Annotated in this window: 51 protein-coding genes, 2 tRNA genes and 1 riboswitch (1 of these 54 running past the window's edge); of the genes, 21 read left to right on the top strand and 32 right to left on the bottom strand. The window is 36.8% G+C overall.

Features of this window, described 5'->3' with window-relative positions; genetic code table 11:
- The first annotated feature begins 57 nt into the window (after window positions 1-57).
- The 7 genes from K322_RS20645 (at window position 58) to K322_RS0110980 (ending at window position 4,942) form a co-directional block, all read left to right on the top strand.
- Complete coding sequence (locus tag K322_RS20645) at window positions 58-633, top strand: DUF4406 domain-containing protein (protein WP_084158568.1); 576 nt, start codon at window positions 58-60, stop codon at window positions 631-633.
- Between the two features lie 199 nt (window positions 634-832).
- Window positions 833-2,398: a T9SS type A sorting domain-containing protein gene (locus K322_RS0111005; protein WP_221407008.1), complete on the top strand. Its 1,566-nt coding sequence runs from the start codon at window positions 833-835 to the stop codon at window positions 2,396-2,398.
- A 231-nt stretch (window positions 2,399-2,629) separates the two neighbouring features.
- Entirely contained in the window at window positions 2,630-2,959 is a 330-nt protein-coding gene (locus tag K322_RS19230) for a VRR-NUC domain-containing protein (RefSeq protein ID WP_246037435.1), read from the top strand.
- Between the two features lie 48 nt (window positions 2,960-3,007).
- The gene (locus K322_RS21210) at window positions 3,008-3,316 is read left to right on the top strand and encodes a globin family protein (protein ID WP_026626939.1); all 309 of its coding nucleotides are present in this window, start codon (window positions 3,008-3,010) and stop codon (window positions 3,314-3,316) included.
- Window positions 3,317-3,321: 5 nt separating this feature from the next.
- The gene (locus K322_RS21205; RefSeq protein WP_026626938.1) at window positions 3,322-3,591 is read left to right on the top strand and encodes a site-specific integrase; all 270 of its coding nucleotides are present in this window, start codon (window positions 3,322-3,324) and stop codon (window positions 3,589-3,591) included.
- Complete coding sequence (locus K322_RS21200; RefSeq protein WP_084158566.1) at window positions 3,584-3,793, top strand: tyrosine-type recombinase/integrase; 210 nt, start codon at window positions 3,584-3,586, stop codon at window positions 3,791-3,793. Before K322_RS21205 ends, K322_RS21200 begins: the two co-directional genes overlap by 8 nt.
- A 750-nt stretch (window positions 3,794-4,543) precedes the next feature.
- On the top strand, window positions 4,544-4,942 hold the full coding sequence (locus K322_RS0110980) for a two-component regulator propeller domain-containing protein (RefSeq protein ID WP_026626937.1): 399 nt from the start codon (window positions 4,544-4,546) through the stop codon (window positions 4,940-4,942).
- A gap of 232 nt (window positions 4,943-5,174) precedes the next feature.
- Here K322_RS0110980 and K322_RS0110970 read toward each other — a convergent pair whose 3' ends face one another.
- From K322_RS0110970 to K322_RS0110950, 7 genes are all read right to left on the bottom strand, one after another.
- The gene (locus tag K322_RS0110970) at window positions 5,175-6,026 is read right to left on the bottom strand and encodes a glycine betaine ABC transporter substrate-binding protein (RefSeq protein WP_026626936.1); all 852 of its coding nucleotides are present in this window, start codon (window positions 6,024-6,026) and stop codon (window positions 5,175-5,177) included.
- Window positions 6,023-6,904: an ABC transporter permease gene (locus K322_RS0110965; protein ID WP_026626935.1), complete on the bottom strand. Its 882-nt coding sequence runs from the start codon at window positions 6,902-6,904 to the stop codon at window positions 6,023-6,025. Before K322_RS0110965 ends, K322_RS0110970 begins: the two co-directional genes overlap by 4 nt.
- Complete coding sequence (locus tag K322_RS0110960) at window positions 6,904-8,133, bottom strand: quaternary amine ABC transporter ATP-binding protein (RefSeq protein ID WP_026626934.1); 1,230 nt, start codon at window positions 8,131-8,133, stop codon at window positions 6,904-6,906. Before K322_RS0110960 ends, K322_RS0110965 begins: the two co-directional genes overlap by 1 nt.
- Before the next feature lie 45 nt (window positions 8,134-8,178).
- Entirely contained in the window at window positions 8,179-8,334 is a 156-nt protein-coding gene (locus K322_RS21190) for a hypothetical protein (RefSeq protein ID WP_246037436.1), read from the bottom strand.
- Complete coding sequence (locus tag K322_RS21185; RefSeq protein WP_246037438.1) at window positions 8,334-8,627, bottom strand: hypothetical protein; 294 nt, start codon at window positions 8,625-8,627, stop codon at window positions 8,334-8,336. Before K322_RS21185 ends, K322_RS21190 begins: the two co-directional genes overlap by 1 nt.
- 250 nt (window positions 8,628-8,877) lie before the next feature.
- A complete protein-coding gene (locus K322_RS21180; RefSeq protein ID WP_260203794.1) occupies window positions 8,878-9,249 on the bottom strand; it encodes a hypothetical protein in 372 nt (123 codons plus the stop codon).
- Between the two features lie 1,541 nt (window positions 9,250-10,790).
- Window positions 10,791-10,865, bottom strand: a tRNA-Pro gene (locus tag K322_RS0110950).
- 271 nt (window positions 10,866-11,136) lie between these two features.
- Between K322_RS0110950 and aspS the strand changes: the two genes are divergently transcribed.
- From aspS to K322_RS0110905, 9 genes are all read left to right on the top strand, one after another.
- Window positions 11,137-12,891 (top strand): aspartate--tRNA ligase, encoded by a 1,755-nt coding sequence (gene aspS / locus K322_RS0110945; RefSeq protein WP_026626933.1) that lies wholly within the window; start codon window positions 11,137-11,139, stop codon window positions 12,889-12,891.
- A gap of 172 nt (window positions 12,892-13,063) precedes the next feature.
- Window positions 13,064-13,531, top strand: a complete 468-nt coding sequence (locus K322_RS0110940) for a MarR family winged helix-turn-helix transcriptional regulator (protein WP_026626932.1) — start codon at window positions 13,064-13,066, stop codon at window positions 13,529-13,531.
- A 12-nt stretch (window positions 13,532-13,543) separates the two neighbouring features.
- A complete protein-coding gene (locus K322_RS0110935; protein ID WP_026626931.1) occupies window positions 13,544-14,656 on the top strand; it encodes an efflux RND transporter periplasmic adaptor subunit in 1,113 nt (370 codons plus the stop codon).
- 117 nt (window positions 14,657-14,773) lie between these two features.
- Entirely contained in the window at window positions 14,774-17,947 is a 3,174-nt protein-coding gene (locus K322_RS0110930; protein WP_026626930.1) for an efflux RND transporter permease subunit, read from the top strand.
- 5 nt (window positions 17,948-17,952) lie between these two features.
- Window positions 17,953-19,377 (top strand): efflux transporter outer membrane subunit, encoded by a 1,425-nt coding sequence (locus tag K322_RS0110925; protein ID WP_026626929.1) that lies wholly within the window; start codon window positions 17,953-17,955, stop codon window positions 19,375-19,377.
- 310 nt (window positions 19,378-19,687) lie between these two features.
- Window positions 19,688-19,894: riboswitch (cobalamin riboswitch) on the top strand.
- Between the two features lie 157 nt (window positions 19,895-20,051).
- Window positions 20,052-21,125 (top strand): YncE family protein, encoded by a 1,074-nt coding sequence (locus tag K322_RS19215; RefSeq protein ID WP_051290761.1) that lies wholly within the window; start codon window positions 20,052-20,054, stop codon window positions 21,123-21,125.
- 348 nt (window positions 21,126-21,473) lie between these two features.
- On the top strand, window positions 21,474-22,607 hold the full coding sequence (locus K322_RS0110915) for an ABC transporter substrate-binding protein (protein WP_026626928.1): 1,134 nt from the start codon (window positions 21,474-21,476) through the stop codon (window positions 22,605-22,607).
- Between the two features lie 81 nt (window positions 22,608-22,688).
- The gene (locus tag K322_RS0110910; protein WP_260203793.1) at window positions 22,689-23,729 is read left to right on the top strand and encodes an iron ABC transporter permease; all 1,041 of its coding nucleotides are present in this window, start codon (window positions 22,689-22,691) and stop codon (window positions 23,727-23,729) included.
- Window positions 23,729-24,730, top strand: a complete 1,002-nt coding sequence (locus tag K322_RS0110905) for an ABC transporter ATP-binding protein (protein WP_026626926.1) — start codon at window positions 23,729-23,731, stop codon at window positions 24,728-24,730. Before K322_RS0110910 ends, K322_RS0110905 begins: the two co-directional genes overlap by 1 nt.
- 69 nt (window positions 24,731-24,799) lie before the next feature.
- Here K322_RS0110905 and K322_RS0110900 read toward each other — a convergent pair.
- From K322_RS0110900 to K322_RS0110890, 3 genes are all read right to left on the bottom strand, one after another.
- Window positions 24,800-24,872 (bottom strand) — tRNA-Met (locus K322_RS0110900).
- A gap of 115 nt (window positions 24,873-24,987) precedes the next feature.
- Entirely contained in the window at window positions 24,988-26,403 is a 1,416-nt protein-coding gene (locus K322_RS0110895; protein ID WP_084158565.1) for a DUF3078 domain-containing protein, read from the bottom strand.
- Window positions 26,404-26,559: 156 nt separating this feature from the next.
- On the bottom strand, window positions 26,560-27,714 hold the full coding sequence (locus K322_RS0110890; RefSeq protein ID WP_260203792.1) for a lactonase family protein: 1,155 nt from the start codon (window positions 27,712-27,714) through the stop codon (window positions 26,560-26,562).
- Between the two features lie 265 nt (window positions 27,715-27,979).
- On the opposite strand from K322_RS0110890, the gene K322_RS0110885 reads away from it, so the two are divergent.
- Window positions 27,980-28,231 carry a type B 50S ribosomal protein L31 gene (locus K322_RS0110885; protein WP_026626923.1) on the top strand — a complete coding sequence of 84 codons (252 nt, stop codon included), beginning with the start codon at window positions 27,980-27,982 and terminating at the stop codon, window positions 28,229-28,231.
- A gap of 381 nt (window positions 28,232-28,612) precedes the next feature.
- Here the strand turns inward: K322_RS0110885 and K322_RS20320 are convergent, their stop codons facing one another.
- The 21 genes from K322_RS20320 to K322_RS0110780 form a co-directional block, all read right to left on the bottom strand.
- Complete coding sequence (locus K322_RS20320; protein ID WP_026626922.1) at window positions 28,613-29,284, bottom strand: tetratricopeptide repeat protein; 672 nt, start codon at window positions 29,282-29,284, stop codon at window positions 28,613-28,615.
- 33 nt (window positions 29,285-29,317) lie between these two features.
- Entirely contained in the window at window positions 29,318-29,707 is a 390-nt protein-coding gene (locus tag K322_RS0110875) for an energy transducer TonB (RefSeq protein ID WP_026626921.1), read from the bottom strand.
- A gap of 117 nt (window positions 29,708-29,824) precedes the next feature.
- Entirely contained in the window at window positions 29,825-30,679 is an 855-nt protein-coding gene (gene ypfJ / locus K322_RS0110870; protein WP_026626920.1) for a KPN_02809 family neutral zinc metallopeptidase, read from the bottom strand.
- Window positions 30,680-30,805: 126 nt separating this feature from the next.
- Window positions 30,806-31,186 (bottom strand): MmcQ/YjbR family DNA-binding protein, encoded by a 381-nt coding sequence (locus K322_RS0110865; protein ID WP_026626919.1) that lies wholly within the window; start codon window positions 31,184-31,186, stop codon window positions 30,806-30,808.
- Entirely contained in the window at window positions 31,183-31,839 is a 657-nt protein-coding gene (locus K322_RS0110860; RefSeq protein WP_026626918.1) for an alpha/beta fold hydrolase, read from the bottom strand. The genes K322_RS0110865 and K322_RS0110860 overlap by 4 nt, the downstream gene beginning before the upstream one ends.
- Window positions 31,840-31,875: 36 nt before the next feature.
- Window positions 31,876-32,571, bottom strand: coding sequence for a YjjG family noncanonical pyrimidine nucleotidase (locus K322_RS0110855; RefSeq protein ID WP_026626917.1), 696 nt, complete (start codon window positions 32,569-32,571; stop codon window positions 31,876-31,878).
- 130 nt (window positions 32,572-32,701) lie between these two features.
- The gene (locus K322_RS0110850; RefSeq protein WP_026626916.1) at window positions 32,702-33,574 is read right to left on the bottom strand and encodes a Cbp1 family collagen-binding glycoprotein adhesin; all 873 of its coding nucleotides are present in this window, start codon (window positions 33,572-33,574) and stop codon (window positions 32,702-32,704) included.
- 110 nt (window positions 33,575-33,684) lie between these two features.
- A complete protein-coding gene (rsmI, locus tag K322_RS0110845) occupies window positions 33,685-34,365 on the bottom strand; it encodes a 16S rRNA (cytidine(1402)-2'-O)-methyltransferase (protein ID WP_026626915.1) in 681 nt (226 codons plus the stop codon).
- Between the two features lie 3 nt (window positions 34,366-34,368).
- Window positions 34,369-35,649: a nucleoside permease gene (locus K322_RS0110840; protein ID WP_035331909.1), complete on the bottom strand. Its 1,281-nt coding sequence runs from the start codon at window positions 35,647-35,649 to the stop codon at window positions 34,369-34,371.
- A gap of 155 nt (window positions 35,650-35,804) precedes the next feature.
- Complete coding sequence (locus K322_RS0110835; RefSeq protein ID WP_185095087.1) at window positions 35,805-36,830, bottom strand: endonuclease/exonuclease/phosphatase family protein; 1,026 nt, start codon at window positions 36,828-36,830, stop codon at window positions 35,805-35,807.
- Window positions 36,831-37,183: 353 nt separating this feature from the next.
- Window positions 37,184-38,404: an aminotransferase class V-fold PLP-dependent enzyme gene (locus K322_RS0110830; protein WP_026626912.1), complete on the bottom strand. Its 1,221-nt coding sequence runs from the start codon at window positions 38,402-38,404 to the stop codon at window positions 37,184-37,186.
- 90 nt (window positions 38,405-38,494) lie between these two features.
- Window positions 38,495-39,835, bottom strand: coding sequence for a Fe-S cluster assembly protein SufD (sufD, locus tag K322_RS0110825; RefSeq protein WP_026626911.1), 1,341 nt, complete (start codon window positions 39,833-39,835; stop codon window positions 38,495-38,497).
- A 154-nt stretch (window positions 39,836-39,989) separates the two neighbouring features.
- Entirely contained in the window at window positions 39,990-40,751 is a 762-nt protein-coding gene (sufC, locus tag K322_RS0110820) for a Fe-S cluster assembly ATPase SufC (RefSeq protein WP_026626910.1), read from the bottom strand.
- A 211-nt stretch (window positions 40,752-40,962) separates the two neighbouring features.
- Window positions 40,963-41,736: an exodeoxyribonuclease III gene (locus tag K322_RS0110815; RefSeq protein WP_026626909.1), complete on the bottom strand. Its 774-nt coding sequence runs from the start codon at window positions 41,734-41,736 to the stop codon at window positions 40,963-40,965.
- A 35-nt stretch (window positions 41,737-41,771) separates the two neighbouring features.
- Window positions 41,772-42,548 (bottom strand): ABC transporter ATP-binding protein, encoded by a 777-nt coding sequence (locus K322_RS0110810; protein WP_026626908.1) that lies wholly within the window; start codon window positions 42,546-42,548, stop codon window positions 41,772-41,774.
- Window positions 42,545-43,294, bottom strand: coding sequence for an MlaE family ABC transporter permease (locus K322_RS0110805; RefSeq protein WP_026626907.1), 750 nt, complete (start codon window positions 43,292-43,294; stop codon window positions 42,545-42,547). The genes K322_RS0110810 and K322_RS0110805 overlap by 4 nt, the downstream gene beginning before the upstream one ends.
- Window positions 43,295-43,410: 116 nt before the next feature.
- Complete coding sequence (locus K322_RS19205; protein WP_035331923.1) at window positions 43,411-44,031, bottom strand: EcsC family protein; 621 nt, start codon at window positions 44,029-44,031, stop codon at window positions 43,411-43,413.
- A 245-nt stretch (window positions 44,032-44,276) separates the two neighbouring features.
- Window positions 44,277-44,717 carry a hypothetical protein gene (locus K322_RS0110795; RefSeq protein WP_051290759.1) on the bottom strand — a complete coding sequence of 147 codons (441 nt, stop codon included), beginning with the start codon at window positions 44,715-44,717 and terminating at the stop codon, window positions 44,277-44,279.
- Between the two features lie 68 nt (window positions 44,718-44,785).
- Window positions 44,786-45,106: a hypothetical protein gene (locus K322_RS19200; RefSeq protein WP_051290758.1), complete on the bottom strand. Its 321-nt coding sequence runs from the start codon at window positions 45,104-45,106 to the stop codon at window positions 44,786-44,788.
- A gap of 148 nt (window positions 45,107-45,254) precedes the next feature.
- Window positions 45,255-45,806: an RNA polymerase sigma factor gene (locus K322_RS0110785; RefSeq protein WP_026626905.1), complete on the bottom strand. Its 552-nt coding sequence runs from the start codon at window positions 45,804-45,806 to the stop codon at window positions 45,255-45,257.
- A gap of 22 nt (window positions 45,807-45,828) precedes the next feature.
- Complete coding sequence (locus tag K322_RS0110780) at window positions 45,829-46,857, bottom strand: tetratricopeptide repeat protein (protein ID WP_026626904.1); 1,029 nt, start codon at window positions 46,855-46,857, stop codon at window positions 45,829-45,831.
- A gap of 688 nt (window positions 46,858-47,545) precedes the next feature.
- On the opposite strand from K322_RS0110780, the gene serS reads away from it, so the two are divergent.
- The 4 genes from serS to K322_RS0110760 all read left to right on the top strand — a co-directional run bounded on the left by serS (window position 47,546) and on the right by K322_RS0110760 (window position 50,847).
- Window positions 47,546-48,817 carry a serine--tRNA ligase gene (gene serS, locus K322_RS0110775; protein WP_026626903.1) on the top strand — a complete coding sequence of 424 codons (1,272 nt, stop codon included), beginning with the start codon at window positions 47,546-47,548 and terminating at the stop codon, window positions 48,815-48,817.
- Between the two features lie 7 nt (window positions 48,818-48,824).
- The gene (locus K322_RS0110770; RefSeq protein WP_026626902.1) at window positions 48,825-49,244 is read left to right on the top strand and encodes a lipocalin-like domain-containing protein; all 420 of its coding nucleotides are present in this window, start codon (window positions 48,825-48,827) and stop codon (window positions 49,242-49,244) included.
- A 235-nt stretch (window positions 49,245-49,479) separates the two neighbouring features.
- On the top strand, window positions 49,480-50,013 hold the full coding sequence (locus K322_RS0110765; RefSeq protein ID WP_026626901.1) for an SPOR domain-containing protein: 534 nt from the start codon (window positions 49,480-49,482) through the stop codon (window positions 50,011-50,013).
- 72 nt (window positions 50,014-50,085) lie between these two features.
- Window positions 50,086-50,847 carry an MBL fold metallo-hydrolase gene (locus tag K322_RS0110760; RefSeq protein WP_026626900.1) on the top strand — a complete coding sequence of 254 codons (762 nt, stop codon included), beginning with the start codon at window positions 50,086-50,088 and terminating at the stop codon, window positions 50,845-50,847.
- Between the two features lie 44 nt (window positions 50,848-50,891).
- On the opposite strand, the gene speA is transcribed toward K322_RS0110760, so the two are convergent.
- Window positions 50,892-51,781 carry the final stretch of a biosynthetic arginine decarboxylase gene (gene speA / locus K322_RS0110755; protein ID WP_026626899.1) on the bottom strand. The gene runs 1,003 nt beyond the window's last position, so 890 of the gene's 1,893 nt are visible here — the last part of the coding sequence; its start codon lies beyond the right edge, outside the window; it ends in the stop codon at window positions 50,892-50,894.

Here is a 51,781-nt window from a genome sequence, read left to right as displayed (position 1 = left end):
GTAAGGTTAAATCGGAGGTGATTCAAATGAGGGTTACCTCTTTTTATTTTATAACAAATGAAGAAAATATACATATCAGGGCCTATCAGCGGATTACCGTTGGAAACGGTCTATAATAACTTCACTAATGCTGAAGTGAATCTTCTAGAAAAGGGATATAAAGTTGTAAACCCATTCAATAACGGACTCCCTACAACTGCAACATGGGAAGAACACATGAGAGCCGATTTAAAGCTATTACTTGACTGCGATGCAATCTATATGCTAGAAGGATGGGAAAAGTCAAGAGGGGCAAGAATAGAGTATGCATTGGCTGTGGATTTGAAGATGGATGTTCAGTACCAGCACAAGTATAGTCATGCTCTAAATCTTGATTTATCTATTTATGCCGAACCGCTCAATCTTACATTGTCGGATATACTAAGCCGATGCAGAAAGATAAGATGTATGATACCGCGTCAAGTGATTATGCATCATCTAAGATACAATAGGAATATAAGCATTGTTGATATAGGTAGAGCATTTAATCTGGATCATTCTACGATATCCAATGCTACAATCAAGATAGGATCTTTAATACAGGCTAGAGGCAAAGAGGTTTTAGAAATTGTTGATAAGATAAAGATGTTATAATATAAATAATTGGAATTTATATTAGAAATTCGTTATGTTTTGATTGAAGTCATTACTTTATCTTTAGAGGATAATAACTAACATATTAATTACGATGAAGAAAATAATGTCATGTCTATTTTTTCTATTCTTTCTGATGAGTATCTGTTCTCAGACTACAAAAAAAATCAAAATAAATCCTGATTTTACATACGTCGGAATGACTAAGAGTACTGATGTATACACAAAACAAACGCCAACAAAAGATCCAAAAACCTTTTTTGTAGGATATAATGATTTTTCTAAAGATCCAAAAAATGCTTACGGTAGAGGATATCTTATTTTCAACTTGAAAGATATACCTGATGATGCAACAATTAACTCAGTAGCATTAAATCTTGCAAGTGTAGGAAGTGAAGGCAATGAATCAAACTTCGGCGGAAAAGTAAAGATTAAACAGGTTGAAAACTTTCCTAGTCCAAACCAAGTAGTATGGGATTTACTCGCCTCTTCGTATGAATTGGCAAGTGCTGATTTTAAAGAACCAGGAAAAGGCCTTTTATTATTTGGAAATAATAATGACGATTTTAAAAAGTTGGTTGCAGAAAAAAAGGGTAAATATGTTTATCTATCAGTTCACAATATAAATGAAAGTAATGTAGTTCGGTTTATGGCTACTAAAGAAACCTTATATTTAGATATAGAGTATACCTCGAATAGTTCTGGAGGAACTACTCCTGACCCAGGTATATGTAATCCTGATGGATTGTCTAGTGCCGGATATAACATTGAAGGCCCTCTATATATTGTTTATGGACAGGAGGCTAAATATACCGTTAAAGATTTCGGCGGATCGTATTGTTTTGATCATGGAAATATAGGTCAGATTAGATGGAATAAGGATGTGCCGGATGTTTTTTATGTATCAGCGAGATATAATATTTACTCTAAGAGCTCTTTTTCTGTGTTTATAACAAATGGAAAAAAAATGTATCAAGCAAAAAAAGTAACGACTATCCCCAATATTGATCTTAAAACAGATAAACTGATGCAACTAGGAAATACATTCACTTCATACATTTCTAAATTTCCAGAAGGATCAACTTATACATGGCAGGCTATGGGATCTATTGATCTAATCTCTGGTCAAGGTTCAAATACTCCAACATTTAAGGCTAATAGAAATGGATCAGGAGGTATAGAGGTGTCGGTTGAATGTGAAGGGCGGACATACAAACTTAGTCATACAGACCTTTGGGTAGGCCCCCCGGCTTTTATGAGTAATGGAGCACAAGGGGCATATAGTACAGATGCTATTCTCAAACGAAAAAGAATCGTATATCGAGATGCTGATATTGGGGGATTAGACCCGACTGATTGTCCAACGTGGGTAAATAATTCTCCTGGATTTGCAACTATATCAAATACCTGTTATGACTTATTAGTGACTTTTAAACCAAAAGTTTCTGGAACAGTTGATCTTACTGGTATATTTACAAATAAATTCGGTAGCAGTAGTCTTGATTTTACAGTCGAAATTTTACCTTCAAATAATCTAAGAAGTGATACTTCTAAATCGAAACTTGATACAGATTTAATAAATGAGGGAAATTTTATTCCCCAATCCATCAAAGTATATAGTCTATCCGGCACAATAGTTCATTCTCAAGACAATCTATCCGGTGACTTTGACATTAAATCAACTACTCTACCTGATGGCATTTATATCATTGAAAAATCAGATGGAAAAGAAAGACAAAGTGAAAAGGTTATCCTAAAACGATAATATAAATCATCCTTAATTACCGAGAGGGCTTTATGAAAATAGAGCTCTCTTTTTTTTTAAGCCCTTTATATTTTAAACATAAAATGGCTACTCCTCAAACCTGCATCGAATGTAAAAAAACAAACCGTTTCCGTAATATCTAGACCTGAAGGCCCGGTATGTTATCAATGTTTTTCCGAAAAGAAGAACCCATCGAAGAAAGGAAAGAAACATGACAAGCCGGAGGAACGGATGCAGATCGAGTTCTTTAATCAAGTACCTATATTCTTTCCAAAGCTACCTAATAAGCTTCTTCTGGCTGTTCCGAATGGAGGCTCACGAAATATCATTGAAGCAAAGAACCTAAAAGCTCAAGGTATAAAATCGGGAGTGTCTGATGTACTTCTTCTTATATCAAAAAAAGGATTCTCTTGTCTTTGTCTGGAGTTTAAGACTCCTGTCGGTAAACAATCGGATGAACAAATAGAATTTGAAAAACAAGCAGAGAAAGTCGGTAATAAATATGTTGTTGTCCGATCTGTAAAAGAAGCTATTGATACGTTGAAGTGGTATTTGGAATAAATTTCTATCTTTGATAAAAAAGGTTTCTTAAGATAAGACCAGTATAGTATGACTCCAACAAAAGATATTGAGGATATAAATGATATTAAGAAGATGGTTAATCTTTTTTACGGCAAAGTACGTAAAGATGATTTGATTGGTCCGATATTCAATGATGCTAAAACAATTGGAGTAATTAAAGAAGCTCAATATCCTTTTGGTAGAGGAAAATATGAAGTCCTTTCAGGTAAAGGTAGGAAGCTAGCTTTAAGTTTGCAGCAGATAAAACAGATTATAAATTTCACAGATGATTTTGAGGCGACGGAGCGTTATCGTGATATGTGGTTTTTTCCTATTTGTGTAATGGTATCAATGTAAATGATATGTTAAAGCTTAAATATTCTAATATAGATGGCGATCAAATTCATTTTTATCGAGCGAAAACCCTTAATACATCTAAGGATAAAAAAGAAATAGAGGTTTTATTGACTCCCGAAATGAAACAAATAATTGACAAGTGGGGAAATACAGATAAGAGCTCGAATAATTATATTTTTCCTTTTCTTACAGGAGAAGAAACACCTTTACAGCAGAAGCGGACAATACAAGATGTGACTCACCGCATTAATAAACGCTTAAAAAAAAATAGGTGAGGCTATTGGTATATCGGGATTAAGCACTTACACAGCAAGACATTCTTTTGCAAGCGTTTTAAAGAGAAGCGGTGTTAATATTGCTTACATATCCGGGAGTCTAGGGCATTCAGATTTGAAGACTACAGAGAACTACTTAGCTTCTTTTGAAAAGGAGGAACGGGTGAAAAATGCCAAATTCTTAACAAACTTCGGTGATTAATACATTATATAGCTTTATTTTTATCTTTACTGTAAAATGTAAATAATATGCCGGAGAAACAAAGCGAAGAATATAAAGAGGGTTGGCACGATGATTATCTGAAATGGATATGTGGCTTTGCTAATGCTTGAGGAGAACACAAAATATATATATTAGAAAAAGAAGATGACTGGAATATAGATAGTTAGAGTAAGTGATTATAATAGGTTGATGATGAGTTGGCAAATAAATACGTAAATTCAAATAAATTACGTTTTAGAGTATCCCAAGGTTTTTCAATACCAGTTTATAATCTAGAGAGAGTGCCGATTCCTTATATTAGCCTCCTGAACGATGGCTTTATTTTACTACTGTAATAGACTTTTGATAAAAAAGTTATAATTTAGAAACTCAGCAATAGTCTTAGACTGAAGGCATCCTTATACTCAGATTGAACAAGGAGTGTTTAAACATTTCTATCCAAGCCCATCAATCACTTATTTTTCATTGTATACCTTAACCTATTAAAAGGCTCAGTAAGAAAGTTCACATAGATAACAGAAAAGAAGACTGTTTAGGTTAATTATTATGCTGAATCGTTCTTCATGACACTTAAAACATCGTTAATTACAAAAACTATTATACATCTCCGATAAATATAAGTGGATGTACTTGAATATCTAGAAATCAAGTCTCGATTTTATTACGAAGTAGATAAGTTTAATTGCGTTGAGTGTTGTAGTTTGAGAGCTGCTAAGATAAAATGCAGGAATGATTTCTTTAGAACAAAATAGCTTTTATATATTTACATTTGTAATAGTAACTTACGATGAAGAAATTAATACTAATAGGGCTATTGTTTTCATATATAAGCCTTGTTTATGGGCTCAATACCAGGAACTTATTATAATAGGTACACAAAATGGTTTGTCCAGTACCAAAGTAAATAATACAATAACTCAGGATGACAAAGGGTTTGTTTGGATAGGTACGGAAGATGGACTGAATAGATACGATGGGCAGAAATTTATTGTTTACAAAAAACGGGATAATGATCTTTTATCACTTAAAAATAATATAGTTACATCTCTTTTCTTTGATTCTCAAAAACGCTTGTGGGTCGGAACAATGATTGGACTTCAATATTGTGATTGTCAATTAGATAGATGAGGTGCCCTCTCCTCAGATTTTTCTACATATAGACTAAGAATAAGAAGTACTGAATACCATAATTCAGGGTGGAGATGACCAATTACAAATGCAAAGCTAAGAAGATAAACTGCTACTTATACTTTTGATCATGGGACATTGGCACAACGGGCTCGTTGGGTTGAAGAAAGGTCTCCAAACTGGAGATATGCTTGATAGAGACACTTTCTTTATTCTGAATTGTAATATATAATTATTTGTCAGCTTTGGGAATAACCCATTTACTCATTATTTCTTTATATTTTTCATAAAATAAAGAAGCTCCAACTATAGGGTTTTTATCGGAAGAAACATCTGTCATAAGTTCATTCAGCATCTTTTCATTTAAAACAAAGTTTTTATAAAAGGCTGCTAACTCAGGTTTGTCTTCCGAAAAGCCTTTCCTTGATAATATTTCAATTCTATCTGTAGGATAAATACCCTTAGGATCTTCTAAGACTTTAAGGTCAAAATCAGACCAAATAAAGTGGGGCTTCCATCCTGTTATAACAATCCATTCTTTTTGTGAGATAGCCTTTTTCAATGCCGTTACCATCGAAGTCTCCGACGAACTAATCTGGCCTAATTCCAGATTATATTCTTTAATTGCTTTTTGAGTATTCGAATGTATACCTGCTCCGGCAGCAATACCATAGATTTTACTTCCAAATCGGCTCTTGTTACTGTTTAATTCTTCTATAGAATTTATTTGAACATAAGACGGTACTACCAACCCTGTACTTCCATCATCGAATGCAGTACCTATAATATCGAGTTTTGAACCATATTTGTCCCAATAGTCTTTGTGTGTATACGGTAGCCATGCATCCATGTACACATCTGTATCTCCACGCGAGAGAGAGGTGTAAATAGGCCCCGGTTCCAGTCTCTTCATCGAAACTGAATACCCATTATCTTCTAATATGACTTTTGCCAGATAAGTGATTGCAATGCCGTCTGCCCAATTGGGATATAGCATGACCACATCATATTTGTGGCGTCGTTCACAAGAAGTCGTTAATAGTAGGATTATTAATATCAATACTGATGAAATTATTCTTTTCATTTAATATCTCCTTTCTTTTTACCCAGAGACTGGGTCATACGGTCAAGTATTATCGCAAGTATAACAATGCATAGTCCTGCTTCAAATCCTAAGGCTACATCAGCCTGCTGTATACCGGCATATACACTCTCTCCTAAACCTCCGGCTCCAACCATTGAGGCTATTACAACCATCGATAAGGCTAGCATGATTACCTGATTTACTCCGGCCAATATTGTAGACATAGCCAGTGGAATTTGTACCTTGAATAAAGTTTGACGACTGGTACAGCCGAAAGCAATAGATGCCTCTACAATTTCTTTTGGTACCTCTTTTATACCTAATGCAGTCATGCGTACTGCCGGCGGCAATGAGAATATTACTGTGGCTATAACTCCGGGTACATTTCCTACCGAAAAAAAAAGTATGGCCGGAATCAAATAAACAAAGGCAGGCATTGTCTGCATAAAGTCAAGAATTGGGCGAACTACTGAATTGCCATTCTTATGTCGTGCACACCAAATTCCCAAAGGGATACCTATCAGCAGAATAATGAAAGTAGATACTACGACCAGTACAAATGTATTGATCATTTCGTCCCAGAATCCCATCCAATAAATCAGACCCAGACCTAAAATACAGAAGATCGGTAGATCCAGCATATCTTTGGCATTTGCCTTTGTAATGTTTATTTTCTTAAAGCTTTTATTCTTGATAAAAAAAGCAATAAGAGCTGTCAGCAATATTATGATTACAGATGGCGTTAGTAGTAGCATCTCCTGTAAAAAATCGACTGTATTTTCTATCATTATTGTAATCTGTCGAAATACAGGTGTACCTGCATCGGATAACCAATCGACAAATTGTTCTACGTATTTTCCTATATTTAATTTTTCCATTATTTTGTTTCTTCGTTTGCGTTCTCAATTATTGTTTGTACTTCGTCATCACCATATCCGGTGACCATTGCTACCACATCAGAATGACGTACAAAGCCTACAGGACGATCTCTGTGATCTACTACAGCTAAGGGATATTTTTGATTTATAAACAGAGGTAGCATATCAGCTACAGGCATATCGACCGGAACGTGAGGAATATCTATAATGATATCATCGATATTCTTCTTTTTTTCAGCTAGTTCTCTGCGTACTGCAGATTCTCTGACATATCCTTTAAATACATTTTTACTGTCTACGACCGGAAGAAAACGCATCAGATAGCGTTCCATTTGTCGGAGAACTGTGGCCGGACCATCCTTCTCCCTCTGAATCTTTGTTTTAAAGGTCTCCATAATAGAGGAAGCTGTTATTATTTTAGATCTATCTACATTCTCAACGAAAGCTCTAACGTAATCATCTGCAGGATTGAGAAGAATATCTTCCGACTGTCCTTGCTGAACGATCACTCCATCTTTCATTATAGCGATGTTATTACCTAGCTTAAGGGCTTCATCCAAGTCATGAGTAATGAATATGATTGTTTTCTTTAGCTTTTCCTGTACATCTAACAGTTCATCTTGCATTTGCGTCCTTATAAGCGGATCTAATGCGCTGAAGGCTTCATCCATCAACAGTATCTGTGAATCGGTAGCAAGAGCTCGGGCAATACCAACACGCTGTTGCATACCACCACTCAACTGGCTCGGATATGAATTTTCATAACCTTTTAGCCCTACCATTTCGATAATATCTTTAGCCTTCTTAGCTCTTTCCTCTATCGGGCGGTCTTGTATCTCCAGTCCGAATGCAACATTATCAATTATAGTGCGATGTGGAAGTAGTCCAAAATGCTGGAAAACCATTCCTACTTTTTTCCTGCGTAGCTCTAATAGTTGATGTTTATCCATCTTGGTTATATCTTCATCATCTATTAATATAGATCCGGCAGTTGATATATTTAGCATATTGAAGCATCTGAGTAAAGATGACTTCCCACTACCTGATAAACCGATGATTACAAATATTTCTCCTGCGTTGATGTTGAGACTGACATTATTAACAGCAACTGTACATTTAGTTTTAGTACGTATTTCTTTTTTGCTTTTTCCTTGTTCTAACATTTTCAGAGCATGTTTTTTATTTGCTCCGAAAATGAGACTTAGGTTTTTAACTTCTATTTTACTCATTCGTAATTATATATAAGTGTATTATTAAGTTTATATTATTGATTTTTAGAAATAATAGCCGATATTTATATTAAGGCGGCTATTCCATCTGGCATTGCCTTTTGCTTCCCCCAGTCCTACTCCAAATTCAGAAGTGAGCCAAGGCTGATTTTTGCCCCATGCATAGTCAACATATGTGTATATGGGACCGGATGTTATCATTACTCCGGGTATAAGGAATTGAGTGTCGTAATACTCTTTTTTCTTTTTACGACATAAGAATAATCTATGTATGGCTGAATACTTTTGATAAATTTACGGTTTACAGGTATAGTATACGATAGTCCTGCTACATATATCATCCCTTTTGTTACAACATCATAAGCCGAGCTATAGGCTGCCATTTGTAAAATATCTAATTTACTTCCGTTATTGGCAGAGGCATTGTAATCAAATCCAATAGCTTCTCCTTTAAATTCCACCTCCCATAATCGATAAGAGTATGTGCAGCCCATGTTGTACCCCAATTACGTTTGTCTAATTCTTTATTGCAGATACTACCTAGCTGCCCGGAAAGCCCTAATTCTATCTCATTTGTTAATTTATAACGTATTCTTCCGTTTATTTGATCTAATTCTCCGATATTAGCATCGAGTTTTTCGCCATTGTTAAAGCCATAAGTAGGAACACAGCATATGAATAGCGTCTATTCCCTACAGAATTATCTTCGCTATTAGAAGATACCGATCCATGCGGTGCAGCCTATCAGAAATATGCCAAATCAAATATGAGTTTATTATATTTATATGTAGAACCTATCCCTGTATTATATGTATCTTCAAGCTCCACATAATAAGGTATCTGAAACCACCATGAATAAGATGCAAAATTGGGTATACATAAAGGTTTTTGAAAAACTCCTAATTTCAGATATAAATTCTCATTGACACTGTATCCGATATATCCATGATGAAGAAAATGCGTTTTGTATTCGGGGTAAAACCTGTATTGTAAGCTTAAGTCGAAACCGTTCTTTCTTCTATCTACTGAAAGAAACCATGTATCCATCTTGATGTATGTATCTAAATCTTTATTACTTTCTTCATAATTTTCTATTGCTGTATTGAAACGTAACACACCACCTATTTTTAGATAATACTGTTTGTCTTCATTTTGGCTATATAGTAAAAAACTATTGAAAACAAAAAATAGAAATGTACAAATTGAAAGCCTAATCATTTTTTTTGTATGAGTTATTTATATTATTTACAGCTCTCTAATAGAGGTAAATAATAATCGAGTTAAATTCACAAAAACACTGTAAAATCAGAGATACATAGTTGTAGGCTGTATATATTCAACCTTGATAATAATAAACTATGCAAATGTGAAAAACTGAAATCGGATTTATGAATGCTTGCTTGTTGCGGAAGCAACTTTTAATTACAAAAAATAAGCAAATTCAAATATTGTATTTAATAGACTTGACACAAAGATACGAAAAAAGGCTTTATTCGCAAATAAATATATGTATGTGGTTTGAAAAAGGTGTGTTAATTAGTGTATATTTCTCTTTTTGTCATATCTTACATCTCTTTTCAGATAAGAGTTGAGAGATAATGTGAATTTTTAGCATATATAAAAAGAAAGACAGATTATTTTCTTTTTTGACAAAGAGATAGTAGATGAATATTTTTCGTTAATTATTTGGGAAGACAAATAGGCTTTAGATATCCATAAATATGAATAAACAATTTTCAAACACAGAAATACTTTTCAAAATGAAGTCGAAAAACAGTAAAAAAACGTGGAGTATTAATGGCTAAATAAAAAAATTGCTTATTATCAATCAAAAGATTGTATCTGTTTAGTTGTCGGCTAGTTAAACGCATGAATAACTTCACTTGAAATTACGAAATTATTTAAACAGGCTCTAAGACTTAATTTCCCTTATACTCTTTTGCTTTGGATTAATGGCTTTTGAGTATTCTGTCGAAAAAAAAATAGCTCATGGTTCGGACGAATGGTGAAGGGTTTTAGATTTTCTCGTTCTAATAAACCTCAACCAGATATTAAGGCGGACTCCTGTAAATAAAAAGAATAGGACAAATTCATAGGTGTTAGTGTTTTTTGATCTTCTTTTTTCTCATACATTCGTTACGGATTGGATAAAAGGCAAAGTCTTTAACGAATTAGAATATAACTTGTTTATTTGCGAAATTTGGCATTTTTTTGTCTGCCTGCCTTTTAGCTAGTAATAGTTTTGAACACGTAAATTTTACGTGTTATGAGGTCAACTTTTCGTGTGCTATTTTATCTCCAGAAAAATGAAATAAACAAAATTGGTAATTCTTCAATTATGATCAGGATCACTGTAAATGTGGAATAACTTCAATTTAGCGCAGAATTACAAATCAACCCTGAGCTATGGGATACTAAGAGTCAGCAAAGGTGCAGGATCAATGAATATTCATCACTTACTAGAATCTTTTAGTACAAAAACAAATGAATTGTGTTGTAAACGCCTAAAAGAGTACAACTATATTTCTCGCCCAAAAATCAAGATATCACAATAGGTGGCTAAATATTTCTTATGATTTCAACAGTTGTGTGCAAATTGTGTGTGCGTATAAAAATAAAAGAGAGCCAGATTTCATCCAACTCTCTCATTTTTAACGTCGGGATACCAGGATTCGAACCTGGGACCCCCTGCTCCCAAAGCAGGTGCGCTAACCGGACTGCGCTACATCCCGTATTTGATTTCTCAAATGCGATGCAAAGGTACAACTTATTTTTTAACTTCAAAATTTTAGATGCATTTTTTTGAAATTTCTTCTGAAAGAGTAATAAAATAAGTACTTTTGCAAACAAAGAAAAGGATTTAAGTAAAAGCAAGTATTTATGATATATAGTAAACAAGTTGACAGGTTGACTCGTAAACTATCTTTGGGTTTACATATCTACTCGTAAACACGTCTGCTGAAAATATTAATAATAAGGTCTGCGGCCTTAAAATATCTCACTATGTATAGAAGTAATACATGCGGCGAACTAAGATTAGCCGACGAAAACAAAGAAGTAGTCCTTGCAGGATGGGTGCAAAAGGTTCGAAAGTTAGGAGGAGGAATTACATTTGTCGATTTAAGAGATCGATACGGTATCACTCAACTTGCATTTTATAAAGATACAGATGCCGACCTTTATGAAGAAGCTAATAAATTTGGGCGAGAATGGGTTTTGCAGGTAACCGGTAAAGTACAGGAACGTTCAAGTAAAAACAAAAATATACCGACAGGTGAGATCGAACTAGTGCCATCAAAGGTCGTTGTGTTGAATACTTCTGAAACTCCGCCTTTTACTATTGAGGACGAGACTGACGGGGGAGACGATATTAGAATGAAATATCGTTATTTAGATTTGAGAAGGACTTCAGTGCGAAGCAATCTGGAACTTCGCCATAGAATTGCTTTCGAAACCAGAAATTATCTTGATAAGCTAAACTTTTTAGAAGTAGAAACTCCTGTTTTGGTGGGTTCTACTCCCGAAGGAGCCAGAGATTTTGTTGTGCCTTCACGGATGAATCCCGGAGAGTTTTATGCATTACCTCAGTCTCCACAATTATTTAAGCAACTCTTGATGGTATCGGGATTTGACCGTTATTTTCAGATTGTAAAATGTTTTAGAGACGAAGATTTAAGAGCGGACAGGCAACCTGAATTTACACAAATAGATTGTGAGATGTCTTTTGTGGATCAGGAAGATGTTTTGAATACTTTTGAGGGTTTGGCTCAATATTTATTTAAAACTGTAAAAGGGTTGGATTTGCCGAAATTTCCACGGATGCCTTATTCAGATGCAATGAAGTATTACGGTTCTGATAAACCTGATACTCGTTTCGAGATGAAATTTGTGGAGCTGAAGGATCTTACAACTGGAAGGAATTTTGTCGTATTTGATGACAGTGAGTATGTCGGCGCAATCTGTGCAAAAGGATGCGCAGAATATACTCGTAAACAGTTGGATGAATTAACCAATTTTGTTAAACGTCCGCAGATTGGAGCAAAAGGACTTGTTTATGTTAAATATGAAGCAGATGGAACTTTAAAGTCGTCTGTTGATAAATTCTATAATCAAGATGATCTTGTGAAATGGGCAGAACGTTGTGGTGCTCAAAAGGGGGATCTTATTCTGATCATATGTGGAGAAACCGAGAAGGCTCAAAAGCAATTGTGTGAGCTTCGTCTCGAAATGGGAGAGCGTTTGGGCTTAAGAGATAAAAATGTATTCAGTTGCCTTTGGGTTGTCGATTTTCCTTTGTTGGAAAAAGACGAAGAATTGAATCGTTTCTTTGCAAAACACCATCCGTTTACCAGTCCTAAAAAAGAAGATTATAATTTGTTAGATACAGATCCGGCTGCGGTGAGAGCCAGTGCATATGACATGGTAATCAATGGAGTTGAAGTTGGTGGAGGATCGGTGCGTATTTATGATAGTGCTTTGCAGAAGAAAATGTTCTCATTATTAGGCTTTACTGAAGAAAGAGCTCAGGAGCAGTTTGGATTCTTGATGAACGCATTTAAATATGGTGCGCCACCTCACGCCGGTTTGGCCTTTGGTTTAGATCGGTTAGTGTCGTTATTTGCTGGTCTGGATTCAATAAGGGATTGTATTGCCTTTCCTAAAAATAATTCGGGTAGGGATGTAATGGTTGATGCTCCCGCACGATTAGAACAAGAGCAGCTTAATGAACTTTGTTTGAAGATTGAAATTAAAGAATAGGTGTTAAATATTTTATATACAGTTGTTAAGGTGGTTCGTGAATGGACCACCTTATTTTTTGAATGTTAATATATTGTTAAAAAATGTGATTAGGTAAAATAAAATTGATACATAAGAACACTTATAGTAAGTGTACTTATTATATTTGCATGATATTTACAAAAAAGTAAACATGGCTGATTGTTTTAAACTAAAAAATCCTGAGGAGGATTTGGGATATTTGATTTGGAGAATAACTAAATATTGGCAAAGAGGAAAGCATCGTATGCTCGATGAATTTGGTTTGACAGGGTCTCAGACCGAAATTCTGGGAGCTATATATCATTTATCCCAGCAAGAAAACGAAGTGACTCAGATTATATTGTCTCAGGAGACCGAGATAGATCCAATGACGGTCTCTACTATATTACGGAATCTTCAGAAGAAGGGTTTGGTAACCCGAAAAGAAAGTTCTATAGATACGCGTGCGCGGGTTGTTGAACTTACGGATGAAGGACGTGAATTATTTGAAAGGGCGATAACTAAAGTAAAAGAAGCCCAAGATGGCTTATTTGAAAATATTGATGTGGAGACAATGAAAGATCAGCTAAAGATCTTATTAAACGAACTAACAAGATTAAATATTAATACAATAAATTAATTAGTGTAAGGTATGGATTTGAAAAAAGTGAGTGTTAGTCTTTTCTCGGCTTTGCTATTAATTTCCTGTGGAGGTAAACAGGATCAAAAGCAAGAAACGCCGGCTAGTGTATATCCTACACTGGTATTGAGCACACAAAATGCTCAATTGGAATCGGTATATCCTGTGACTATCAAAGGGCAGGAGGATATCGAAATAAGACCAAGGGTTGAAGGGTTTATCGAGGCTATTTATGTAGACGAAGGGGCTGTTGTTAAAAAGGGACAAGCATTGTTTAAAATTAACTCTCCTGCATCACAACAGGCACTAACTTCGGCAGAAGCTTTGGTTAGAAGTTCTGAAGCTACATTAAATACCGCAAAATTGAATGTAGAAAGATTCCGTCCTTTGGCAGAAAAAGGCATCGTAAGTAATGTTCAATTGCAGACTTATGAAAATGCTTATCTGGCATCGAAGGCATCTCTTGAACAAGCTAAGGCTTCATTGTACAGTGCTCAGGCTACTATGAGTTGGACTAATGTAACAAGTCCTGTAAATGGGGTTGTAGGAGCAATAACTTATCGTCAGGGAAGTTTGGTTGATAAGGCAAATGTTCTGACAACAGTAGCTAATACCAGTAATGTATATGCTTACTTCTCATTGAATGAAAAAGACTTGCTGGGTTTCTTAAAGAATGCAGAAGGAAATACTCAAGCCGAAAAAATCAAAAATATGCCTGAGGTGACTTTGGTATTGGCTGATGGAAGTGTCTATCCTGAAAAAGGAAAAATCGAAACAATTGCTGGTGTTATAAATGTTTCAACAGGTTCTGCCGGATTCAGAGCTGCATTCCCTAATCCTCAAGGATTATTGAGAAGCGGAACAAGTGGTAAAGTTTCTATACCTCAGTACCTGAAGGATGTATATGTAGTGCCTCAGAAAGCAACATTTAATCAACAAGACAAAGTGTTGGTTTATAAAGTTCAAGGCGATTCTGTTATGCAAACACTGATAAGTGTTTCTGCGATGCCTGATGGAAAGAACTATGCTGTGACTTCTGGTTTAAAAGCAGGAGATCGTATTGTTACAGATGGCGTTGCAACTTTGAGTAATGGTAAAAAAATCAAAGTTGAAAATCAACAGTAATAAAATTAAGGTCTCAGACCTATTTATTGACAGGCTTGGTTAAGAAAAACGAGAGTTAATTATTTCCCTAAAGCGGTCATTAAATACTTTCTATCATAAAAAAAATAATAAAAAGCAATGTTAAAAACATTTATAGAAAGACCGGTGCTATCTACCGTGATCTCTATTATCATAGTGGTATTAGGGATTATCGGATTAGTCACCCTTCCTGTTGAACAATATCCGGATATTGCGCCTCCTACTGTGGTGGTGAATACGACCTATAGTGGAGCTAATGCGGATGTTGTAATGAATAGTGTAATCGTTCCTATCGAAGAGCAAGTGAATGGGGTTGAAGGTATGACCTACATGACTTCTTCAGCTAGTAATGATGGACAGGCTACAGTAACTGTATATTTTAAGCAAGGGATAAACCCTGATATTGCTGCGGTAAACGTTCAGAACATGGTTGCGAGGGCTACTCCTTTGTTACCATCGGAAGTAGTATCAGTTGGGGTAACTGTTCGTAAACAACAAAGTAGTACGATCTTATTCTTATCATTGTCAAGTGATAATCCGGACTACGATGGAGAGTTTATTCAAAACTATGCAAATATCAATATCTTACCACAGATCAAACGTGTGTTTGGGGTAGGTGAAGCGAGAGTATACGGAGCCAAAGACTATTCGATGCGTATTTGGTTGAAGCCCGATTTGATGGCTGTTTATAAAATATCAGCAGATGAAATTATCGGAGCTTTAACTGATCAGAATATAGAAGCTGCTCCCGGAGAAATAGGCCAGAACAGCGATCAATCGTTCCAATATACATTAAAGTATACAGGACGTTTGAAAACTGCAGAGCAATTCGGTGATATTGTTATCCGTTCGCAAGATGGTCATGTATTGAGAGTTAAAGATGTTGCTAATGTAGAATTAGGATCACTTAACTACACTGTACACTCATATACGAATGGAGCGGAATCTGTTGTTATTGCAGTTAGCCAGACTGCTGGATCTAATGCTCAGGAAGTAATCAAGAATATACAACATGTATTGGATACTGAGTCTAAAACATTCCCTAAAGGTATGAAACTGACTTATCTGATGAATGCAAATGACTTCCTTGATGCTTCTATTGAGAAGGTAATACATACATTGATCGAGGCATTCTTACTGGTGTTCCTTGTTGTGTTTGTCTTTTTGCAGGATTTCAGATCTACGCTGATTCCGGCGATTGCCGTTCCGGTAGCTATTGTAGGTACCTTCTTCTTCTTGCAGATGTTTGGTTTCTCTATCAACCTTCTGACATTATTTGCACTTGTACTGGCGATCGGTATTGTGGTCGATGATGCGATAGTCGTCGTCGAGGCGGTGCATGCTCAGCTCGATGCCGGGGAAAAGGATCCGAAAAAAGCCACAATGGCAGCGATGAAAGAAATTGCACCTGCTATCGTATCTATTACTTTGGTTATGTCTGCCGTGTTTATTCCCGTGAGTTTCATTGGTGGTACAAGCGGTATATTCTATAAACAGTTTGGTTTGACGCTGGCTATTTCGATTGTTATATCGGCTGTGAATGCGTTGACTCTGAGTCCGGCTCTTTGTGCACTCTTCCTGAAAGGGCATGATGAAGACTATGAGACTAAGAAAAAGAGTTTCTTGCAGCGTTTCTATTATAGCTTTAATATCGCATTTAATGCAGCAACACAAAAATATAAAAGCAGTTTGCAATTCTTAGGAAGGCGCGGACACCGTTGGATTACAGTTGCTATTATAGCAATAAGTGCAGTTATTTTAGTCTTTTTGATGAAACAGATTCCCACAGGATTCGTGCCTCAGGAAGATGGTGGAGGTGTAATGGGTATGGTGACATTACCTCCCGGTGCTTCACTCGAAAGAACAGACTCTTTGGTTGCCGAAGTTACAGCCATTGCTAAAGGTATAGAAGGTGTGAAAGATGTTACCACTATCTCAGGGGTAAGTTTCCTTAGTGGTTCTGGTAGCTCATATGCATCTATGATTATCAAGATGGTTCCCTGGAACGATCGTAAGATCAATACTAATGAGGTTGCGGCACAGTTGACAGAGAAAACTTCTCATATACAAAATTCGACATTCTTGTTCTTCGGTATGCCAACTTTACAAGGTTTCGGTATGAGTACCGGGGTCGAAATGCAGCTTCAGGATAAAACAGGTGGTGATATTCATAAATTCTATGATCTGACCAACAAATTCCTGGATGAAGTGAAGAAGAGCGATAAGGTGATGATGGCGATGACCACATTTAACCCGAACTTCCCACAAAAACAGATCGAAGCAGATATTCCTAAGATTAAAGAAGCCGGATTGACATTATCTCAGGTAATGACTTCTATGCAGGCATATATAGGTAGTATGTATATCTCAAACTTCAATCTTTATGGTAAGCAGTTCCGGGTAATGGTTCAGGCATCACCTGAATACAGGGCTCAAATGTCAGACCTTGATAAACTGACTGTTCAGACCGGATCGGGAGAAATGGCTCCGATAACAGAGTTTCTTCATATTACAGACGTAACAGGTCCTCAGGCTTTAACTCGTTTCAATATGTTCTCGTCAATGAGTGTGACTATTATCCCTAATTTCTATAAAGGGTACAGTTCGGGTGACGTAATACAGTTGGTTGACGAAGTTGGAAAACAAGTATTGCCCGAAGGATATGGTTATGAATATTCTGGTATGACCCGTGAAGAAGTTGGCTCTGGTAGTCAAACAATATTGATCTTCGGATTGTGTTTGATCTTCGTTTACTTGCTGTTAGCTGCTCTTTACGAAAGTTACATCCTTCCGTTGGCTGTAATATTCTCTCTACCTGTAGGTTTGGCCGGAGTGTTTATCTTTATCTTTGTCGCTATGATGGGAGGTAGCGGTATTGTAAATAACATCTATGTCCAGATATCGCTCGTCATGCTTATCGGGCTGTTAGCTAAGAATGCGATTCTTATCGTGGAGTATGCTATTCAGCGTCGTCAGCAGGGAATGAGTATTGTCGAATCTGCCGTAAATGGAGCTGTAGCTCGTCTTCGTCCGATTTTGATGACTTCATTTGCATTCATATTCGGTCTTATGCCGTTGATGTTTGCTTCGGGTGCAGGTGCTATTGGTAACCGTTCTATCGGTATTAGTGCTATTGGAGGTATGTTTATAGGAACAATGATCGGGGTTTTGGTTATACCGTCTCTTTACATCATATTCCAAACAATACAAGACAAGTTTAGCAAGTCGGGTATGGTTAATTCTAATGACGAGGTTGTTAATAGACAAAAATGACAAAAATGAATAAAAAATATATTAAAGGTGCTATTCTATTGGGGCTTACAGCCTCAATAGGATTCAGCTCCTGTCAGATAACCAATAAATACAAATCTCCGGAATATAGTTCTGAAAATTTGTATCGGGATGCTAATTCTACTGATACATTAACGATCGCGAATATTCCTTGGAGACAATATTTTGCTGATCCTGTTTTACAAGGTCTGATAGATGAAGGTTTGGCTCAGAATTTCGATTTGCAGATTGCATTTTCGAGAATCAAACAGGCAGAGGCTAATTTAGGAATGGCTAAAGCGGCTTATTTTCCTTCAGTAGCATTGGTGGGTCAGGTTGAGCAGACTCGTTTGAGTGCTGCAGATCCGACAACCGGTGCACCCCGTGATCGCAAAAGCTTAGCTTATCACAAAGAAACCTACACTTTAGGTGTTTCTGCTGCTTGGGAATTAGATGTTTGGGGAAAACTAAACCGTCAATCTAAAGCGGCATATGCTCAGTTTTTGAATAGCCATGCCTACAAAAATCTGATTCAGACTTCTCTGATTGCCAATATTGCAACAACATATTATTCATTGCTGGCTTTGGATGAACAACTTAGAGTCACAAAAGAAAATATTGAGTTGCTGAATGAGACAACTGAAACAATGGCGGCTTTGAGAGATGCCGGTAATCTGACAAGTGCTTCGGTTGAACAAAGTAAAGCTTTGTTGTATTCGACTAAAGTAAGCGTTCCTGATTTGGAAAGCCAGATACGTCAGCTTGAGAATTCTCTATGCTTGATGCTGGGACGTAAGCCACAGGCTATCGAAAGAGGCAGTCTGGCTAATCAGGCTGTTCCTACAGAACTGAAAGCCGGAGTTCCTGCTCAAATGTTGGCTATGCGTCCGGATGTGCAACAGGCCGAGTTGAGTTTCCGCCAGAGATTCGAATTGACTAATGTGGCTAAAGCAAGCTTTTATCCCACAATAAGTTTAAGTTCGGGTATGATCGGGTATTCAACAGTAAACGGTTTGGCTCAGTTTTTTAAACCTGAAAACCTGTTTGCTAGTCTTGTCGGTGGTCTGACTCAGCCTATCTTTGCAAGAAAGCAATTGATTACTCAGTTGAAAGTTGCAAAAGCTGAACAAGAAGAAGCATATCTGACATTCGAAAAAACAGTTTTGTCTGCAGGTAATGAAGTTTCGAATATCTTATATACTTACGAATCGTCATTATCAAAGAATGAACTTCGTGATAAACAGGTAAATGCTCTTAATACAGCCGTATATTTCACTCAGGAATTATTAAAAGCAGGTGAAGCTAATTATACTGAAGTATTAACTGCAGAGCAAAATCTGCTGCAAGCTCAGCTTGGTCAGGTAAGCGATAAACTGGAACAATTACAGGCATCTGTTGACTTATACAGATCGCTTGGAGGTGGAACAAGATAAATAAAGGTTTCAGACCTTTTTGTAACTAACCCTGCATAGGAGCATCGGTGGTTATAATACCTTCTGTTACATAAAAACGCTTTTCAACAACAATAAAGACTGTCTATTTTTTGAATAGACAGTCTTTGTTATTTTAAGACATTCGGTTTGTTTACTATCTATATAAAATACGAAATTATATACTTGCAATTAATTAGTAATAGAAAATATTAATGATAGATTTGAAAATATAACAGTCTGCTAAATTTAAGATTGCAAAGTGAATAAAAGGTCTTAGACCTTAAATGTTGTTTTTTTTATAAAAAATAATCATCTTTGTGATTGTTATGGTGGCAGATTTATAATTCTATAAATTCTGCTGAAAAGGGAATCAGGTGAAAGTCCTGAACAGACCCGCTGCTGTAAGCTCCGGTAAAGATCCGAAACATTACTTTATTCCACTGTTTATTGATGTAAAACGGGAAGGAGGTTTTAGGATGGAGCAAGTCAGAAGACCTGCCATAATAAATATTTGTACCATGCTTTCGGGGAGTAAAGCAAGAGACGCCTAAAATAAAATAAGCGAACTTTTTGCCATCAAATTTTTGTGTGAATAACTTATTGTTATTTGCTTGATCAGTAAAAGAGAAGGTCCTAGACCTTAGATTATATATTAATAAACTAAACTATTTATAATGAAATTGCAGAGAAATATATTTGCATCACTATTATTACTGTCGATAATGGTGTTAGGGTTTACATCATGTAGCGACGATGATGATAATAATAAAGAGGATAACTCAATCGGGAATGTATATGTTCTCAGTAGTGGAGGTAAAGATTCGAACAGTGCAGCTTTGATTACTTATAATGCAGAGACTGGCAAAACATCAAATATTTTTGAAAATGTTAACGGTGTAAAACTTGGTGACACAGGTCAAGATATGATCTATTATGGAAGTAAGCTTTACGTTTCTGTATACAATTCGGGTATTGTTTATGTTTTGGATAAGACAGGCAAAAAGCTAGCCGAAATTAAAGATGATTCACAAAAACTTCAACCTCGTATGTTCGAAGCATACAATGGTAAAGTGTATGTAACTTCATTTGATGGTTACATTGCCAGAATAGATACAACATCTTTATCTATTGATAAGAAAGTGGCTGTAGGTGCTAATCCTGAGTTTGTAAAAGTTGTAAACAATAAAGTTTATGTTGCTAATTCAGGAGGTTTGAACTGGCAAAGTGGATATAATAATACCGTCTCAATACTGAATCCAGATCTATCTGAAAAGAAAGATATTGAAGTAGCTGTTAATCCTGTTGAATTAGAAGTTGATAAATATAATAATTTGTATCTGATCTCAAGAGGTAATTACGGTGATGTTCCTACTACTCTGCAATCAATCAATACAACATCAAATGAAGTGAAAGTATTGGATACAGATCGCTCTTTTTCGATGTATGCTGTCAGTGAAAAATTGTATTTGTTGAAAAAAGAATATGTTAACAGTAAACCAACATCATCATTTACTTATTGGGATATTGCATCTAATAAAGTGGTCGAAGGTAGTTTCATAACAGATGGTACAGCTATCGCAGATATATCTTATGTAACAGTAGATCCAAAATCCGGGAACTATTATGTGGCTGCAGCTAATGGTTCAAATACTGGAGATGTATATATATTCTCTGCCGGCGGAAAATTCATATCGAAATTCGATACAGGAGCGGCATATCCGATGAAGATTTTATTTATTTATAAATAAGATGTCTTGTTTTATTTTCTGAATAGGTCAAAATATAAATCTGTTTTTTATCTATTCAAAAAACAATGAGAGAATATGATGATAAGAGAAAAAGGAAATAGCAAACAAGAGTCATTTTTTGTGTAACCTTTGTAACCTTTTCTCTTGTGTTTACTATAATCAAATTAAACTCTGGGGTAGGGCATTGCTCTACCCCAATGTGATCAGAATAGAAGAAAAGAACATATTGAAAAATATACAATTCCGAAGTTACTTTTGTTACCTTTTGAAGGTAAGGCAAAAAAACAATTGAAAAAAAGGTGATGCATAGGCTTAAGGTTGTATTGTAAAATCAGATAGGCTTTAGTTATGAGATATTCATTTATATTATTTTTATCGGTAGTGCTGTTTGCTGCTTGTTCAGGTAGCGGTACTCAAAGCGGCGGTCATAGTTTGGGCGTAGAAGATTCGGTCTATACCGTTCGTTACGCAAAGGGGTTTAAAGTTAAAATATTTCCCGAATACAAAGAGGTTACAGTTGTTGACCCCTGGGATTCAACAAAAATACTCCAACGGTATATTTTAGTGGATAAGAAGAAAGAGCTGCCCAAAAATCTGCCTGAAGGAACTCTCATACGTACCCCTTTGAGCAAAGTGGTTGCCTATTCTACTATTCATTGTGCAACATTGGATGAATTAGGCGTTATCTCTACGGTTAAGGGTGTTTGTGAGCCGGGTTATATTGATATAGATTACATTCAGAATGGTGTGAGAAACGGGTCTATAGCTGACCTTGGACAAGCTGCCAATCCTGTGATCGAAAAAATTGTCGATTCAGATCCTGAAGCTATTCTGGCAACACCGATACAAGGCAGGACATATGGCAGTGTCGATAAAACAGGTATTCCGATTATAGAAACTCCGGATTATATGGAACCTCTTCCATTGGGGCGGGCAGAATGGATCAGATTCTATTCGTTGTTTTTTGCTACTGAAGAAAAAACCGATTCTCTGTTTAATATAACCGTATCTAATTATAATGAGATAAAAGAGAAGGTTGCACATGTTAAAGAGCGTCCTTCTGTTTTTATCGATTTGATGTATGGTAATGTGTGGTATACATCAGGGGGAGAGAGTTTTATTTCGAGAATGTTGAGTGATGCAGGAGCTACTTATGCATGGCATGATAATGGTAAAGTGGAATCTGTGCCTTTGGCTTTTGAACAAGTGTTGGAGCATGCCGGAGAAACTGAGTTCTGGCTGATTAAATATAACAATCCTATTGATCTTACTTATTCGGGATTAGCGAAAGAGTATAAGCCTTATTCGTATTTCTCGGCATTTAAAAACCGGAATATATACGAATGTAATGCGGGAAAGACTCCTTATTACGAAGATTTACCGATACATCCTGACTACATTTTACAGGACTTTGCCTATGTGTTTCATCCGGATTTATTCCCCGGTTATACGCCGAGGTATTACCATAAGATGAAAGAGTAAATTGGCAGCCAAAGAGTTTATTCTTTCTTTCAGTATTGTATAAGCTTATTTTAGTAATTTTGTACCTGAAAAATTAGAAGATTGAATTTAAAAACACATATAGTAAAGTATGTATTCCTGCTGGTGGCTGGAATCATACTTTTATTTTTTGCCAACCTGTTTGTCGGCTCCGTTAAGATTCCATTTGATTCGGTTTTACATATCCTTTTTGGGGATGATACTATAAAAAAATCATGGGAACATATTGTTCTGGAAGTCCGGTATCCGCAAGCGGTGACAGCTTTATTTACAGGTATGGGTATTGCCGTGTCTGGACTTTTGCTGCAGACTGCATTTCGCAATCCTTTAGCAGACTCGGGCATTCTGGGTATCAGTGCAGGATCGAGTCTAGGAGTCGCTGTAGTGATATTGCTGTTCGGTGGATTCATAGGTAACACATCCGGATTTAATTTGTCGGCATCAATGACTGTTGTGGTTGGTGCTTTTCTGGGAGCTGCAGCTGTTCTTCTTATAATTATGGGATTTGCATCCATTGTACGTAATAATATCATGTTGCTTATTATCGGTATTATGGTCGGTTATCTTACTTCATCGGTTATATCATTGTTGAAGTATTGGAGTACAAGCGAGCAGGTTTTCTCTTATATGATTTGGGGGATGGGTGATTTTTCTGGTGTGACCACTGTCCAGCTGCCATTCTTTTGTATAGTCGTAACATTGGGTTTAATATTGTCAGTATTATTGATAAAGCCCCTGAATGCATTATTGCTTGGTGAGAGATATGCCGCGAATTTAGGTGTGAATATTAAACGGATTCGTTTTCTGCTGCTGTTTTGTGCAGGAATACTTACTGCTGTTACAACGGCATATTGCGGTCCGGTTTCTTTTATCGGTCTTGCGGTTCCTCATATTGCAAGATTGCTTTTAGGTACATCTAATCATAAGTTGCTGTTGCCTATGACTATATTAATAGGAGGACTTATGGCTCTTTTATGTAATCTGATAAGTGTAATTCCTGGTTCGGCGGGATTGATACCTTTGAATGCGATCACCCCGATTTTCGGAGCTCCTGTGATTATTTATGTAATTGTGAATCAAAAAAAGATACAGTATTTCAATTAATGAAACAATCATCAGTCATATCATCCGATGGATTAAGCCTAGGGTATCCTAAAACAAGAGGGAGATCGGCCTCTGTGCTATATGAGAATGTTTCGTTTGATCTATTTGCGGGAGAGCTTACATGTTTATTAGGTTCCAACGGAGCGGGTAAATCTACATTGTTACGAACATTGACTACTTTACAAGCTCCTTTGCAGGGGCAGGTTCTTCTCAAGGGCAAAGATATAAGAGAATATACTGAACACGAATTATCGATGCTTATAGGGCTTGTATTGACTGATAAAACAGTATCAGGAGGGCTCACTGTATCTGAGCTGGTTGCTTTGGGGCGCCATCCTTATACCGGATTTTTCGGACGTCTGTCAAAATCCGATTATGCAATCATAGAAAAAGCTATGTCGGATGTCTGTATTCTTCATAAGAAGGATTCTTATGTTGCTGAATTATCCGATGGAGAACGGCAAAAAGTAATGATCGCAAAGGCTTTGGCGCAGGAATGCCCTATTATTATCCTCGATGAGCCTACTGCTTATCTGGATATTGTAAATCGGATTGAGATTACAAATCTGCTGCATAATCTAGCCTTGACTCAGAATAAGACTATCTTGCTATCAACTCATGATATAGAGTTAGCTTTAACTTTGTCTGACCGGTTATGGTTGCTATCGAGAGAAAAAGGTCTCAAATGCGGAGTAACGGAAGATATTGTATTATCTGATTCTATAAATGATTATTTAGGGAATGGTCATATCTCTTTTGATAAGCATACTGGTGTATTTGTTGCGCAGCAGAAAGCTGATAAGGAGATACATCTTATAGCTGAGGGTGATTTGTTTTATTGGGGTAGAAATTTCTTGCAACGCAATAACTTTAAAGTTTCGGAAGATATTGATACTGAAATTACAGTTACAATAGTTGCTTCAGATGATATTGAGGTTGAGGTAGACAAAAACTTATCTCGGGTTTCTTCATTTGAGCAATTGAAACAATTGCTGAATTGATTGATTGCTATATTTAGCAGAGGATTTGTCGCTAATAAAAAAGCAATCGAATTTCGATTGCTTTCTGTGTTGCGGGAACCGGACTCGAACCGATGACCTTTGGGTTATGAGCCCAACGAGCTACCAACTGCTCCATCCCGCGATATTTCGATTGCAAAGGTACGCTTTTTTCTTTACCTTCCAAATTATTCTGGATTTATTTTAAATAAAAAAATGATAGATCTGTTTATTGATCTGGTTTACAGGTGGATTTACTATCACCATTTGTAAGATAGACCAAAACTTAAAGCCTGATTTAATTGAAAATAACCCAACCTTTTTTCTTTTACACTATTTTCATTATCATCAAATCTCCAATACATGGTGATGATTGTAGAAAAGTATCTGTTTATCTGCATATTAAGTTTGTTTTCGAACTCCATTGAGGCATATTCGTAATTTGTAAAGTACTTAAATCTAGTAGATAAGGATGTAAATCTATTGAAAGAGAAAGAGAAATCAGAATTGATCGTTGTACCAAGTTCAAATTTTTCGGTTTTATCAGCTGCAACCCCTTGTCGTTTCGTTATACTATCATTACTTATGTAGATATAGTTAATGGAAACTGGAGCCAAATTGACCGAGAACTTTAAGACTTTATATTTATCACTCTCGAATTTTTTCTCTTTAGAGAACTTCATACCGAGTCCAAAGTTCATGATAAGAGGAGATAAAAAGGCTGTACTTATTTTATCAGAATTGACGGGATAGCTATCGAATATTTGAGTTTGACTTTCTAGCTTAGCTGTGTATTCCCAATTATTAAAAGCTTTGTACCCGAATGTATTCTCTAAACGAATTAAGTCTTCATTATAGATAAAATCATGCTGTTTGTCTCCTTGATTCTTCATTGCAGTTAATCGCCACTCGAAAGTATTCGAAAAAGATGTTTTATCCTTTTTATAGTTTAAGGTAAGTTTGTGTTGGTTAATTACACTGAAAGTATTATCTCCCGATTTGTACCAATTGTCAGAAACAAAATTTTGAGCTACTTGAAAATTATGCTCTCCACTATATGTCCAAAATATAAATTTCGGAGCTATTTTCGTTAATTCAACAGGTTCTACACTTATAGCATCGTCCGCAGTAATAAGATCATGGAGAACGTTTCGTTTAGTAACTTCTTCAGTATCTATTCTGGGTAGTTTTTTTAACGTAAAAGCGTTATATCTTACACTTTCTATGTTATTCATATTGGTGTAGAAATCTCTTCGTAATCTTTGAATGTCGTCAGCTTTTTTTAGCATAGGAGCCAAGGTGCTATCTTCAGGGATTAAGTGAAGCTGAGTAGCCGTATTGGGCTGTTGCTTGTTGATAAAGTCTAAATTAGATGGTAATATTTTTCCATCAAAAATAACAGGTAGGTATGCCGGATTATAAATAACTGTGTCTCTAAAGCTTACATTGTATGGAAATGGTGTCCACTGAATCGGAGGCATTTCTATAAGTCCGTTTGCTCCTCTACGGTAAACGAATGCGGTATCGGTATGCATTTTATCTGTAATCAAAAGTGAATCACTGATAAGTATTCGTTTTCGTGGCACTAGTAATTCAGAGTTTTTATTTGCTTTACCCGAAAATGAAAATGAGAAACAAAAAATGAATAATAAAATGCAATGAACAAGCTTTTTCATACAATGAGATAATCTAATGTTCTTCGACAGTGTATATTTAGATGCAAACCAGCTATCGATACAAATATAATAATAAAAGATATAGAGTTTAAATCTTTTTTGAAAAGGAAGCTTTCTTTTGGATAGGAAAAGCTCCCTTTCTGCTTTTTTTATATGTCAATTCATAGATGCGAATTTTATACATACGGGCATATCGAGTTGAATGTCGAACCCAGTGTTTTCTAGAAGTCCGGTTTGCTGATCAACCTTAAATACCTGTATTCTGTCGCTGTCTCTATTGGCTACTAACAGAAGTTTTCCATTCGGAGTTAATGCAAAGTTTCGCGGATGTATACCTGTATCCTGATATCCTGTTTTTGTTAAAGTTCCATCATTTTGGTTGACCGAAAATATCGCTATGCCATCGCCTCTCAAGCGATTAGACGCATATACGAATTTTCCATCCGGTGATATATGTATATCTGCACTACCTTTAGCATCTAGGCTGTCTGCTTTTACTGTCTGTTTTTCTGCTAGATCTCCATTGGTATTATTGTAATCAAATACAACTACATCTCCTGATAATTCAGTAATAAGATAAGCATACTTGCCGTTTGGATGAAAGACCAGATGTCGAGGACCGGAGCCTGCTTTAATTGAAAATGATTCCGGTGAACCTGTAGTCAGAAATTCTTTACCGGTAGCATTAACGTCAAACTTATGTATTTTGTCAGTACCCAGATCATCCGCGAACAAATATTTATAATCTGGCGAAAACTGCACACAATGCAAATGGGGTTGTGCCTGCCTGTCTTTATCAATTCCCTTCCCGGTAAACGATATTACTTTGGGTGATGGGTTTAATCCGCCTTTATCATCTACTGTAAAGGCTGTAATGCTTCCTCCTAAGTAATTGGCAGTAACAACATGTTTTCCTGTTTGATCAATATTGATATAGCACGGAGCACCCCCTCCGGTTAATTGTTTATTGATAAAGGTGAGTTTTCCGTCCTTCTTGTCAAATGAAAAAGCATTGGCTGCAGATGTTTCTCCTTCATCTTCTGTTACGGCATACACATATTTCTCTGACGGATCGAGAGTCAGATAGGAGGGGTTGTCTACATGTATTTCACTTACATAAGAGGAAGTTCCGGTAACTGTATCAAGCTTATAAACATAGATCCCCTTGCTTTCGCCCGATGTATAAGTGCCTACGAGCATATACATTTGATTTAGATCGGGTTCGGATTTAGCTGCCTGAGTTGTGCTTTTATTTGAGCAGCCTGCTAATAATAGGGCAGATACTGACATACTGATAATTTGTTTCAACATATTTTTTGTATTTTGGGTCTTAACCATTTGTTTTCTGAGTATAAAAATAGTAAGTTGCACTAAAATTTGTATCCTTTACCAGAAACAAACCTCAATTACACCTTAAATATTAACCTCAAAACAAAATTAAGAAATAAAAGAGCTTTGCTAGTGGTATTTAAATAGAAAAAATTCAAAGACAATATTTTTTTTAATTAAAAAAAGGGTTATCTTTGCCATCCGAAATAAGAATACTGTAGCATATAATCAAATAACAATATAAGAAATGAAAAAGGGAATACATCCAGAAAACTATCGTCCTGTTGTTTTCAAAGATATGTCAAACGATGAAATATTTATCTCTCGCTCAACTATCAATGCCAGAGAAACAATAGAAGTAGATGGTGTTACTTATCCTCTAGTAAAACTAGAAATCACTAGTGCATCTCACCCTTTCTACACAGGTAAACAAAAACTTGTAGATACTGCAGGACGTGTTGATAAGTTCATGACTCGTTACGCAAATCGCAAAAAATAAACTGATCAACTTTTGAGATATAATCTAAGGCATTCCAAGTTATTTGGGGTGCTTTTTTATTTTTGTATTTTAAATTCATTATCGGAAAAGGTAACAGAAATCAGTAAACAGTTGTCAGTTTAGCGAAAAAGGTGACAAAAGTAACAAGGTCTATGTGCAATAATGAATAAATAATAATCAGTTATCAATTTTAATTTTTTATCCTTTATTATTAATTTTTTATTTTCTGAAAAGGTGACAAAGGTTACACCAAAACTTCACTTTTTGAGGAGTATCCTTTTTCTGATAAAAGCTTACCAGAAATGCAGTACATCAAATCAAAGAGCGCTTTAGGTATAGATAAAAAAAAATTAAAGGGTTCGAACCTTTGAAGAAGTCTGATTAAGGTCGGCTTATAACAATACTGCTGCCATCGTTATATTCTACTGTTTCTTTTTTACCCTGACGTTTTATTGATTTGATCGAAGAGTCTTCCTCGCTATTTTCAGATTTTAATAATTGGATTGCCGGATAGAAATTTGGATTCAGATCAATGGCCTTTTGTAGATATTCTATTCTTTGTTTTTTTAATTCGGGAGTATCATCATTAGTATGCTGTTCTTTTAGATTTATGGACACGCAATACCATACCTTCTCATTCTTAGGGTTTATATCCAGCGATTTTCTAAATAATATTTCGGCTTCATCGTATTGTTCCTTACTTCCTTGCACAATTCCCAATCCCCAATACACATCGGCGTTTGATTTATCCAAGAGCCAAGCCTGATTAAATCTTTTGGTTGCATTATCCCGATCATTTTGTTCTGCATATTTCCATGCCATTTCTACATAGGCGGTTGCTGCTTCTTTTCGCGAAGGAAAAGTACTATCACAATATTTAAGGAATCTTTCATCAGACTCTTTTTGCTGCGAGCACTTTTCAATTTTGCCATCTCCATATAATGGGATCAGGTTTAGACCTTGAGGGCAAGGTTCGGAATTACTTATATTTTGAGCATTAGAGCATGCCGAGATACATAAGATGAAGATAAAAAAACTGATAGAGTATTTCATTGTGTATAAATTATTAAGCATTGTTTGATAAAATTATCTCTGAAAATGAATAGTCATAGGTATTGTATAGTAGCAGCTGACATTTTGTCCGTTTTGTTTTGCCGGAATCCAGTCCGGCATAGCCTGAATAAATTTCACGAATTCAGTATCAAACTCTTTATTTAAGGATTTTAATATTTCAATATTTCTTATTTTTCCTTCCTTTGTGATTATAAAACGGGCTATTACTCGGCTATTTATTGAATTTTCGACCGATATTTTAGGATATTTTATTGTCGTAAAATACTTCATCATTTCATTTTCTCCACCGGGATATTGTGGCATAACCTCTGCGGATGTATAGACTGTCTCTTGGCTACAGCTTATGTTTGTTGCTATAAAGAAGATGATCAATGATAACACGTATTTAAAGATGTTTTTCATAGGGGTATTTTGTTTATCATTTCTTTATTAAGGTCTCAGCCCTATTTCGTGACTTTGCAAGCATAACAGCAATAGTCTGTTATCACTTAAAAATACGTCATTAATACTTGCGGTTACTTACAGTTCCGAATAAGGAATCGAGAATGTGTCACCTTCTGTTATATCGCCTGTTTCCAGACCCTTTTTCAGCCAGCGGTTGCGCTGAGCAGATGTGCCGTGATTGAATGAATCAGGCACGGTATATCCCTGAGCCTGCATTTGTAATCGGTCATCACCGATCTGGGATGCAGCATTTAAACCTTCTTCAATGTCTCCGTCCTCCAGTGATTTGAAATTCTTATTATCGTGATATGCCCATACACCGGCATAATAATCGGCTTGAAGTTCTAATCTTACATTTAACTTATTGGCTTCCTTTTGACTTAATTTTTGTTGCTGCTCATGCACTTTGTCCAAAGTTCCGAGCAGGTATTGTACATGATGTCCGACCTCATGAGCGATTACGTAAGCATAAGCAAAATCGCCACCGGCTTTGAGCTGGTTTTCCATTTCATTGAAAAATGATAGGTCGATATATAAAGTTTGGTCGGCAGGGCAGTAGAACGGTCCCGTTGAAGCAGAAGCATTTCCGCAGCCCGACTCTGTTGCATTCGTAAATAAAACCATGCGTGGAGGTACATATGTCATTCCGTGTTTAGAGAATATTTCTTTCCATACATCTTCAGATCCGGCAAGTATGGTTTTGGCAAACGTTGCCGCCTGCTCTTCTTCCGCAGTGGGTGTATGGTCGGTCTCGGTGTTGTTTAGATTGCTCAATTGTTGTGTTACGACATCCATCGGATTGCCACCCATCAGCCATACAATAATTCCAACAATAATAACACCTCCTATTCCAAGAGTGGTTTTACCTCCGCCTCCTCTTCCTCTGCGGTCTTCTACGTTATCACTGGTTCTTCGTCCTCCTAGTCTCATGATTATATAAGTAATAGTAAGTATTTAATGACCGTATTATGCGTATAGAAAACAAACTGGAAATCTACAACAACATCTTCACTCGTAAATTCGTTTACTAAAATAGTAATAAAAAGGTATGAGACCCTATCTTTGACCTTTTTGTTTTATGTTATAATATTCCACTTGTTTTTTCTTTGAGAGCTTTTTTATGACTTCTTCCAGTGAAATGTCTATCAATTGTTTTATCAGAGTATCCGGAACGTCACTGTCTATATACACACTGTTCCATGTGAGGCCTCGAGTATGGTCTCCCCGTTGAATCCCATTGTACTTGTCTCTTAATTCTTCTGATTGTATAGGATTACATTTCATATTCATCCTTATTTTATCGTCTTTAGGAGATAATGTCCCGTAGGCAAACATCTTCTCCATTACCTTGAAGACCAGAATGTCTTGTTTGAAGGGAAAAGATTCACTAGCCCCTGTTTTAGAAAGACAATATTCGCGGAATTCTTCTATATTCATGTTAAAAACTCTTTAATGTAAGGATACAGAATATCTTGATCTACAATGTATCCGGCGTGGTCATATCCTTTCATAATCAAGAGTGATGCATCAGGCATAGTTGCTGTAATATCTGAGAATAAATGATCATTAAAAAGGTCATTTTCTCCTCCCACAACTAAAGCCTTATTTGTTATCTGCTTGAGTGAGTCCAGCTTTATATTGGGTTCTTCCAGCATAAGTTTCAAAAGAGGATCTCCTGTTTGTGTGTATTCTTCGTTTAACCAAGCCAGATTTTCGTCTTTAAAATCCGAGGGTTTAAGGTTTACTCCGGATAAGATCAGCTTATTAAAAATGTCTTTATGTTGTAAAGCTACCAATAAACTGATTATCGCACCATCGCTGAATCCCAATACCGAAGGTTCGCAAATTTTCAAATTATGGATAAATGCGATGATATCATCAGCCATAAATGAATAGCTGAAGTTGTCCGTTTTAGTACTTAGTCCATGATTCCTGCTGTCTATTGCATAGACTGTGTAATATGGAGCTAGCTTTTCGATAAGTTTATCAAAGATATGATGGTCTTCGCCGTTACCGTGAAGAAGGATAAGCGGTGCTCCGTTACCTTTCTTTTCATAATGAAGTGTGATGCCGTTTACAGCTATTTCCATAAAGTAAGTATATAAAAAGGCCTGAGGCCTTTATCTTTATAATATATCCCGTAACTGATCTAATGATTCTATTGTATAATTGGGCGATATGTTGTCGTTATCTTTTAATCCTTTCGGATTGAACCAGACCTGATCTATACCACTGTTTTTAGCTCCTATTATATCTGTTTTGATGTTATCTCCAATCATAATGCAGTCGGATGATGATACACCGGCTTCTTGCAGAGCGTAATTGAATATGATGGGGTGTGGCTTGTTCTTTCCTACATGATCCGATAAGATTACTTTCTTAAAATAATTTCCGACACCTGCATTGCATATTTTTTTGTCTTGAACTTCAGTAAATCCGTTCGAAACAACATACATTTTGTATTTTGGCTGTAGGTAATCCAATATTTCTATTGCCCCGTTGATGATATTCTTTCTGTTAGAGACTCTACCCATAAAATCGTAATTGATTTCGAGGGATTCATCTTTGTTTATACTCTTGTACTCTTCGAGTGTTTTAGCAAACCGTTCGCTCATTAAGCGGTCTTTCTCTATTTGGTTTTGCTCGTATAAATCCCAAAGATGTAGATTGATAGTCTGATATTTCGAATAGAAACTATTGAAATCAGAAAAATAGTTATCAAATTTATAATCGGTATAAAGTTCTTGCAGAGCATCCTTACTATTTTGGACAGTATCTAAGATCGTGTCGTCGAGATCAAAGAATAGAGTAGTATATTTCATTTTAGAGTAAATAACGGAAATATTAAATAATATTTATAAAGTAATAAAAAAGGTCTCAGACCTTAAAAACAAACACTGATAAGAGTAAATCTTACCAGTGTCTGTATATTTTTTATTTGAAACTTACCGATCAATCAACTTGAATAACAAGGAATTGACCAAGGCTCCAGAAACGTTTGTAATCATTGATCTTAATCACAGCCTGATTATTAGCGTCTTTGATAATAGTATAGCTGTCTTTTGGCTGATCTGACAGCACCTTAGCCTTTTTGGCATATACTGGTATCTCTTTTACATCACGGATATCTATTTTGATAAAGATAGATTTATCAATAGATTCTTTCAATATTTTGTTTGAAGAAAGGAAACCTCCGCTAACCACTTTAGCTTCTTTAAGTTCTTTAGAAGTTCCGAAGATGTAATATCCTGTATTCAGGGCTTTCTCTTGTTCTTTGATTTTAGCAGCCTGTTCTACATTTTGGCTTGATAAATCCTGAACATTAGAATTCAATTGTTCAACAGCTCCTGTCAAAGATGCTATCTGGGCATCTCTCGAAGCCAATGCGTCACGCAGTTCTATTATAGAAGCGCTGCGTTGTTCGAGTTCTGCTGTCAAGCGGTCTACAGTTTGTTTTAATTGACTGGCCTGACCTCCTGCATTTTTCAATTTCTTATTCAGATTATCAATGTCAGCTTTATTCTTTTTCAAAATTTCATTGATCATCTGGAAATTATCAGTGATACGGGTTTTAGTATCGTTAGACAGTTCTCCTTTTGTTTTGGATTGCACAGTCAGATATTTTTCGGCTTCTTTAATTTGGCTGAAATTGTTTTCAACTTCATTTATAATAGACATAAGTTCCGAAATATCAGTCTGATCTTTACCCGACACTTGTAATAAGGAATCTCTTTCGGCCTGCAGTGCTTTATACTCATCCGAATTCTTAACATTACATGATGCTAAAATACCAATACAAAGACATCCTAAAATTACTTTTTTCATAATATATACTTTTTTGACTTTCTCTAATTAACATCCAATACTCAATATATGTTTTGAGGGTATGGAGCAAAATTAATTTTTTTTATTTAATGACGTACTGATTTTTTTATTTATTCATCTTTTCCTGCAATAATTAGGACAAATTCACCTCTGGGGTCTTTCTCCGTAAAGTGTGTGATGAGTTCCCTCAAAGTCCCACGAACAGTCTCTTCGTGCAGTTTTGATATTTCTCTACAGGCGGCCGCTTGTCTGTCTTCCCCCAGATATTCAGCCAACTGGGTAAACGTTTTGACAACCCTGTAAGGTGATTCATATAAAACAATAGTAGTCGTAATTTCCGCTAATGCCTGAAGACGTGTCATGCGTCCTTTTTTTTGCGGCAGGAACCCTTCGAAATAGAATTTATCACAAGGGATACCCGAACTTACCAGTGCAGGTACGAAAGCTGTAGCACCCGGAAGGCATTCTACTTCAATTCCAGCTTTGATACACTCACGGCTGATGAGGAATCCGGGATCAGAAATACCGGGAGTACCCGCATCAGAAACCAATGCTATATTTTCGCCACTATTCAGCCTGTCTACAATATGTGATATCGCTTTATGTTCATTGAACTTATGATAAGACTGCATTTTGTTTACAATCTCGAAGTGCTTCAGCAAAAAGCTGGTTGTACGTGTATCCTCCGCCAATATCAAATCGACTTCTTTCAGCAGGCGTATTGCTCTGAAAGTCATGTCTTCGAGATTGCCTACAGGTGTGGGTATTATAAATAGTTTGCCCGTTGACATTAATTATGCTTGATTTAGTGTTTCTTTCAATTCGGTTTTCTCCGGTTTTGATTTGAACGAAAATACGAATAATACAGCAATAACTAAAGCATATCCGGCAAAACAATACCAAATGCTTGTCCAGTCTCTGCTAAGAACCTGTCCGGTAGATGCGTATTCCGAAAAATAATCAACAACAGCACCGCTGGCATATCCTCCGATTATGGCTCCAAGACCGTTTGTCATCATGAAGAATAATCCTTGTGCACTGGCTCTGATTTTGCTGTCGGCTTCTTTTTCTACAAACAGCGATCCCGATATATTAAAGAAATCAAATGCCATTCCGTAAACTATCATGGACAGTATGAATAAGATAAGACCGTCTCCCGGATTACCTAATCCGAATAACGCAAACCTGAGTACCCATGCAGCCATACTCATGAGCATAACCGTTTTAATACCGAAAGAGCGGAGTATAAATGGTATTGCAAGGATAAATAATGTTTCGGAAATCTGAGATATAGATAGAAGAATGACCGAGTGCTTCACCCCGAAAGAATCTGCATATTCGGGTATATCCCTGAAACTGCTGAGGAATAAATCTCCGTATGTATTTGTGATTTGTAAGGCTGCACCTAAAAGCATGGAAAAGAAAAAGAATATAGCCATTCTTTTTTTCTTGAAGAGTACTAATGCATCCAGACCGAATGATGATAGCACTGTCTTGTTTTCTGTTTTTGCCGGAGGACATTTAGGGAGTGTAAAGGCATACATTCCTAATAGGAGAGCGGCACATGCGGCTACATATAATTGCATGTTGCTGTGTTTGAATCCTGTAAGGTCTACTGTCCACATGGCACAGATAAAGCCGACTGTACCCCATACCCTGATCGGCGGGAAATCTTTTACGATATCCATTTTTGCTTTTTCGAGAGCATTATACGAAACGGTATTCGTTAATGATAGTGTGGGCATATACACCATTAAGTTAAGTAACATAGCCCAGTGCATATGTTCGTAAGTTGTTGCTGTTGATGCATATATCAAAAATGCGGCTCCCAGCAGGTGACATATACCGTACAACCGTTCGGCGTTAACCCATTTATCGGCAATAATACCTGTTAATCCGGGCATAATTAGCGAAGCGATTCCCATAGTTGCAAATATTGCCCCTATTTGTCCTCCTTCGAAATGGAGTTCTGCACCTAAATACCCACCCAGAGAGATAAGCCATGCTCCCCACACGAAAAATTGCAGGAAGTTCATTATGATAAGGCGATACTTTAGGTTGTTTACACTGTTCATAAGGATCTTTTTTGAAAATTAAGGTCATCGACCTATTTGTTATTTTAAGTGACCAAAGGCATTTGATAAATAATATATGCAAAACAGGTCTTCGACCTTAAAGATAAATTAAATAATTAGTCATATGCCTTACACGCATGTGTTTAATAATATATTTACTGTTTTTCCGCTTTCCCTATGTAGATGAGGGTGGGAAAGTGATCACTGTAACCGTTCAGAAAAGTATTTCCCGAAAGAGTTCTGAGCGGGTAGCTTTTATACTTACCTGATTGCTGAAACATGTAATCACGGGTGAAAATCTCCGATTTAATATAATTGAGATTACTTTTCCCTGATTTTAGTAAACTTTGAGAGATGATAATCTGATCAAATAAGTTCCATTCTCCTCTGTAGCAGAGTGTGCCTCGTCCGCTTTCATGCGTTTTCCACAAGGTATTGAATAGACCTCCTTCTTTTACTTGATTCATTTCTTTTTTTGCACCGAGGGCGATACTGGTACTCTTATCTTTCGGATCGTCATTCATATCTCCCATAATAACAATTGCTGTTTTGGGATTTTCGTTATAGATAGAATCACTGATATGTTTGCATATTGATCCGGCACGTTCGCGTAAAGGAGACGAGTCTTCGCCTCGTCTAGATGGCCAGTGATTGACCAGAATGGAGATAGGCTCACCTGCTAATAGTCCGCTGACTACAAGTATGTCACGTGTACGGATGTTATTATTTCCGGGGAGTGTAAACGGATAAGTGCGATACGTTTTTACTTTGAAATATTTGGGATTATAGATCATGCCGACATCAATTCCTCTGGCATCGGGCGAATCCTGATGTACAATCTGATATTTGGTTTCCGAAAGTTTTGTTTTCAGAATAAGGTCTTCCATTACTTTACGGTTTTCTACTTCTGCTACTCCGAGTATGGCAAAGCCATCTTTGTTTTGTTGGCGTCCCAGCTGTGAAATCACATCCGCCAGATTATTCAGCTTTTTATTATATTTATCCTCAGTCCATTGGTATTTCCCTTGTGGAGTAAAATCTTCGTCTTGTATATTATTATCCCGATTGGTGTCGAACAGATTTTCTAAATTATAGAATGCGATGGGATAAATGTCACTTTTGACTTGCGCGGATAGATGAACACTAATGAATGCAATACAGATAAAAAAATATCTCGACATAATGAATTATAATAAATTGGATAATATCTACACAATGGATCTTATCATGCACAACCTTATACTCGATAGTATAACAAGAGGTCTGAGACCTTATTGTATGCAAATTTAATAAATAACTCAAATAATGTGTTTAAGATTACGATAAAGTTATAGCAGTATTGATGTGTTTTACTAAGAATAGTAGCAAAAAGGTCTGTTGATTTAAATAATAAACGACTATTTATGTCGTTTATTCATAAATAGTCGCAATTAAGTAGCAGAGAGTATTAAATGTTGCATTTTGAAGCAATAAATACCTGTTGCTGTTATGTTTGTTGAGCCGCTGAAAGTGGGGGAGGAACTGTTTATCTGTTTTATCCGAACATTGATACAACGCGTTTTACTCCTTCTACTAATCTGTCGATCTCTTCTTTTGTATTGTAGAACACCAGAGAGGCTCTTACGGTTCCTTCTATGCCAAGTACATCCATGAGAGGTTCAGCACAATGGTGTCCGGTACGCACGGCGATACCCATTTTATCAAGTAACATGCCCATGTCGTAATGATGAATACCTTTGACTAAGAATGAAATAACAGCACTCTTGTGCTTGGATGTCCCGAATATTTTTAAACCTTCTATTTCGAGCAGACGCTTAGTTGCATATTCCAGAAGTTCGTCTTCGTAAGCCTTAATATTATTCAATCCTAGAGACTGTACATATTCTAAAGCTGTACCCAAAGCTATGAAATCGACATAGTTGGGTGTTCCTGCTTCGAATTTGAAAGGCAATTCGTTAAACGTGGTTTTAGCGAAAGATACTTTGCCGATCATTTCACCACCTCCCTGATACGGAGGTAATTGATTCAATAAATCTTCTTTACCGTATAAAACACCTGTTCCTGTAGGCCCATAGATTTTATGACCCGAAAAGACCAGTAAATCGCAGTCAAGTTTCTGTACATCTATTTCGATGTGCTGAACGGCTTGTGCTGCATCTATCAAAACAGGAATATTGTGTTTATGTGCGATCTCTATTACCTTTTCAACGGGATTTATGACTCCCATTACATTCGAAACATAAGTTACTGATACCAATCGTGTTTTTGGTGTGATTAGTTTCTCGAACTCTTCTATTATAATCTCTCCTTTGTCATTGATCGGGATTACTTTCAGATTTACTGCGGATATATCTTCCTGTATCTGCCAGGGAACAATATTGGAATGGTGTTCCATTTCGCTGACAATGATTTCGTCGCCTTCTTTACAAAACTGACGGCAGAAGCTACTTGCCACAAGATTAATGCTTTCGGTTGTACCTTTAGTGAAAATAATCTCGTGACTATGTTTCGCATTGATAAATTGTTGAACAATCTTACGGGCATTTTCGGTCAATTTGGTTGCTTCCTGACTCAGATGATGAACACCTCTGTGTATGTTGGCATTGACGGTTGAGTATATTTCGGTTATTTTATCAATAACGCATTGAGGCTTTTGTGTTGTAGCCCCGTTATCAAAATATACGAGAGACTTCCCGTATACTTCGGTTGAGAGTATAGGGAAGTCCTTTCTTATTTTAGTTATATCTAAAGACATATAAGTAACTGATTGAAGTTGATGATATGATTTTCAATCATAACTAGCTTTGTCTGCATTACAGACCAAAGTTATAAATGGTCTGTGACCTTATTTGCATATTTCGCAGTTTCCGCATCGGGCATCCTGTCCCCGGAAACGCTTCTCGACCAATTCTTCAAGACGTGTTCTCAATTCGTCGATATGTATCAGACGTAATACATCAGCGGTAAATGCCTGCATCAATAATAATTCGGCATCGGCTTTAGCAATACCTCTGGCTCTCAGATAGAATAAAGCATCTTCATCTAGTTGTCCGGTAGTAAGTCCGTGTGAGCATTTAACATCATCCGCATAAATCTCTAATTGAGGTTTTGAATGCATGCGTGAGTCCGGTGATGCGCACAAATTATTATTTGTCTGATATGCCATTGTTTTCTGAGCGTCTTTTTCAACTAGGATACGTCCGCAAAATACACCGGTCGAATGATCCTGTAATACATATTTAAACAACTGGGTACTTTCGCAATGAGGTTTCGCATGATCCATAAATACGAAGTTGTCCACATGTTGTTCTTTATCCGAAATAACTACTCCTGCCACCTGTGCTTCGGAATGTTCGCCGTTCAATATTACATTGTAGTTATTTCGTGTAAAGCCACAGTTAAGAGTAATATTATTTAGCAGGGTGGTAGAGCTTTTCTCTTGTTTGACGAAAGTGGATGCATGGCGTGAAACATTATTCGAATTTTCTTCTAATTCGTAAAATTCCACATGCGCATTATCATCGGCATATATTTCAGTTACCTGGGTTACCAAAAATTTACCTGAGGTAACAGTATGGTCACAGGCAAGCATTTTTACCTGTGCATTTTTACCTGCGATAATGAGTATTCTTCGGTTTACCAAATAATCGGCATTGGCAGTAAGAATATTTATCAATTGGATAGGCTGTTCTATGACTGTATTGTCCGGAACGTATACCACAAAACCATCCTGAGCAAACATGGTATTGAAAGCAGCAACACCGTTCTTTTCCAATTTGGTTATTTTACCGTAATACTTGGCACAAATATCTGTATGCTGTTCTGCAAAATCATTTAAACTTCCGATGAATACTCCTGCGGGAAAATTCATTTTGGGAAGGTTTGTTCCGTGAAAGCCGTCATTCAATAAGAAAAACAGATTGGTGGCCAGTTCCGGAACGTTGCATTTATATGTTTGGTAAGGATCTACTTTTACCGGAAAACGGTTGATATTTATACCGAAGTCAGGAATGAATTCATTTGCCACATCGGAATACTGAAAATCTTCGAGCTGCCGATTTGGAAAACCTATTTTTTTGAATACCTCAAGAGCTTTATCCCGCTGACTGTTCAGCACATTGGCTGACTTACTGTCAATGAGATCCCGATGTTGGGTAAATAGGTCTATATATTGAGTTTCTATCATTGATTATTTGAGTTTATGAAATATATTAAGGTTTCAGGCTTTTTTATTACTTTGTCAGGTATAACAATCAAAGACTGTCATAATTCAGATGTATATCATTAAATGCTTACAGTTACTTATTATGACTACCTAAGTAATAAAAGTGTCTGCGACTCTAGTCTTTAAATTCTTTTATGATCCAGTCATAGCCTTTTTCTTCAAGTTCAAGAGCCAATTCGGGACCTGCGCTTTTTACTATACGCCCCTTGTACAGAACATGTACGAAATCGGGTTTTATATAATCAAGCAATCTCTGATAGTGAGTAATTACAATGGTTGCATTGTCTTTGCGTCTCAATTTATTTACACCTGCCGCAACAATACGTAAAGCATCTATATCCAATCCCGAATCGGTTTCGTCCAATATCGCTAATTTCGGATCAAGCATTGCCATCTGGAATATTTCGTTGCGTTTCTTTTCTCCCCCCGAAAAACCTTCGTTTACCGAACGGCTGGCGAGTGTGCTGTCCAATTCTACAAGTTCACGTCTTTCCTTCATCAATTTCAGAAAATCAGATGCCGGAATCGGTTCTAATCCTTTGTGTTTTCGTGTTTCGTTTACTGCGGTACGCATGAAATTGACCATACTTACACCGGGAATTTCCACCGGATATTGGAAGCTTAAAAACAGACCTTCGCAAGCTCTTTCTTCGGGATCAAGATCTAGCAGGTCTTTGCCTTGAAAATCAACTTCTCCTTCGGTTACTTCAAAATTAGGGTTACCTACAAGCACGGATGCAAGCGTACTTTTTCCTGCTCCGTTGGGACCCATGATTGCATGGATTTCTCCTTCATTAACTTCAAGGTCAAGCCCTCTTAATATTTCTTTTCCTTCTACATTTGCATGTAGGTTTTTTATGCTTAATAATTTAGCCATTATACTTTATTAAATTTTGATGAATAAATCCGGACTCATCCGGCTCTCATTTCAAGAAGAGTCAACTCTCAAGAAACGAATTTATTCCTTAAAACAGTTTATTCGTGATTTAAAACAACGAAAATAGCAAAAAGTTTTACTATAATACCTCTATTAAGGATAGATATAAATGATTGCATGTATTTAATGCAATATCATGCTTTTATAATTTTTAGATGCTCATGTCTAATTCTACTCTTACCGGACAATGATCGGAGTATTCTATTTCACGGAATATAGATGCACTTTTCAACCTGCGGCGTGCTTCTTCCGATAGAAGATGGTAGTCTATACGCCATCCCAGATTTTTTCCCTTTGATCTGGCTCTGAAACTCCACCATGTATATCTTTCGGGGCTTTTGTCAAATACACGGAATGTATCGATGAGTCCGGTGGCTACAAATTGGTCGAACCATTCACGTTCTTCGGGTAGAAATCCCGACATCGTAGTATGTTTATCCGGATTGTTTATATCAATAGCTTTGTGACAGATGTTATAGTCTCCACAGATCAAAACCTCTTTGCGTTCTTGTCTGAGTTCTGCAATATATTGGGCAAAATCTGACAGAAACTCCATTTTATAAGCTTGACGGGCATCGCCGGTAGTTCCCGACGGTATATATACGCATATAATTGTGATGGGGCCAAAGTCGGCACGGATTACCCGTCCTTCATCATCGTATTTGGGAATTCCCATTCCTATCTGCACAAAATCGGGTTTTGTTTTAGATAGTAATCCTACGCCACTGTATCCTTTCTTCTTTGCTGCATGGAAAAAGTAAGAAGAATAACCGATTTCTTCCAGCGTTTTTGTGTCTATTTGATCTTCCTGTGCTTTTAGTTCCTGAAGGCAAACCACATCGGGCAATGAAATTTCTAACCAATCGAATAAACCTTTGCTCGCAGCCGAGCGAATACCATTGACATTATATGATACAACTTTCATGAGTAAGCTAAATAGAATATATTTGAAAAAAGAATTTATTCTTGTTCTTTAATTTCTTTAATCTCAACCTCCTTAACCTTTTTGAACAGGTCGGATGCAAATACAAAGTCATTGAGAGCTTCATTATCTGCCATAAGAATATCCTGATTTGTCCCTTCCCATTCGAGATTTCCTTCTTTTATAAAGAAAATTTTCTCACCGATATTCATTACCGAATTCATATCGTGGGTGTTTATGATAGTTGTGATTTTGAATTCTGTTGTGATTTCGTGAATCAGTTGATCTATCACCAGTGATGTTTGCGGGTCCAGTCCCGAATTGGGTTCATCGCAATATAAGTATTTGGGATTTAAAGCTATTGCTCGTGCTATTGCGGCACGTTTCATCATACCTCCACTGATCTCAGAAGGATACAGATTTCCTGCATCCGAAAGGTTTACCCTGTCAAGACAGAATTGTGCACGGGCTTTTTTTTCGCTTCTCGACATATCCGAAAACATGTCAAGAGGGAAGTAGACATTCTCGAAAACAGTCATTGCATCAAACAATGCCGATCCCTGAAATATCATACCCATTTCTTGTCGGAGAAGTTTCATCTGATTGGTTGATAGTCGAGTCAGATCTCGTCCATCGTAAAGTATAGCTCCGCTGGTAGGTCTCATTAGTCCGACCAGATTTTTGAGCAATACGGTCTTTCCCGAACCGCTTCGTCCTATGATGAGGTTTGTTTTTCCTTCTTCGAATATCATGCTCACACCTTTGAGCACGTCACGTCCTTCGAACGATTTTATTAAGTTGCGTACTTCTATCATCCCATCATTAAATCAGTGATTATTAAATCCGAAATCAGTATTAAAATACTGGTTATTACCACAGCATTTGTACTGGCTTTCCCTACATCAAGCGAACCTCCTTTGGCATAATAACCATAATATGCCGATATGGATGAAATTAAGAAAGCGAAAAATATGGTTTTCATAATGGCGTACCAAATATAGAATTCCTTGAAGAAGGATTGAAGTCCAAACTCAAAGTCTACTATTGTAACAGCATGTGTGAGATAACATACGGCAAACCCTCCGATAATACCGAAAAACATACTTAACACTACTAATACCGGAATGAATACCATCAATCCGATTGTTTTTGGCAGTATAAGGTAGCTGGCTGAATTGACACCCATTATTTCAAGGGCATCAATTTGTTCGGTGACACGCATTGTTCCGATTTCTGAAGAAATATTCGATCCGACTTTACCTGTTAGTATCAAACACATGATTGTTGATGAAAATTCCAGAAGAATAATTTCACGGGATGTGAAACCTACTGTGTATCGGGGTAGGAGCGGACTTGATATATTCAAAGCGATCTGGATAACGATTACCGCTCCGATAAAGAAAGAGATAATGATAACGATGCTTATAGAATCGACTCCCAGCTTATTTATTTCTTTTACTAACTGATTGAAGAATATTCGCCACTTTTGAGGGCGGGTAAATACTTTTCGCATCAGAAGGACATATTGTCCCAATTTCTCCAATGAACTTGTTAATAGCATATATTGGCTCTTTCTTATATTAAGGTCTTAGACCTGCTTATTGACTACGTTAGGAGTCTGCTTAAAGCTCATCTGTAAAATTTAAGCAGACTCTAGATAAGCAAAGGTAAAAAAAATTACAAATTAATCGAGTCTCTTTTATAGTAGACATCAATATTGTTGTTATTAATAAATGTTTTTTTAGCAATATCTCCGGCTATTTTGGTTGTTACGGCATCGAATGATGCTCCGATAACACCACCCATGAAAGGGATCGCTTTGGTTATTTTAGTCAGCCCTTTGCTCCCTATGGATTCGGCTATCCGGCCTGTCGCTTTCTGAGAGATATTTCTCAGAGCTTTTTCTCCTGCTTTTACGCTGGCTTCTTTGGCTAATTCCTTGGCTCCGTTACCGGCCATACAGATATAGATCATCGATTTGACCCTGTCGCTTTGCAGGTCGTGACCTCCCATATGGGCTATTGCTGCTATCATTCGTATTTGTATATATATGACACTGGCAATGTTGGCCGGAACGGAAAACGGCATCATCATCAGTCCCCCGAATCCTGTAATAAATCCGCTGGTGGCAGACTTGGTGACCTGCCATTTTATGAGCCTGTCTACTTTCTTCTCCAATGTTCCCGGAGTATTGATATAGTTATGGGCAAGCGAGTATGCGGATTCAGTACCGCTGAATCCGGTTAAAGCCTTGTTGTAAGCCCAATCTAGTATTTTGGATGTTATTCCTTTATTCATTGTTTTATATTTCAAATTTACATGTATATCATTCAAGTAAGGTCTCAGTTCTGTTTATTACTTTGATAGGTGAAACAATCAAAGTCCGTTACTTATTTTACTGATACCGCTGATTGTTATAACACAAAGTCCGTGCCAATGGTTTAATTTAAGGAGTAGACCGTTTTGTCCATAAACGTAAAACAGGAATAAGCTTATCGCCTATTCCTGTTTTGTATATTCGGTTTTATAACTTCTCTATGTTTCTAATTGTGATTCCGCCTTTTATCAATCATTTGTTTCATGAATTCAGCTTCAGCCTGCTGATATTTGTATATTTTCTCGGCGGAAAGAACTTGTTTGAATTTCTGTAGATATTCTTTGTCTAATTGAGCTTCTTTGAGCTTTACATCAGCCGCTTCATTGATCATGCGTTCGTAGTCGGCATTTGTTTTATTGTCTTTTTTTCTGATTTCACGGGCGTTTTTTCTCACCTCCCGGTTTATTTCGAAACGTTTGTCCATCAATTCGTTTGTCAAAGGGATAAACGCTTTGACTTCAGCATCGGTCAATCCTACTTTCTGGATGATAAATTCAGCTTTTTTTTGTTTAAAAGCGTCAATATCAAAAGATCTCTTCTGTGCAAATGTCTGAGATATAAAGCATAGAGAGAATAACAGTAATAATATTGTATTTTTTGATTTCATGACTGGTGTGTTTGATATCTTAAGTAAAAAGCATATACTTAATGATATACTTTATTTTATCAATTGATTCATTCGTAAAAAGAGTCCTTATAAGCAAGAAGAGTAGCTTCATCTTCGATAAACTGATAATAGTCGTTTTCGAGAGCTGCCGTTTTTTCTTCTTGTTCGATCGCTTTTTTCTGAGAAGATTCGTTGTAATTTATACCTACCAAAGAAACAGCAGCCAATATGGCAGCCGCAGCCGACCATTTGGTGATGGTTTTCCATAACGGAATTTTTTTTACCTGTTTGTTCTTTTCAGGAAGCTTGTCCATCATCTCGAGATTAAAGTTTTCGAAATAATTTTCGGGAACTTTAAACGGATTTTTTTTATTTGTATCGTTAAGCATATCTCCTCCTTTATTCTAGAGTATTAAAGGTCTCAGACCTTTTTTGACTTTTTAACCGTAAATGCAACAATTGGTAATCGATTCTTTTGCAATTTGATATTGAATACTTTTCGTTGCTTATATAAAGACTAAACTAACCTGAAAAGGTTTAATCCGGTGATGATAAAAAATCTTCAATTTTTTTCACGGCATGGTGATATGACGCTTTTAAAGCCCCGACAGAGGTGTCGAGAATTAAAGACATGTCTTCGTATTTTATATCATCAAAATATTTCATGTTAAAGACTATACGCTGTTTTTCAGGTAGGGTTAGTATTGCTTTCTGTAATTTTACCTGAGCTTCGTCTCCATCGAAATAAGAATCCGCCTCGAGTTTCGATAATAAAAATGTATCGTCATCGTCTAACGGGATATTTTGTTGTTGCCGTTGTTTATTGATAAAAGTAATACTTTCGTTGATTGCTATTCTGTATAGCCATGTCACAAGCTTAGAGTCCCCCCTGAAAGAATCGAGGTTTGTCCAAACTTTTATGAGGGTATTTTGTAGGATATCGTTGGCGTCATCGTGTGATAATACCATTTTCCGTATTTGCCAATACAATTGTTCGCTGAATGTTTTTACAAGATCTGCAAATGCGCTTTTTTGCTCATTCGGATTTTGTAATCGCTTTATAAGTTCGTATTCGGCATCTTCATTCATTCCGTAAATTTATAAAAAGAATTTATAAATCCGAATCATCACCGAAGTCATCGTCATCCGCAGTTGAGCCTTGTCCGTCTTCGAACCACGATATAAATCCGTCTACTTTGGTTGTATTGTTGTTCCACCATTCGAGTGAAACCGGAAAATAGGAGACGCTCACATAACGGCAATAGGTATCGAAATATCCTGATTCTAATATTTCGGAATAGATGGGAACGAAAAAGTCCCAAAGAAGACCTTTGCGTGAGTCGTCCTGCATTTGTCCCAAAGTGAAAAATATTTGACGTGATGCTTGTTCGTAAAAAGCATATTGGAAACGTTGATCATCTACCTTTGGTTGTATATTCCGTAATTGGTCATATAATTTCTGGCGATCTATTCCGTCTTCGGGTGTGAGCAGAGTAGATCCGTTGGGGATCTTCTGAGAGATAATGTCATACATTTCGCCAAAAGCATCTTTTGATCGGTCGGTGTTTGGTTCCAATAGCAGGAAAAAATGGAATGCAAGAAAACTTTGCACCCATCTTTCTGAATCGCTGAGGACGTACGCATATAATAAAAATGCACTCGGGTGGGTTGTGTCTATTTCTATTGCTTTCTGTAAATGGAATATCGAAAGTTTCAGATTTTTTGCTTTAAAATAACTTAGTCCTAAATTATAATGAAGAAGGTATTCATCTCCACATCTTTCAAGAGCTTCATTCAATAGTTTGATTGCCTGATCCTGTTTATTCATTTCGGAGAGAGCCGAACTTTTTACACAATATGCATCTATCAGCAGGGGTTTAAAATTACCGTTAATAACTTTGGTGCTATATTTTAGGGCATTGTCGTAATCTTTAAGCATCAGGTACGAAAGAGACATTTCGTATGTGGCGGACATCGAGGACGGATTTGCTTTTAATGCTTGTTGATAATAACTGATGGCATCGTTGTATCTGCCTCTGTCATGTAAACTGACCCCTTTGCGGATTAATTTGTCCGAAGACGGTTGCGCATATGCGACACAAGAAGTGAAAAAAAGAACTAAATATATAAGTATCCGCATCCCAAAAGTTTATATGTTTTTAAAGACAATCAGAGCAAGTGTTTGTCTTATACTGATTTAAAAATGAAAAGAGCCGGATGTACATAGTCCGGTAAAATTAAAGCCTGTAAAAGTAAGAAAAAAGTAGCTTATATCAGATGGAAGCAATAAATATATATTCTGAAAAAAACTCAAAATAAATTTATCTATACATAAAGTTCTTATATCGAGTCTTGCAGATGTGTATAATTCGAATCTTAAAAGAAAAAGTAACAAAAGAAAAAGTGTGATTTCGGTGAAACCTTTGTAACCTTTTTGAAGAATGACCTCAAACCCCTGAAGAGGTTTTTTCTTGTGTCTGCTAAATCCCCTTTAGTGGCCAGAGGGGTAAAAGTATCATTCCCAAAGTGAAGACAAAGCGTGTGACTTTTGTTACCTTTTTATGTTAAGTAGTTGAAAAACAATTTGGAAAAAAGAAATGTGAGACACAGGGGGGATAGAGTGGGGTGTAGCCTCTTGCTGTTCTATTAATGAACGTGTTAATTGAAATATATCTTTATATGCTGATTCTTGTACTTATTCTGAGAATACATCAAAAAAAGATTTAAAATATTTATACCTTTGTGGAGTAAAGAAGCACTATATACAGAATGGTGCATAATGTTGATAAAACCAATAAGTAGGTCTGAGACCTTAATTTATAGAAAAGATGTTAACACTGAAGACAATTAATGATAACCCTGAAGAGGTTATTCTGAAACTGGCCAAAAAGCATTTTGATGCAAAAGAGTTAGTTTACAAAGTTTTGGATGAAGATAAAAGACGTAAAGAAACCCAGTCGGAATTAGACGGTCTGTTGTCGGAAGTTAACTCGAAGTCTAAAAGTATTGGCGCATTAATGAAAGACGGCAAAAAAGAGGAAGCCGAAAGCCAGCGTTTATTTGTTCAGGAAGTGAAAGTCCGTATTCAGATGTTGGAAGGTACGCTAAAAGATTCGGAGCGCGAATTACAGGAAATGTTGGTATTGATGCCTAATCTTCCTGCAGATATCGTACCCGAAGGGCGTGCTGCGGAAGACAATATAGAGGTGAAGACCGGAGGAGAGGCTCCCGGTTTGAGTGAAGACGCTTTGCCTCACTGGGACTTGGCTAAAAAGTATGATTTGATTGACTTTGAATTGGGCGTTAAGATTTCCGGTGCCGGATTTCCTGTATATAAAGGAAAAGGAGCCCGGTTGCAACGTGCCCTGATCAATTTTTTCTTAGATAAAGCACGTGATGCCGGATATCTTGAAGTGCAGCCTCCATATGTAGTGAATGCTGCATCGGGTTATGGTACAGGACAGCTGCCCGATAAAGAAGGTCAGATGTATCATGCTACAGCAGACGATCTTTACTTGATTCCTACAGCTGAGGTTCCGGTTACCAATATTTACAGGGATACTATTTTGGAAGAAAAAGAGCTTCCTATTAAAAATACTGCCTATTCGGCTTGTTTCCGCCGCGAAGCAGGTTCTTATGGAAAAGATGTAAGGGGGCTTAACCGTCTGCATCAGTTCGACAAGGTCGAAATTGTAAGGATTGATACACCTGAGCATTCATACGAATCATTGAAAGAGATGATCGCTCATGTTGAATCATTGGTTACAGAGTTGGAACTGCCTTGGCGTATACTTCGTTTGTGTGGAGGTGATATGAGTTTCACGTCTGCCCTTACATATGATTTTGAAGTATATTCGGCAGCTCAGAAAAGATGGCTCGAAGTAAGTTCTGTTTCTAATTTTGAAAGCTATCAGGCAAACAGACTGAAATGCCGTTATCGTACATCTGACAAAAAAACACAACTTGTGCACACTCTTAATGGTAGTGCCTTGGCATTGCCCCGTATTGTTGCCGCTTTATTGGAAAATAATCAAAAGCCCGATGGTATTCATATTCCAAAGGCTTTAGTGCCTTATACGGGTTTCGAAATAATAGATTGATCTGAGAATGAAAATATTGAAAGTATTAGGGGTGTTTGTTCTTTTATTGTCATTTCTTTTTACCGTTTCTTCTTGTGGCGATGACTATAAGGAAAGTGGAATAGAAGGACAATGGAGATTGCGTCAGATCGAAACTCCGGATGGAAGACGTACTGACGTGGATACGATTTTCTATTCTTTCAAGAAGAATGTTTTCAGATATCTAAAGCTAAAAACGGAAACTCAGACGTTTTCTTGTTATGGTAATTATTCGCAGTCGGGCAATAAACTGGACATAGAAATAAGCCGTGACTCATTTGAGCCTAAAGATGATGAAGAGTCTCTCGATTGGGAAGGACTTACCCGTACATTTACTGTGCGGAAGCATAGTGCTTCGGTATTGGAACTCGAACATCAGGGAAATATCTATTATCTGGGAAAATATTGAGACTGAAAAAGGTATCAAAATTTATCTTTTATTGGTTATTTTAAGGTCTCAGACCTATTTGTTTTCCATCTAAGCATAGCAGCAAAAGTTAGTTGTCTTTTAAAATATGGTATTAAATACTTATTGCTGTTTAATAAATATTAGTAGAATAGGTTTAAACTATTTTTAGGATTCGTCTGTTATTTCAATTAAACTAAATCATTATCTTTGTATAATAACTATTAACAGTGAAATTATGAATAAACTACTAGGATTCGGTTTGATGCTGTCTTTGTTGGTTGCTTTCGGTTCTTGTAAGCCAAAACAAAGTGCTTATAAATCTATATACGAGTCAGCTAAAGAAAGAGAATTGGATGAAAATAAAGCTGCCAGCAACTCTGCTGCTGCTCAGCCTTCTAAACCAGCATATCCAGCATATAATTCGGATGCGGCAAATGAAGCGGTTAGAACAGAAAAGATTACACCTGTTTACGATTCTGATGCAGCAGGTTTGAGAGCTTACAGTGTTGTAATAGCATCTCTTAGTGTTAAGCCAAATGCGGATGCATTGAAAGCCAGAATGGAGCAGGAAGGATATAATATAATCCTGGCTCAGAATGAACAAGGCATGTATCGTGTGATTATTGCCAGCTATGACGATAAAGCGTCTGCTGTAAATAGTCGTAATGCGATTCGTGAAAAATATCTAGCCAAAGGGTCAAGTGATTTTTTGAGAAAAACTTACGGTATACCATTTGAAGACCTTTGGATTCTTCAAAGACAATACTAAGAGCTTATATATGAATAAACGAATGGCTATTTCTGAAATACGAGGTAGCCATTTTGTTTTGAAATTAATATTATGCAGATTCGATTTTTAGGAACAGGCACTTCAACAGGAGTCCCCGAAGTTGGATGTCGGTGTCAGGTTTGTATGTCAAGGGATAAACGGGATCAGCGGCTACGTGCATCAGCTATAGTGCGTACACATGGGAAGAATATTCTTATTGATTGCGGTCCCGATTTCAGATACCAGATGTTGCAAACGGCTTACGAGCCGATAGAGGGTGTCTTGCTTACCCACGAGCATTATGACCATGTTGGAGGAATAGATGATCTTCGTCCTTTTTGCCGTTTTGGGGATATCGAAATTTATGCGGAAGATTACGTTGCAGATGCCATAATGAGGCGGATTCCCTATTGTTTTACGGAGTTTAAATATCCGGGTATTCCCAGTCTTATATTGAATAGAATTCAGAACAAGCCCTTCTTTCTGGGAAATATTGAGATTACTCCTATCCGGGTGATGCATTCCAAATTGCCTATTTTCGGATATAGGATCGGTCGCATGGCTTATCTTACAGATCTGAAAACATTACCTGATGAAGAGCTCTCTAAATTGAAAGATCTGGATGTTTTAATCATTAATGCCTTGCGGATCGAAGAACACTTATCTCATCAGAATGTGGCTCAGGCATTAGTTTTAGCAGAGCAGATAGGGGCAAGACAGACTTATTTTATCCATATGAGCCATCATTTTGGATTGCATGCCGATATGGAGAAAAAAATGCCCACAGGAGTATCTATAGCGTATGATGGTTTAGAGATAGAGGTAGAAGAATGAAAAAAGGAAAGTTTATTACAACTTTCCTTTTTTTATAGTGTATTTTATTCCAGATAAGTATATCCATACAAGCCTGAACGGTAGTTGGATAAAAATTCTTTACCTTCTTCAACAGTAATAGAACCTTGTTTCACACAGCTGGTAACCCAAGTTTCGACAGTACGAACCAGTTTCTTGGCATTATACTGAGCATAATCCAATACTTCGGCTACAGTTTCTCCATCTATCATTTGCTCTATTTTATAGCCCGATTCGTCAACTGATACGTGGACAGCATTGGTATCTCCGAATAAGTTGTGTAAATCGCCTAAAATCTCCTGATAAGCTCCTACTAAGAAAACACCCAAATAATAAGGTTCATTTTTCTTTACAGCATGTACCGGCAAATAGTCTGATTGATTTCCTGTAGGGATAAAATTATCTATCTTTCCATCCGAGTCGCATGTTACATCTTGTAATGTAGCCATCTTATCTGGCTTTTCACCCAGACGATGTATCGGTATAATCGGAAATATCTGGTCAATAGCCCAAGAGTCAGGCAAAGACTGAAATAGCGAAAAATTACAGAAGTACTTATCAGGTAAAAGCTTTGACAATTGTTTCAGTTCTTCCGGAGCGTGTTTCATCCGTCCTGCCATAAAGCAAACCTCGCGTGCGATAGAGAAGTATAGTCGCTCTACTTGTGCACGGGTTTTCAGATTTACCATTCCTAAGCTGAACAAATCTAAGGCTTCTTCTCTTATCTGTTGTGAGTCGTGCCATGCTTCGAGCATACTCCTCTGGTTGAGATCGTCCCATATCTGATACAATTCACGTACCAATTCGTGGTCTTCTTCCGTTACCTCTTGGCTCTCGTCCCATTCCGGTAAGCCTGCGGTTTCCAATACTTCAAAAACAAGAATAGAATGATGTGCTGTTAGCGATCGTCCTGATT

The organism is Indolivaga capnocytophagoides DSM 22835 (assembly GCF_000426485.1).
Taxonomy (GTDB): domain Bacteria; phylum Bacteroidota; class Bacteroidia; order Bacteroidales; family Dysgonomonadaceae; genus Dysgonomonas_A; species Dysgonomonas_A capnocytophagoides.
The sequence above is the reverse complement of the archived record's forward strand: the minus strand, read 5'-3'. Positions and strand labels throughout refer to the sequence as shown.

Coding starts and splice junctions, on each gene's coding strand:
- K322_RS0110840 (WP_035331909.1), bottom strand. CDS start 35,649: ATGAACAGTGTAAACAACCTAAAGTATCGCCTTATCATAATGAACTTC.
- K322_RS21190 (WP_246037436.1), bottom strand. CDS start 8,334: ATGATAACATCCGGTCCCATATACACATATGTTGACTATGCATGGGGC.
- rsmI (WP_026626915.1), bottom strand. CDS start 34,365: ATGTCAACGGGCAAACTATTTATAATACCCACACCTGTAGGCAATCTC.
- K322_RS0110850 (WP_026626916.1), bottom strand. CDS start 33,574: ATGAAAAAAGTAATTTTAGGATGTCTTTGTATTGGTATTTTAGCATCA.
- K322_RS0110965 (WP_026626935.1), bottom strand. CDS start 6,904: ATGGAAAAATTAAATATAGGAAAATACGTAGAACAATTTGTCGATTGG.
- K322_RS0110940 (WP_026626932.1), top strand. CDS start 13,064: ATGGCTGATTGTTTTAAACTAAAAAATCCTGAGGAGGATTTGGGATAT.
- K322_RS0110810 (WP_026626908.1), bottom strand. CDS start 42,548: ATGATAGAAGTACGCAACTTAATAAAATCGTTCGAAGGACGTGACGTG.
- K322_RS0110960 (WP_026626934.1), bottom strand. CDS start 8,133: ATGAGTAAAATAGAAGTTAAAAACCTAAGTCTCATTTTCGGAGCAAAT.
- K322_RS0110795 (WP_051290759.1), bottom strand. CDS start 44,717: ATGAAATCAAAAAATACAATATTATTACTGTTATTCTCTCTATGCTTT.
- K322_RS0111005 (WP_221407008.1), top strand. CDS start 833: ATGACTAAGAGTACTGATGTATACACAAAACAAACGCCAACAAAAGAT.
- K322_RS0110915 (WP_026626928.1), top strand. CDS start 21,474: ATGAGATATTCATTTATATTATTTTTATCGGTAGTGCTGTTTGCTGCT.
- K322_RS0110765 (WP_026626901.1), top strand. CDS start 49,480: ATGAATAAACTACTAGGATTCGGTTTGATGCTGTCTTTGTTGGTTGCT.
- sufC (WP_026626910.1), bottom strand. CDS start 40,751: ATGGCTAAATTATTAAGCATAAAAAACCTACATGCAAATGTAGAAGGA.
- K322_RS0110980 (WP_026626937.1), top strand. CDS start 4,544: ATGATTTCTTTAGAACAAAATAGCTTTTATATATTTACATTTGTAATA.
- K322_RS0110815 (WP_026626909.1), bottom strand. CDS start 41,736: ATGAAAGTTGTATCATATAATGTCAATGGTATTCGCTCGGCTGCGAGC.
- K322_RS0110875 (WP_026626921.1), bottom strand. CDS start 29,707: ATGAAAAACATCTTTAAATACGTGTTATCATTGATCATCTTCTTTATA.
- K322_RS21205 (WP_026626938.1), top strand. CDS start 3,322: ATGTTAAAGCTTAAATATTCTAATATAGATGGCGATCAAATTCATTTT.
- serS (WP_026626903.1), top strand. CDS start 47,546: ATGTTAACACTGAAGACAATTAATGATAACCCTGAAGAGGTTATTCTG.
- K322_RS0110930 (WP_026626930.1), top strand. CDS start 14,774: ATGTTAAAAACATTTATAGAAAGACCGGTGCTATCTACCGTGATCTCT.
- K322_RS0110905 (WP_026626926.1), top strand. CDS start 23,729: ATGAAACAATCATCAGTCATATCATCCGATGGATTAAGCCTAGGGTAT.
- K322_RS0110925 (WP_026626929.1), top strand. CDS start 17,953: ATGAATAAAAAATATATTAAAGGTGCTATTCTATTGGGGCTTACAGCC.
- K322_RS0110895 (WP_084158565.1), bottom strand. CDS start 26,403: ATGAAAAAGCTTGTTCATTGCATTTTATTATTCATTTTTTGTTTCTCA.
- aspS (WP_026626933.1), top strand. CDS start 11,137: ATGTATAGAAGTAATACATGCGGCGAACTAAGATTAGCCGACGAAAAC.
- sufD (WP_026626911.1), bottom strand. CDS start 39,835: ATGATAGAAACTCAATATATAGACCTATTTACCCAACATCGGGATCTC.
- K322_RS19215 (WP_051290761.1), top strand. CDS start 20,052: ATGAAATTGCAGAGAAATATATTTGCATCACTATTATTACTGTCGATA.
- K322_RS19200 (WP_051290758.1), bottom strand. CDS start 45,106: ATGCTTAACGATACAAATAAAAAAAATCCGTTTAAAGTTCCCGAAAAT.
- K322_RS0110770 (WP_026626902.1), top strand. CDS start 48,825: ATGAAAATATTGAAAGTATTAGGGGTGTTTGTTCTTTTATTGTCATTT.
- K322_RS0110885 (WP_026626923.1), top strand. CDS start 27,980: ATGAAAAAGGGAATACATCCAGAAAACTATCGTCCTGTTGTTTTCAAA.
- K322_RS0110860 (WP_026626918.1), bottom strand. CDS start 31,839: ATGGAAATAGCTGTAAACGGCATCACACTTCATTATGAAAAGAAAGGT.
- K322_RS0110835 (WP_185095087.1), bottom strand. CDS start 36,830: ATGTCGAGATATTTTTTTATCTGTATTGCATTCATTAGTGTTCATCTA.
- K322_RS0110830 (WP_026626912.1), bottom strand. CDS start 38,404: ATGTCTTTAGATATAACTAAAATAAGAAAGGACTTCCCTATACTCTCA.
- K322_RS20320 (WP_026626922.1), bottom strand. CDS start 29,284: ATGAAATACTCTATCAGTTTTTTTATCTTCATCTTATGTATCTCGGCA.
- K322_RS19205 (WP_035331923.1), bottom strand. CDS start 44,031: ATGAATAAAGGAATAACATCCAAAATACTAGATTGGGCTTACAACAAG.
- K322_RS21210 (WP_026626939.1), top strand. CDS start 3,008: ATGACTCCAACAAAAGATATTGAGGATATAAATGATATTAAGAAGATG.
- K322_RS0110805 (WP_026626907.1), bottom strand. CDS start 43,294: ATGCTATTAACAAGTTCATTGGAGAAATTGGGACAATATGTCCTTCTG.
- K322_RS0110935 (WP_026626931.1), top strand. CDS start 13,544: ATGGATTTGAAAAAAGTGAGTGTTAGTCTTTTCTCGGCTTTGCTATTA.
- ypfJ (WP_026626920.1), bottom strand. CDS start 30,679: ATGAGACTAGGAGGACGAAGAACCAGTGATAACGTAGAAGACCGCAGA.
- K322_RS0110970 (WP_026626936.1), bottom strand. CDS start 6,026: ATGAAAAGAATAATTTCATCAGTATTGATATTAATAATCCTACTATTA.
- K322_RS0110855 (WP_026626917.1), bottom strand. CDS start 32,571: ATGAAATATACTACTCTATTCTTTGATCTCGACGACACGATCTTAGAT.
- K322_RS0110760 (WP_026626900.1), top strand. CDS start 50,086: ATGCAGATTCGATTTTTAGGAACAGGCACTTCAACAGGAGTCCCCGAA.
- K322_RS0110785 (WP_026626905.1), bottom strand. CDS start 45,806: ATGAATGAAGATGCCGAATACGAACTTATAAAGCGATTACAAAATCCG.
- K322_RS19230 (WP_246037435.1), top strand. CDS start 2,630: ATGCAGATCGAGTTCTTTAATCAAGTACCTATATTCTTTCCAAAGCTA.
- K322_RS0110890 (WP_260203792.1), bottom strand. CDS start 27,714: ATGTTGAAACAAATTATCAGTATGTCAGTATCTGCCCTATTATTAGCA.
- K322_RS20645 (WP_084158568.1), top strand. CDS start 58: ATGAAGAAAATATACATATCAGGGCCTATCAGCGGATTACCGTTGGAA.
- K322_RS0110780 (WP_026626904.1), bottom strand. CDS start 46,857: ATGCGGATACTTATATATTTAGTTCTTTTTTTCACTTCTTGTGTCGCA.
- K322_RS21185 (WP_246037438.1), bottom strand. CDS start 8,627: ATGGGCTGCACATACTCTTATCGATTATGGGAGGTGGAATTTAAAGGA.
- K322_RS0110865 (WP_026626919.1), bottom strand. CDS start 31,186: ATGAATATAGAAGAATTCCGCGAATATTGTCTTTCTAAAACAGGGGCT.